Annotated in this window: 55 protein-coding genes (2 of these 55 only partly in view); 35 read left to right on the plus strand and 20 right to left on the minus strand. The window is 53.4% G+C overall.

The features are described 5' to 3' along the window. Positions 1-638, minus strand: partial view of a glycosyltransferase gene (locus tag EV294_RS16165; RefSeq protein ID WP_165930698.1) — the 5' portion only. It extends 70 nt beyond the left edge of the window; 638 of the gene's 708 nt are visible here — the first part of the coding sequence; its start codon is at positions 636-638; its stop codon lies off the left edge, out of view. 173 nt (positions 639-811) lie between these two features. Between EV294_RS16165 and EV294_RS30700 the strand changes: the two genes are divergently transcribed. The 3 genes from EV294_RS30700 (at position 812) to EV294_RS16180 (ending at position 2,834) form a co-directional block, all read left to right on the plus strand. Continuing rightward, on the plus strand, positions 812-1,282 hold the full coding sequence (locus EV294_RS30700) for a WGxxGxxG family protein (RefSeq protein WP_132308529.1): 471 nt from the start codon (positions 812-814) through the stop codon (positions 1,280-1,282). Between the two features lie 99 nt (positions 1,283-1,381). After that, positions 1,382-1,900: a DUF3231 family protein gene (locus tag EV294_RS16175; RefSeq protein ID WP_132308530.1), complete on the plus strand. Its 519-nt coding sequence runs from the start codon at positions 1,382-1,384 to the stop codon at positions 1,898-1,900. 115 nt (positions 1,901-2,015) lie between these two features. Then, complete coding sequence (locus EV294_RS16180; RefSeq protein WP_132308532.1) at positions 2,016-2,834, plus strand: GNAT family N-acetyltransferase; 819 nt, start codon at positions 2,016-2,018, stop codon at positions 2,832-2,834. A gap of 60 nt (positions 2,835-2,894) precedes the next feature. Here EV294_RS16180 and EV294_RS16185 read toward each other — a convergent pair whose 3' ends face one another. Further along, complete coding sequence (locus EV294_RS16185; protein ID WP_132308534.1) at positions 2,895-5,744, minus strand: glycosyl hydrolase 115 family protein; 2,850 nt, start codon at positions 5,742-5,744, stop codon at positions 2,895-2,897. Positions 5,745-5,954: 210 nt separating this feature from the next. On the opposite strand from EV294_RS16185, the gene EV294_RS16190 reads away from it, so the two are divergent. The 5 genes from EV294_RS16190 to EV294_RS16210 all read left to right on the plus strand — a co-directional run bounded on the left by EV294_RS16190 (position 5,955) and on the right by EV294_RS16210 (position 9,942). After that, positions 5,955-7,037, plus strand: coding sequence for a peptidoglycan-binding domain-containing protein (locus EV294_RS16190; RefSeq protein WP_132308536.1), 1,083 nt, complete (start codon positions 5,955-5,957; stop codon positions 7,035-7,037). A gap of 139 nt (positions 7,038-7,176) precedes the next feature. Continuing rightward, positions 7,177-7,620: a MarR family winged helix-turn-helix transcriptional regulator gene (locus EV294_RS16195; RefSeq protein ID WP_132308538.1), complete on the plus strand. Its 444-nt coding sequence runs from the start codon at positions 7,177-7,179 to the stop codon at positions 7,618-7,620. A 97-nt stretch (positions 7,621-7,717) separates the two neighbouring features. Beyond that, positions 7,718-8,668: a VOC family protein gene (locus tag EV294_RS16200; protein WP_132308540.1), complete on the plus strand. Its 951-nt coding sequence runs from the start codon at positions 7,718-7,720 to the stop codon at positions 8,666-8,668. Between the two features lie 32 nt (positions 8,669-8,700). Continuing rightward, positions 8,701-9,306 (plus strand): alpha/beta hydrolase, encoded by a 606-nt coding sequence (locus EV294_RS16205; RefSeq protein ID WP_132308542.1) that lies wholly within the window; start codon positions 8,701-8,703, stop codon positions 9,304-9,306. A 21-nt stretch (positions 9,307-9,327) separates the two neighbouring features. Next, positions 9,328-9,942: a flavin reductase family protein gene (locus EV294_RS16210; protein WP_132308544.1), complete on the plus strand. Its 615-nt coding sequence runs from the start codon at positions 9,328-9,330 to the stop codon at positions 9,940-9,942. Here the strand turns inward: EV294_RS16210 and pepT are convergent, their stop codons facing one another. The 6 genes from pepT to EV294_RS16240 form a co-directional block, all read right to left on the minus strand. Then, complete coding sequence (gene pepT / locus EV294_RS16215) at positions 9,943-11,178, minus strand: peptidase T (RefSeq protein WP_132308546.1); 1,236 nt, start codon at positions 11,176-11,178, stop codon at positions 9,943-9,945. A gap of 223 nt (positions 11,179-11,401) precedes the next feature. Further along, positions 11,402-12,442 carry a Glu/Leu/Phe/Val family dehydrogenase gene (locus EV294_RS16220; protein WP_132308548.1) on the minus strand — a complete coding sequence of 347 codons (1,041 nt, stop codon included), beginning with the start codon at positions 12,440-12,442 and terminating at the stop codon, positions 11,402-11,404. A gap of 102 nt (positions 12,443-12,544) precedes the next feature. Further along, positions 12,545-13,225, minus strand: coding sequence for a hypothetical protein (locus EV294_RS16225; protein WP_132308550.1), 681 nt, complete (start codon positions 13,223-13,225; stop codon positions 12,545-12,547). After that, positions 13,222-14,118, minus strand: coding sequence for an ABC transporter ATP-binding protein (locus EV294_RS16230; protein WP_207918154.1), 897 nt, complete (start codon positions 14,116-14,118; stop codon positions 13,222-13,224). The genes EV294_RS16225 and EV294_RS16230 overlap by 4 nt, the downstream gene beginning before the upstream one ends. Then, a complete protein-coding gene (locus EV294_RS16235; RefSeq protein ID WP_127496192.1) occupies positions 14,118-14,486 on the minus strand; it encodes a GntR family transcriptional regulator in 369 nt (122 codons plus the stop codon). The genes EV294_RS16230 and EV294_RS16235 overlap by 1 nt, the downstream gene beginning before the upstream one ends. A gap of 137 nt (positions 14,487-14,623) precedes the next feature. Next, the gene (locus EV294_RS16240; protein WP_132308554.1) at positions 14,624-15,064 is read right to left on the minus strand and encodes a MarR family winged helix-turn-helix transcriptional regulator; all 441 of its coding nucleotides are present in this window, start codon (positions 15,062-15,064) and stop codon (positions 14,624-14,626) included. A 185-nt stretch (positions 15,065-15,249) separates the two neighbouring features. Between EV294_RS16240 and EV294_RS16245 the strand changes: the two genes are divergently transcribed. Beyond that, a complete protein-coding gene (locus tag EV294_RS16245) occupies positions 15,250-15,732 on the plus strand; it encodes a glutathione peroxidase (protein WP_132308556.1) in 483 nt (160 codons plus the stop codon). A 67-nt stretch (positions 15,733-15,799) separates the two neighbouring features. On the opposite strand, the gene EV294_RS16250 is transcribed toward EV294_RS16245, so the two are convergent. After that, complete coding sequence (locus tag EV294_RS16250; protein ID WP_132308558.1) at positions 15,800-16,429, minus strand: NAD(P)-dependent oxidoreductase; 630 nt, start codon at positions 16,427-16,429, stop codon at positions 15,800-15,802. Positions 16,430-16,606: 177 nt separating this feature from the next. Here EV294_RS16250 and EV294_RS16255 point away from each other — a divergent pair, with 177 nt between their 5' ends. The 14 genes from EV294_RS16255 to EV294_RS16320 all read left to right on the plus strand — a co-directional run bounded on the left by EV294_RS16255 (position 16,607) and on the right by EV294_RS16320 (position 31,943). Next, positions 16,607-17,821: a polysaccharide deacetylase family protein gene (locus EV294_RS16255; RefSeq protein WP_132308560.1), complete on the plus strand. Its 1,215-nt coding sequence runs from the start codon at positions 16,607-16,609 to the stop codon at positions 17,819-17,821. A 291-nt stretch (positions 17,822-18,112) separates the two neighbouring features. Beyond that, positions 18,113-19,486 carry an extracellular solute-binding protein gene (locus EV294_RS16260; protein ID WP_132308562.1) on the plus strand — a complete coding sequence of 458 codons (1,374 nt, stop codon included), beginning with the start codon at positions 18,113-18,115 and terminating at the stop codon, positions 19,484-19,486. Between the two features lie 119 nt (positions 19,487-19,605). Beyond that, positions 19,606-20,496 carry a carbohydrate ABC transporter permease gene (locus EV294_RS16265; RefSeq protein ID WP_132308564.1) on the plus strand — a complete coding sequence of 297 codons (891 nt, stop codon included), beginning with the start codon at positions 19,606-19,608 and terminating at the stop codon, positions 20,494-20,496. 93 nt (positions 20,497-20,589) lie between these two features. Further along, positions 20,590-21,390 carry a carbohydrate ABC transporter permease gene (locus tag EV294_RS16270; RefSeq protein WP_481856077.1) on the plus strand — a complete coding sequence of 267 codons (801 nt, stop codon included), beginning with the start codon at positions 20,590-20,592 and terminating at the stop codon, positions 21,388-21,390. A 341-nt stretch (positions 21,391-21,731) separates the two neighbouring features. Next, the gene (locus EV294_RS16275; RefSeq protein ID WP_165930714.1) at positions 21,732-23,585 is read left to right on the plus strand and encodes a cache domain-containing sensor histidine kinase; all 1,854 of its coding nucleotides are present in this window, start codon (positions 21,732-21,734) and stop codon (positions 23,583-23,585) included. Further along, the gene (locus tag EV294_RS16280) at positions 23,563-24,750 is read left to right on the plus strand and encodes a response regulator transcription factor (protein ID WP_132308570.1); all 1,188 of its coding nucleotides are present in this window, start codon (positions 23,563-23,565) and stop codon (positions 24,748-24,750) included. Before EV294_RS16275 ends, EV294_RS16280 begins: the two co-directional genes overlap by 23 nt. 38 nt (positions 24,751-24,788) lie before the next feature. Further along, positions 24,789-25,985 (plus strand): ROK family protein, encoded by a 1,197-nt coding sequence (locus EV294_RS16285; protein ID WP_132308572.1) that lies wholly within the window; start codon positions 24,789-24,791, stop codon positions 25,983-25,985. A 29-nt stretch (positions 25,986-26,014) separates the two neighbouring features. After that, entirely contained in the window at positions 26,015-27,403 is a 1,389-nt protein-coding gene (locus EV294_RS16290) for an MATE family efflux transporter (RefSeq protein WP_132308574.1), read from the plus strand. A 24-nt stretch (positions 27,404-27,427) separates the two neighbouring features. After that, the gene (locus tag EV294_RS16295) at positions 27,428-28,201 is read left to right on the plus strand and encodes a threonine/serine exporter family protein (protein ID WP_207918155.1); all 774 of its coding nucleotides are present in this window, start codon (positions 27,428-27,430) and stop codon (positions 28,199-28,201) included. Between the two features lie 19 nt (positions 28,202-28,220). Further along, positions 28,221-28,664 carry a threonine/serine exporter family protein gene (locus EV294_RS16300; protein ID WP_132308576.1) on the plus strand — a complete coding sequence of 148 codons (444 nt, stop codon included), beginning with the start codon at positions 28,221-28,223 and terminating at the stop codon, positions 28,662-28,664. Positions 28,665-28,750: 86 nt separating this feature from the next. Next, positions 28,751-29,623, plus strand: a complete 873-nt coding sequence (locus EV294_RS16305) for a PhzF family phenazine biosynthesis protein (protein ID WP_132308578.1) — start codon at positions 28,751-28,753, stop codon at positions 29,621-29,623. A gap of 41 nt (positions 29,624-29,664) precedes the next feature. Further along, positions 29,665-30,258 carry a hypothetical protein gene (locus EV294_RS16310; RefSeq protein WP_132308580.1) on the plus strand — a complete coding sequence of 198 codons (594 nt, stop codon included), beginning with the start codon at positions 29,665-29,667 and terminating at the stop codon, positions 30,256-30,258. Between the two features lie 111 nt (positions 30,259-30,369). Continuing rightward, a complete protein-coding gene (locus EV294_RS16315) occupies positions 30,370-31,122 on the plus strand; it encodes a GTP pyrophosphokinase (protein WP_132308582.1) in 753 nt (250 codons plus the stop codon). Positions 31,123-31,181: 59 nt separating this feature from the next. Then, positions 31,182-31,943: a hypothetical protein gene (locus EV294_RS16320; RefSeq protein ID WP_132308584.1), complete on the plus strand. Its 762-nt coding sequence runs from the start codon at positions 31,182-31,184 to the stop codon at positions 31,941-31,943. A gap of 154 nt (positions 31,944-32,097) precedes the next feature. Here the strand turns inward: EV294_RS16320 and EV294_RS16325 are convergent, their stop codons facing one another. Beyond that, entirely contained in the window at positions 32,098-32,931 is an 834-nt protein-coding gene (locus EV294_RS16325) for a lipoate--protein ligase family protein (RefSeq protein WP_132308959.1), read from the minus strand. 195 nt (positions 32,932-33,126) lie between these two features. Between EV294_RS16325 and EV294_RS16330 the strand changes: the two genes are divergently transcribed. The 5 genes from EV294_RS16330 (at position 33,127) to EV294_RS16350 (ending at position 39,358) form a co-directional block, all read left to right on the plus strand. Then, positions 33,127-33,684 carry a CatB-related O-acetyltransferase gene (locus EV294_RS16330; RefSeq protein WP_165930715.1) on the plus strand — a complete coding sequence of 186 codons (558 nt, stop codon included), beginning with the start codon at positions 33,127-33,129 and terminating at the stop codon, positions 33,682-33,684. A 187-nt stretch (positions 33,685-33,871) separates the two neighbouring features. Beyond that, the gene (locus EV294_RS16335) at positions 33,872-34,597 is read left to right on the plus strand and encodes an ABC transporter ATP-binding protein (protein WP_132308588.1); all 726 of its coding nucleotides are present in this window, start codon (positions 33,872-33,874) and stop codon (positions 34,595-34,597) included. Further along, positions 34,575-35,597 carry an efflux RND transporter periplasmic adaptor subunit gene (locus EV294_RS16340; protein ID WP_165930699.1) on the plus strand — a complete coding sequence of 341 codons (1,023 nt, stop codon included), beginning with the start codon at positions 34,575-34,577 and terminating at the stop codon, positions 35,595-35,597. Before EV294_RS16335 ends, EV294_RS16340 begins: the two co-directional genes overlap by 23 nt. 32 nt (positions 35,598-35,629) lie before the next feature. After that, positions 35,630-38,476 carry an ABC transporter permease gene (locus EV294_RS16345; RefSeq protein ID WP_132308592.1) on the plus strand — a complete coding sequence of 949 codons (2,847 nt, stop codon included), beginning with the start codon at positions 35,630-35,632 and terminating at the stop codon, positions 38,474-38,476. 3 nt (positions 38,477-38,479) lie between these two features. Then, positions 38,480-39,358 carry an ABC transporter ATP-binding protein gene (locus EV294_RS16350; protein WP_132308594.1) on the plus strand — a complete coding sequence of 293 codons (879 nt, stop codon included), beginning with the start codon at positions 38,480-38,482 and terminating at the stop codon, positions 39,356-39,358. On the opposite strand, the gene EV294_RS16355 is transcribed toward EV294_RS16350, so the two are convergent. Both EV294_RS16355 and EV294_RS16360 read right to left on the minus strand, forming a co-directional pair. Then, positions 39,355-41,619, minus strand: a complete 2,265-nt coding sequence (locus EV294_RS16355; RefSeq protein WP_132308596.1) for an ATP-binding protein — start codon at positions 41,617-41,619, stop codon at positions 39,355-39,357. The two genes, EV294_RS16350 and EV294_RS16355, sit on opposite strands and share 4 nt — an antisense overlap. A 179-nt stretch (positions 41,620-41,798) precedes the next feature. Continuing rightward, positions 41,799-42,302 carry a hypothetical protein gene (locus EV294_RS16360; RefSeq protein ID WP_132308598.1) on the minus strand — a complete coding sequence of 168 codons (504 nt, stop codon included), beginning with the start codon at positions 42,300-42,302 and terminating at the stop codon, positions 41,799-41,801. A gap of 207 nt (positions 42,303-42,509) precedes the next feature. Between EV294_RS16360 and EV294_RS16365 the strand changes: the two genes are divergently transcribed. The 4 genes from EV294_RS16365 to EV294_RS16380 all read left to right on the plus strand — a co-directional run bounded on the left by EV294_RS16365 (position 42,510) and on the right by EV294_RS16380 (position 48,351). Then, positions 42,510-42,713 (plus strand): hypothetical protein, encoded by a 204-nt coding sequence (locus tag EV294_RS16365; protein ID WP_132308600.1) that lies wholly within the window; start codon positions 42,510-42,512, stop codon positions 42,711-42,713. 152 nt (positions 42,714-42,865) lie between these two features. Beyond that, positions 42,866-43,612, plus strand: a complete 747-nt coding sequence (gene map, locus EV294_RS16370) for a type I methionyl aminopeptidase (RefSeq protein ID WP_127496170.1) — start codon at positions 42,866-42,868, stop codon at positions 43,610-43,612. A 269-nt stretch (positions 43,613-43,881) separates the two neighbouring features. After that, positions 43,882-46,119 carry a bifunctional 2',3'-cyclic-nucleotide 2'-phosphodiesterase/3'-nucleotidase gene (locus EV294_RS16375; protein WP_481856078.1) on the plus strand — a complete coding sequence of 746 codons (2,238 nt, stop codon included), beginning with the start codon at positions 43,882-43,884 and terminating at the stop codon, positions 46,117-46,119. Positions 46,120-46,380: 261 nt separating this feature from the next. Continuing rightward, positions 46,381-48,351, plus strand: a complete 1,971-nt coding sequence (locus tag EV294_RS16380) for a GTP-binding protein (protein WP_132308604.1) — start codon at positions 46,381-46,383, stop codon at positions 48,349-48,351. A gap of 46 nt (positions 48,352-48,397) precedes the next feature. Here the strand turns inward: EV294_RS16380 and EV294_RS16385 are convergent, their stop codons facing one another. Further along, a complete protein-coding gene (locus tag EV294_RS16385) occupies positions 48,398-49,453 on the minus strand; it encodes a YeiH family protein (RefSeq protein ID WP_132308606.1) in 1,056 nt (351 codons plus the stop codon). Positions 49,454-49,578: 125 nt separating this feature from the next. On the opposite strand from EV294_RS16385, the gene EV294_RS16390 reads away from it, so the two are divergent. Beyond that, positions 49,579-50,478 (plus strand): LysR family transcriptional regulator, encoded by a 900-nt coding sequence (locus tag EV294_RS16390; protein WP_132308608.1) that lies wholly within the window; start codon positions 49,579-49,581, stop codon positions 50,476-50,478. Between the two features lie 100 nt (positions 50,479-50,578). On the opposite strand, the gene EV294_RS16395 is transcribed toward EV294_RS16390, so the two are convergent. The 5 genes from EV294_RS16395 to EV294_RS16415 all read right to left on the minus strand — a co-directional run bounded on the left by EV294_RS16395 (position 50,579) and on the right by EV294_RS16415 (position 53,784). Then, the gene (locus tag EV294_RS16395) at positions 50,579-50,836 is read right to left on the minus strand and encodes a tautomerase family protein (protein WP_132308610.1); all 258 of its coding nucleotides are present in this window, start codon (positions 50,834-50,836) and stop codon (positions 50,579-50,581) included. A gap of 49 nt (positions 50,837-50,885) precedes the next feature. Further along, positions 50,886-51,518: a DsbA family oxidoreductase gene (locus tag EV294_RS16400; protein ID WP_132308612.1), complete on the minus strand. Its 633-nt coding sequence runs from the start codon at positions 51,516-51,518 to the stop codon at positions 50,886-50,888. Then, positions 51,515-52,057, minus strand: a complete 543-nt coding sequence (locus EV294_RS16405) for an NAD(P)H-dependent oxidoreductase (protein WP_132308614.1) — start codon at positions 52,055-52,057, stop codon at positions 51,515-51,517. The genes EV294_RS16400 and EV294_RS16405 overlap by 4 nt, the downstream gene beginning before the upstream one ends. Positions 52,058-52,145: 88 nt before the next feature. Then, positions 52,146-52,715, minus strand: coding sequence for a TetR/AcrR family transcriptional regulator (locus EV294_RS16410; protein WP_132308616.1), 570 nt, complete (start codon positions 52,713-52,715; stop codon positions 52,146-52,148). Positions 52,716-52,809: 94 nt separating this feature from the next. Further along, positions 52,810-53,784 (minus strand): aldo/keto reductase, encoded by a 975-nt coding sequence (locus tag EV294_RS16415; RefSeq protein WP_132308618.1) that lies wholly within the window; start codon positions 53,782-53,784, stop codon positions 52,810-52,812. A 211-nt stretch (positions 53,785-53,995) separates the two neighbouring features. On the opposite strand from EV294_RS16415, the gene EV294_RS16420 reads away from it, so the two are divergent. After that, positions 53,996-54,409, plus strand: coding sequence for a glycosyltransferase (locus tag EV294_RS16420; RefSeq protein ID WP_165930700.1), 414 nt, complete (start codon positions 53,996-53,998; stop codon positions 54,407-54,409). Positions 54,410-54,412: 3 nt separating this feature from the next. Here EV294_RS16420 and dapA read toward each other — a convergent pair whose 3' ends face one another. After that, complete coding sequence (dapA, locus tag EV294_RS16425; RefSeq protein ID WP_132308622.1) at positions 54,413-55,285, minus strand: 4-hydroxy-tetrahydrodipicolinate synthase; 873 nt, start codon at positions 55,283-55,285, stop codon at positions 54,413-54,415. Between the two features lie 131 nt (positions 55,286-55,416). On the opposite strand from dapA, the gene EV294_RS16430 reads away from it, so the two are divergent. Next, entirely contained in the window at positions 55,417-56,301 is an 885-nt protein-coding gene (locus EV294_RS16430; RefSeq protein ID WP_132308624.1) for a LysR family transcriptional regulator, read from the plus strand. Between the two features lie 54 nt (positions 56,302-56,355). Here the strand turns inward: EV294_RS16430 and EV294_RS16435 are convergent, their stop codons facing one another. Then, positions 56,356-57,671 carry the 3' portion of a multicopper oxidase family protein gene (locus EV294_RS16435; protein WP_132308626.1) on the minus strand. It continues 778 nt past the right edge of the window, so 1,316 of the gene's 2,094 nt are visible here — the last part of the coding sequence; its start codon lies beyond the right edge, outside the window; it ends in the stop codon at positions 56,356-56,358.

The following is a 57,671-nucleotide window of genomic DNA, read 5'->3' on the forward strand; positions in this document are numbered from 1 at the left end:
CGTTGATTCAGCGTGTTTTTGCTATGCACGACAACCATGTAGTTTCGTTTGCCGGACTGGGTCAGAACCTCGTGTTTATGCTTGACGACTCCGCTATGCCCATCGACTGTCTTATAACGGAAGCCTTTAAAGTATTGCTCGGATTTGTAAATCCACGTATAAAACGGCGGAGAGGCTTTGCTCACCGTTGCCATCCTATGCCTGACGCTGTCGTAAATATAACCGGACTGGTTGATGAGAGCCCGAGTGCCCTGCTTCGGCTTATAGTTATGAAGCTGATCGATCATGGTGCGGCGATACGTATCATCGCAGTCGAGACGGACCAGGTAGAGAGTGGAGCTTGCGCCAACGGTTTTGCGCAGCCTTTCCACGTATTTATTTTCCGAGACAAAACGGATATGGGCGGGCAGCTTGGGGTATCTCGCCAGCTCGGCCTTGATGATTCCTTCGGTCCGCCCGGTATAGCGAATAAAGGCATGAAAGTTCTGATTGGTCTGCTTCAGCAGGCTTTGAAGCGTATATTTCATAAAGATGGACATCCGGTACTTAATCCACTGAGGGGTCAGCCCTATCCGGTAGACGCCACCCCTGTTGGAACGATTGTTAAATTCAATTTCCACAACGATGGTTTTGGTCATCTTGTCCCCTCCAATATCCAACTTGTACACATTTCGTTTGAAACCAATATATTCGGCAGGAAGGGATTGGATACAGGCGGCTTTCATCCCCAGCTAAAAATCTGGCAGAATATCCGCGCCTTCCTCATAGCACACTTATGGATGTACCAAATAACCGAGGGAGGTCTTCGCCAATGAAAAAGAAATTGTTCTCAACGCTGTGTGCCGCAACAATTCTGATGTCTGCCGCTTCTGTACCAACCTTCGCCGCTTCCGCCAAAGATGAGGTTGCAACGGATAACTTCCGCAGCACGCATTACGGTGCCACGACTTACGGCACTTACGGAACGGATGGCAACAGCACAACACCGAGCCGTACTAACAATTACAACGGAACAATGAACGGAATGAACGGCTACGGCACTTATAGCACCAACAATGGCTACAATACTAACCGCAACAGCTTTATCGGCACATCGAATCGCATGAACAGCTACAGCACTACAAGCACGACAGGCACGGGTACAGGTACAAATGCTTTAACAAACGGCAATTACCGCACTTTAGCCAACACGAATGACCGGGATTACGACTGGGGCTGGCTTGGTCTGATTGGTTTGGCCGGATTGTTCGGTCTTAGAAGCCGTGACCGGGAACGCACCTAAATAAAACCGGATTATTAAGGCAAAAGACACAGACCCCCTGTCTGACAGGGGGTTATTTGTTGGACAATACAAACGATTCGCGAAAAAAGGAGCGATATAATGGGTATTTTAAGTGGTAATCCAAAAGACGAGCCGATGCATTACGGAGAGGTGTACGCCGTATGGCAGGCGTCTATGGTAGCCAAAAACGCCGTTTCCTGCTGTCAGGCTTATTTGAACCATGCCGGTGATAAAGATCTGAAAAAGCTTTTGGAAGACCTTATTGATCAGGCAAGACTGGAAACGGAGGAATTGGACGCTTTGCTTACCCATAATGGAATAACTCCTGCCCCGGCGATGCCGGAAAGACCGCCGGTTAAGCTGGAAGATATTCCTGCCGGAGCAAGATTTGCGGATAACGAAATCGCATTCGGTGTAGCTAGCAGTTTATCAGCGGGTCTCGCGGCATGCAGTCAGGCAATGGGTATCTCTATCAGAGAAGATATCGGCGCCTTGTTTGGCAAATACCATATGACGAAGGCAGCTTTGGGCTTACGCGTACTGGAGATGTCCAAAAAGAAAGGTTGGTTAATTCCGCCGCCGCTCCAACTGAAACGTCCCGAGCCTGTTCACGCCTAAAAATGAAGCGGAAGCCCTGTTCAATCGAGCAGGGCTTTTTGCAGGTTTGACGAATAATATCAGTTACATATAGACTGAGAGGAATTTCTTTCGATTCAGGAAAGGAGAAATCGCGATGTGGGAAAGATTGCTGCCTGGCGAGCAGGCTATGGACGCTTTGAGATCGCCATTATTTGTGCCCGATGAGGTAAAGATGAATTTACTGCACCGGATATGCGAAATGAGCCAGTCGGTAATCTACAGAGCCTCGGGCGGCTCCGCGATTTTTGCCGGTTCGCCCGGTCATAATGCGTGGCTGTGGGTACACGAGGCGCTTCCTGAAGAAGAGAGAGTCCTTCTACTCAAAGCTCTTGTGAAGCTTACCGGTCATTCGCTTCGCGGAATTACGGCAGAGCCTAGGCATGCCAAGCTCTTTGCGGAGCTTTACGCGGCCCGTTACCGCGTACGCCCCGAGTATAAGATGGGAATGGAAGCATATTATTGTCCGGACATTTGCTACCCGGCCGCGGTGGAGGGGGAGCTGCGTTCAGCCGTCTCCTCGGATGCTCCGCTGATCGCGGATTTTATGGCGGGCTTTGCGGAAAGCGCGTATGGCTACAAGGTTCATCCCGCAAGCCAACTGCCTGCGGCGGAAAATACGATTGCAACAGGAAATTTATACCTATGGATCGTTGATCGTCATCCCGTTTCCATGGCGCATATCGCTCACCGCTCTTCGCGCCATGCCCGCATTAATTACGTTTACACGCCGCTGGAGCTGCGGAAGCAAGGGTATGCAAGCGCGGCGGTTGCCGCCTGCTGCGGCCTGATCGTACGGGAAAACCGGCTGCCGATGCTGTACGCGGATCTGACCAATCCCGATTCCAACAAGGTGTACCGGAATATCGGCTTTGTGGAGAGCGGCAAGGTGGCCGACGTCAAGTTTGTGTCTTGAAGGCCTCAATTGCGATATGCATGACAAAAACCCTCTCCGGCTAGCGGAGAGGGTTTGCTGTTACGAAAGGTTCCCCCGGTAGCTTTCCGGCGGGCCGAGATAGCTCGGCTTTAAGCCGCCGGTGTCGATCATGATTTTTTGCAGGACGACGATGGGATCGACCATCCATATTTTTAGCGTATGATAGCCGGTCTCCGGGATTGTATGCTTCGTTGCGACCGAGCGGATATTCAGAATGACGCTTTGCTCCCAATCGGACTCCGAGTAGCCGCCATCCTTGGTCAGTCCAATCGCACTTGCCACCTGAATGGGGTGATCGTCAAACGAAACGCCAAGACGCAGGCCTTGTCCCGGTATAAAGTCGATGGTTGGAGCAATAAGCGCGTATACGGTAAGCTCCCCCGGCGTTGTCAGGTATACCTTGTATTCGAGGCAAGGCGATTCGCCCGGCGCAGGTGCGGCGACCGAAGGGACGGTTACCGGAAACACAGCCATGGAAGACAGGGTTCTGCCGTAATTCGGAATGACCTGCCAGCTTGCTCCGCCGGCTTCGTTGCTCGCGCTGTAATGCTCCGCCTCTATCGAGATATACCCGTTGGTTTCCATAAATCCGGTTAAGGCTTCGCGGGAAGGCGATGCCGGATTCATGAGGTGAATCATGACGGTGAAGGCTTTGCTGGTCAGCAGATCAATTAAGGTGATGCTTCCGGTAAGTTTATCGCTCTGGGGAACCTCGTTCCAATCGATTTCTATCCAAAGACGTTCTTCAACTTCAACGCAGCCCGTCGTGCGGCTTAGCTTGATCCAAGGCTGATCGGCCCTTGCGCAGAAGGTAAAAGCGTCCGTTCCCCGGTTGAACAGATCGATATAGCGGCTCTCCCTCGTATACGTGTCGAAGGACAGGGCAGGAAGCTGCGGATCGCGCGGCCATGCCAGTTCGGAGCCTTCGACAGCGACGCCTAACCCGGAATTTTCGCTGGTCAGCTTGACCGTTCCAACCTCCGGCATAAGGTGCTCCTCGGGCTGATTCCAGTATGTATAGCCGATATGAAGCTGATCCATCATATGGTTCCATTTACCGTCCGCGATCTCGTGATTATAAGCATAGGATAGCGCGGCGTCAGCCTCGAAAAGCTGCTTGGCAAGCTTGGCCTCCACGTTGGCGGAAGCCCGTCCCTGGGCAGCGTACAGCTTGCTTCTCGCCACGCGGATGTGCATCTCCAATACCTGGGCAGACGCTTTGGCGGGATAAAGGACCGTCTGGAAAAAAGCGTCCTTTGCGGCGGCGTGAATGTCTTGATGCACCTGTTCGGCCAGCTTGACGGTGTCGTGCAGCTCGGTCAGAAGGTTGTCCGCTTCCTTGTAATGAACGGAGCTGTAAAGCGGGACAGCGTTCAGCAGCTCCGGCTTCAGCCTGCCGTTCCATTTAGAATACCGGTTAATGATAAGGGCGGCCTCTTCCGCGTAGATGGAGCCGAATTGCTGCTCCGCCCAACGGATGCTGTAGTCCCTGATATTGTCCTTGCTCCATTCGTCCATGTTCCAAGCCATCCGCAGGAAGAACTCCAGCTGGCATTCCACCGGCTTCAGATCTCCGACATTCAGTATCCAAATCCGGTTTGCGCCGTATTCGTAGGCTTTGTGCATCTGCTCCCAAATTTTCTCGAGCGGTACCGTATTAACCCACTTATAAGAGCGCGGACCGCCCACGTAATCAAGATGGTAATAGATGCCCGCCCCTCCGGAACGGCTCCGCTCCTCTTCGGTTGGCACTCTCCGCAGGTTGCCGTGATTGTCGTCAGACCACAAGAGCGTGATGTCGTCCGGCACGCGCATGCCGTTCTCGTAATAGTCCTGAACCTCTTTGTACAATGCCCATAGCTGAGGCACTTCCGCCGGATCAGTCTTCATCTGCTGGCCTATAATGCGGCGCTGGTCCTGGACGATCCGCTGAAGCAGTTCTATTTTCTCCCGGAACGAGAGTTGACCACCCATCGCTTCGTCGCCGTCTCCCCGCATTCCAAGCGAAATGACATTCTCGTAGCTCGCGCTTCGGCGAATGCCCTCCTCCCAGAATTTGCAGAGCACTTCTTCATTAACCGAGTAATCCCACGGTCCTTGCTTATGCTTCTTCCAGTCGCCATGCGGACGCTGCATCGGCTCGTGGTGGGACGTGCTGATAACAATGCCGAACATATCCGCAACCGCGGGATTTAGCTCGTCATCTTCGTAGAAGGTATTGTCCCACATGGCCGGCCACAGATAGTTCGCCTTGAGACGAAGGAGCAGCTCGAATACGTTTTCATAAAACTTGTGGTTGAAGTCCCCGAAGTTCTCCCGGACCCAGGCCATAAGAGAAGGTCCTTCGTCATTCAAGAAAATGCCTCTGTATTTGACGGATGGCTCGCCTTGTTTATAGAGGCCGTTACGGAACATTAAGGCCGTTCGTTTGCGGACCGGAACATCAGCCCAGTAGTACCAGGGCGATATGCCAATCCGCTCGCAAATGTCGTAAATGCCGTAGATCGTGCCGCGTTTGTCGCTGCCCGCGACGACAAGCGCTTCGTCCACGTCCGGCAGCGGATTGGCGACCGTCTGCAGTGCGAAGGACTCCCATTTGCCCGTCAAGTCGGCCGCTTCAAGCTTTCCTTCCGCAATAAGCGTGTCGATCAGGGCGGAATGCCCGATTGTACCTATGATAACCGTGATGCTCTTCAGGTCTTCTGCCTGATGAATGATTTGCGGCTTGGTTTGCGTGACTTTGTAAATATCCTTCTGCAAGTCGGACACTGCCCGAATAACGCCAGCGTAATCTTGCCCGGATACGTAAATATCGGCCGCCTTCCCGTCAAGGGAAAGCGGAAAATGGCCTTCGTGATAACTGAATGAAATATAGTTGTCGTTCAGCATGCCAAGACCCCCGTTCAATTGTGTAATGAAAGCGACATCATTATATAACACGGGTCCCGGAGAAAAGTCAGGGTTGGCGCAACATGTTTAATTTTCACGATAAACTCTTTAATTTTTTAAATCGGAAGGGCGGCCGTATGAAATTTTAATTTGGGGAATAGTAAGGCATGGAAATAAAAATAAACAAAAGATTGGAAGGTGTAGTAAGACATGAAATGGGATTGGATGTTGACTTCCCGCGAGGACGAAAGCAAAGGGAAGGCTAAAAAGGCCGGAAAAATTCTGAGTGCGGTTGTGTTGTCTGCTGCGCTTATGTTTGGCGGTGCAGGTACAACTCTTGCCGTCGGCAAAGGGGCCAAAGGACCGGACATCTACGTTATTCAGGGGATGCTCAAGGGAATTGGCAGCTACTCCGGCAAAATCAACGGCTACTATGACAATACAACCGTTAGAGGCGTCAAGCATTATCAAAAAACGCACGGCCTTCCGGTGACTGGCTCGGTAGACGCGAAAACATTCCAGTCGATTACTTACTCCTACAACACGGCTAAATACGGTAAGAAGGTAAGCGCTAAAGGCGTAGGCAAAGCTAAAGGTCTAGGCGTTGGCCAAGGCGGCGGCGGAGCAGGCGGCGGAGCAGGAGCTGGTGGCGGCGGCGGAGCAGGCGGCGGCGCAGGTATCGGTGGCGGCGGCGGAGCAGGCGGCGCAGGTATCGGTGGCGGCGGAGCAGGCGGCGGCGCAGGTATCGGTGGCGGCGGCGGAGCAGGCGGCGGCGCAGGTATCGGTGGCGGCGGCGGAGCAGGCGGCGGCACAGGTATCGGTGGCGGCGGCGGAGCAGGCGGCGGCGCAGGTATCGGTGGCGGCGGAGCAGGCGGCGGCAAAGGCGGCCAGATGCAAGAAGGCGGCAAAGGCGGTAAAGGCTTTGGCGGCGGAGGCGACCAAATGCAAGAGGGCGGCAAAGGCGGTAAAGGCTTTGGCGGCGGAGGCGGCCAAATGCAAGAGGGCGGCAAAGGCGGCAAAGGCTTTGGCGGCGGAGGCGGCCAAATGCAAGAGGGCGGCAAAGGCGGCAAAGGCTTCGGCGGCGGAGGCGGCCAAATGCAAGAGGGCGGCAAAGGTATTGGCGGCGGTGGTACAGGCGGTACTGGCGGCGGCAAAGGAATCGGCGGTGGCGGTACCGGCGGCAGCAATGGCGGAGGCAACAACATCGCGCCTAACAATCAAGCGCCAAACGCTGCCCCAAATCCGGCGCCTAACAAAGCGCCAAGCGAGAATTCCGCACCTAATATGCGCTAAACCGCGCGTAAGGCAAGCAGCAATCAAGGGGTTGTCCGGCTGTGGACAGCCCCTTCAAAACTTTTTTTCAAAAACCCCTTTACATTTACCTCGAAATAAAGTATCTTAAAATCAAGATAAACGAAAGCGAGGCGAGCAAATGGGAAAGGAAAAAGACGATTCGCTTGATCTTTACATCGCGCTTGCCAGAGCAAGCCAATGGGTGAACGCTCATGCCGACCGGGATATCCGCAAGCATGGCCTTAACCGGACCGAGTTCGGAGTGCTTGAGCTACTGTATCACAAAGGCCCCCAGCCCTTGCAGCAAATCGGCGAGAAGGTACTGATGAGCAGCGGCAATATCACTTACGTCATCGATAAGCTGGAGAAGAAAGACTTTGTCACCCGCAGAGCTTCTACGGAAGACCGGCGGCTTATCTACGCTGAAATTACCCAAGCAGGGACGCGGTTCATCGAAGAAGTGTTCCCGCAGCATACCCTCGTTATTGAGGGAGCGGTCGGAGGACTGACGGCGGAAGAGAAACAGGCCGCAAGCTCACTTCTCAAGAAATTAGGCAAGTTTGCGCAGACGACCTTCAAATAGTGTTGGTCGTTACGTCTTATACATCAAGTCAGGCCCTATATCTTAAATTAAAGATTCTTAAAAATTTGCAAAATAACCCATTAGGAGAGTGGCAATAATGACAAATCAACGCACAGCAGGTATCCATCATATTACGGCTTTCGTAAGACATCCTCAGGTAACTACAGACTTTTACGCAGGGGTGCTTGGTCTCCGCCTCGTGAAAAAAACAATCAACTTTGACGCGCCGGAAGTTTACCATCTGTACTTCGGCGATCAAGCCGGCAGCCCTGGCACCATCATCACGTTCTTCCCTTGGGAAAACTCGCGTAAAGGCGTTGTAGGCGGCGGCCAGGTTGGTTACACCACTTATGTCGTGCCTGAAGGCACACTGGGCTTCTGGAAAGAGCGTCTCGCCAAATTCGAGATTGAATTCAAAGAGACCTCCCGCTTTGGCGAGCAGTACCTGCAATTCGCGGATCCGGACGGCTTGCTTGTCGAGCTGGTAGCGCGCGAAGAAGGTCCTAGAAGCACATGGTCGTTTGGCGGCGTATCGGCAGACCATGCGATCAAAGGATTTGGCGGCGCTATTCTGTACAGCACCAATCCGGCGGCAACGGCGCAATTGCTGGAGCATGTAATGGGGCTGTCCAAAGTGGACGAAGAAAACGGCCTGGCACGTTACCAATCGTTTGGCGAACTCGGCAACATCATCGACGTGAATACGGAGCCAATGGCGGCCGGTCATGGCGGTCACGGTACCGTTCACCATATCGCTTGGAGAGCAAAAGACGATGCCGAGCATCTCACTTGGCAGCAGCATGTGGCGGCAAACGGCTTCCAGCCAACGCCAATCGTCGACCGCCAGTACTTCAATGCGATCTACTTCCGCGAGCAAGGCGGCATACTGTTCGAGATTGCTACGGATCCTCCAGGGTTCGCACGCGACGAAGAGCCTGAGCATCTTGGCGAGAAACTGATGCTGCCGGCTTGGTACGAGCAGCACCGCGCAACGCTGGAGCAGCTGCTCACGCCGTTTGACGTACGGGTAATGGAACTGGATCGTTAATAAGAGACCATTCATATTAGGAGGTATGTATCATGAAGCATATATTCAGACAGGGGACGAATCCGGCGGCGCCGGTCCTCGTCCTGTTCCATGGCACGGGCGGCACGGAGCATGATCTCCTGCCGTTAGCGGCTGCCTTTTCGCCGGAGTCGTCCGTATTAAGCATCCGGGGCAACGTATCCGAGAACGGAATGGCGCGTTATTTCCGCCGGATTGCGGAAGGCGTATTCGATTTGGAGGATCTGGTGTTCCGGACAAAGGAGCTGAACGATTTCCTTGACCATTCGGCAGAGGAGTACGGGTTCGACCGGAATAACCTGGTAGCCGCAGGCTACTCCAACGGCGCTAATATCGCGGGCAGCCTGTTGTTCCATTACAAAGACTCGCTGCGCGGAGCAATCCTGCATCATCCGATGGTGCCGATCCGGGGTCTTGAACTGCCGGACCTGTCCGGAGTGCCGGTATTTATCGGTGCCGGGGAGAATGATCCGATCTGCTCGGCCGAAGAGACGAACGAACTCGAGAGCTTGCTTGCCGGTGCGGGCGCAGCGGTTGACGTGCATTGGGAACGGTTCGGCCATCAGCTTACCCGATCTGAGGTATCGGCGGCTGCAGCTTGGTATAAAGACCATTTCTAAGAAAAAGGAGGCGGCGGAATCATGATCCGGATTGATGCGGAAAACTTAAGCGAGCGGGAGAACTACAAGCTGCTCACGGGTACGGTTGTCCCAAGGCCGATTGCCCTTGTAACAACCTTATCCGAGGATGGCGTGTTAAACGCAGCGCCATTCAGTTATTTCAATATCGTGACGGCTGATCCGCCGCTGATCTCCGTATCCGTGCAGCGCAAAAAAGGCATCCCGAAGGATACCTCCCGTCATGCTATCGCAAGAGGCGAGTTTGTCGTTCACATTGCGGATGAATCGTATGTGGAAAAGCTTAATGCTACGGCAGCCAGCCTGCCTCCGGAGGAGAGCGAGGTTGCTCTCGCCGGACTAACCGCCGTGCCTAGCGAACGAATCTCCGTTCCCGGTATTGCGGAGGCCAAGGTCCGGCTGGAATGCGTGCTGGAGCAAGCGATTCCGCTCGGCGGAACGGAGGAAGCTCCCGCTGCCGACCTGCTGATCGGCCGCGTTGTCCGCTATCATCTGCACGGCTCCATCGCGGATGAGCGGAATCATATCGATGCGGCGGCACTGCAGCCGGTCAGCCGTCTGGCAGGCGCTTCTTACGCGAAGCTTGGCGAGCTGTTCGAGGTAGAGCGGCCTTCGTAATTACTCTTCGCCGCGCGCTTCGAACCGTTTGATAATCTCGACTATAACCTGCACCGACTTCACCATATTGTCGATGGAGACATATTCGAATTTGCCGTGGTAATTCTCGCCGCCGGTGAAAATATTCGGAGTCGGCAGGCCCATATACGACAGCTGCGAGCCGTCGGTACCTCCGCGGATCGGCTTGATAAGCGGCTTGATATCCAGGCTTTCCATCGCTTCGCGGGCGATTTCGACGATATGGAACACCGGCTCGATTTTGTCGCGCATGTTATAGTACTGGTCCTTCAGCTCGAGTACGATGCTGTTTGGACCATGGATAGCTTTTAGTTCTTCGACGATCCGGGTGATCGTCGCTTTTCTTGCTTCGAACTTCTCGCGGTTATGGTCGCGGATGATATAGGACATCTTAGTCTGTTCTACATCGCCCTGCAGCGTGTTCAGATGGTAGAAGCCTTCGTAGCCTTCGGTATGCTCAGGCGCTTCGTTGACGGGAAGACGGCTGTTGAGGTCCATGGCAATTTTCATCGAGTTGATCATTTTGCCTTTGGCGGTTCCGGGGTGGACGTTAGTGCCATTGACGGTGATTTTTGCAGCCGCTGCGTTAAAGCTCTCGTATTCCAGCTCGCCAAGCGGACCGCCATCGACGGTGTAGGCATACTTGGCGCCAAAAGCAGTGACGTCAAAGCGGTGAGGACCGCGGCCAATCTCTTCGTCCGGCGTAAAGGCAACGCGGATCCTGCCGTGCTTGATGTCCGGATTCGCGATCAGGTAGGCCATGGCTGTCATGATCTCGGCGATGCCGGCTTTATTATCGGCGCCAAGCAGCGTGGTGCCGTCCGTCGTCATCAGCGTATGGCCTTTGTAGTTGCCGAGCTCAGGGAAATCCTTCGTCGACAGCACGACGCTCAGCGCTTCGTTCAGCGTAATGTCGCCGCCTTCGTATTCGACGAGCTGCGGCTTTACGTTCTTGCCGGTAAAGTCGGTTGCCGTATCGACGTGCGCCAGGAAGCCGATGGTCGGCACCTGCTTATCCGTGTTAGCCGGCAAAGTTGCCATTACGTAACCGTTGGCGTCGATCGTTACCTCTTGCATTCCGATCGATTTGAGCTCTTCGACTAGCTGGTTCGCTAGCGTAAGCTGGCCTGGCGTTGAGGGGCAGGTCTCGCTCTCATCATTGGATTGGGTATCGACGATGACGTACGAGGTCAGTCGTTTAATAATTTCTTCTTTCATTGGTTCCGGCTCCTTTCGGGTATTTACTTATGTTCCCATTATAAAGGAGCGGAAGGCAGAAATCGAATAACCGAAAGACGGCAGCAAGGGCTGCTCCTCATGGTCATGGCGACCGGGGAGCAGCCCTATTTTGTATGCAAGCCATTAACGGTCAGATAGCAGGCAAAAACCGTGCTGCAGGCAGCACGGTTTCCGGGCACTCGTCCGGGCGGGGCGGACCGCTTCACTCGCCGAGCAGCTGCTCGGTCAGCTGGTTGGCGGCTTTGGCGGTGGATACGCCGTGCTTGTCGGACCAGTCGAACACGTTCGTCAGCGTGCGGTAGATCTGTTCGACGCGGCTTCTGGCGTAGGATGGGGAGTTGTCGTTCAGCTCGGCGGCGGTCACAATGATTCCGCCGGCGTTGATCACGTAGTCCGGCGCATACAGAATGCCCCGCTGATGCAGCACATCGCCGTGCCGCTCCTCCGCCAGCTGATTGTTGGCCGCTCCGGCAACAATCCGGCATTGCAGCTGCGGAATACTCGCATCGTTAATGATGCCGCCAAGCGCGCAAGGGGAATAGATATCGCATAGCTCATGCGCGATAAGGTCCGCGCCCACGGCCCGGGCGCCGTATTGCTGCACGGCCTTCCGGACAAGCTCGTCGTTTAGGTCGGCTACGACCAGCTTGGCTCCGGCAAGCGCCAGGTACCGGCAGAGGAACATGCCGACTTTTCCGAGTCCCTGAACCGCAACGACCTTGCCGGACAAGCTCTCCGAACCGTCCAGCCTGTTCAGGGACGCTTTCATCGCCAGGAAGACGCCGTAAGCGGTCATATCCGCCGTAAAGGTTCCGGCCGCCCCTAGCGATCCGGAAATATCGGTGACGTACCGCGTCTCCTGAAACACCCAGTCCATATCGGCTGAGGTTGTTCCGACATCCATGCCGGTAATATATTCTCCCTGCAGCCGGTCAATGAACCGCCCGAATGCACGGAACAGCCGTTCATTTTTGTCCTTGCCCGGGTCTCCGATTATTACCGCTTTGCCGCCTCCGAAGGGCAGCTCCGCCATCGCCGATTTATAGGTCATGCCTCGTGCGAGCCTGACGGCATCTATGATTGCATCCTCCACGGATGGGTAGTTCCACATTCTGCAGCCCCCAAGCCCGGGGCCAAGCTTTGTGCTATGGATTGCGATAACTGCGGTAAGTCCGCTGCGCGCATCATGGATTACCTCCAGCCGTTCATAGTCATCAAGGTTCAACAAGCTCCGCAAATCCATATAAAAATCCCCCTCGTCTGGCAGTCCAGCAGCATTGGTATTACCGTTGTATTCAACAGCGGTAGCCAATGACACTGATGCCGGATAAGGGGGAAGCGAATATCAGACGGTCGATCTGCGGATCAGCACGAACGAGACGATAGCGAAGATCAGGATGATCGGCAGGAACCACAGCGACAGCTCGAAGGCCGTCAGATCCATGAACCAGTTCGCGATCTCATCCCACCAGTCTTTGGAGATAATGAGGACCGTCATAATCGTTGTCGCCAGCAGGCAGGCCAGCGTCAGGACGAATAAGCCGATCGCCCGGAATTTCCGGAATACGCTGCCGATCGCGAAGCCCCAGAAGAAGAGCAGAACAAGGGCGAGGAAGTAAAAGATAAACTGCTGAACGATATTGCCGTCCGTCAAAAAAGGAAGATGGAAGAAGTGGAGTCCCGTACCCCAGAAGTTGGTCGCTTTTTCGATTGCGCTAAGCAGCAGCAGAATAATAGCCGAGATACAACCGGAAATCAACGCGTGTAAGACGGTGCCCGCGTAATAGTCCGTCCGGCGGACGCTGAAGCTGATGGCAAAAGGGAAGGTTTGAGGGAGTACAATGATGCCAAGCACAAGCATGTAAATAAAGATGGACATCAGACCGCCGGTGTATATCTCGACGCCGCTCAGGAACCCGACGATCAGATTGATCACAAAGCTGGAGCCAAGAATCATGAACGGGATGATCAGCCAAGCGAACTTGTCGCGTTGATGCATTTTCAGGACATTGCCAATTCGGTTCATATACGGGAGCCTCCCTTAACATCCGTTTTTTTGCTCGTTAACTGGACGATCAGCTGCTGCAAGGAAATCGGAGAGAGCGCTAAGCCAAGAGCATCGGCTTTCTTCCGCTCCTGCTCGGATAATCTGCCGGTAATCCCCGCTGTCAGAAGCGCGCCGAACGGTTCGCGCGATATAACGGTTTTGCCGGCGATAAAGCCTTCAACCGCGGTTGCCGTGCCTGCCACCGAATAGGCGTAGCCGCGAAGCTCTTCGGCATCTTCATTAATAAGCACCTTGCCTCCGTCGATGACGATGATATGCTCGAGCAGACGGCTTACCTCATCGATCAAATGCGTCGACAGGACGATCGTCCGCGGATTCTCGGAATAGTCCTCGATCAGCCGATCGTAGAACAAGGCTCTGGCAACGGCGTCGAGACCCAGATACGGCTCGTCAAAAATCGTCAGCGGAGCGCGGCTGGCCAGCCCGACGATGATGCCGACGGAAGAGTGCATGCCGCGTGACAGCTTTTTCATCTTCCGCTTCAGCGGCAGCTGAAAGTCCTTGACCAGCTCCTCGGCAAACGCTCTATCCCAGTTCGGGAACAGGGAGGAAGACAGCTCCAGCACGTCGTTTACCGTGTAATTGTCCGGATACTTCTGGCTTTCCTTGATGAAGCAGATTCGGCTGAGCACGCGGGAATTCTCGTACGGCTCCTCGCCGAATACCTTCAGCACGCCGCTTGTCGCGAACAGCTGAGCGGTAATCATATGCATAATCGTGGTTTTGCCTGCACCGTTTCTTCCCAGCAGGCCGTAAATTTTGTCCGCCTCAAGCTTGAAAGACACCTCGTGAACGGCCGTAACATTCCCGTACGATTTGGTTAAATGATTTACTTCAACAACGTTGCTCATTATTTGGCCTCCCCTCTCCGAATCATTTCCGTTAATTGATCCGCCGAAATGCCCAGCTTCTCGGCTTCCCGCATCATGGTTACGACGTATTGCTCGAAAAATTGCTCCTTGCGCTTCTCGACCAGCACGGCACGCGCGCCCGTGGCTACAAACATTCCAATCCCTCTTTTCTTATACAAGATTCCTTCGTCCACCAGCAGGTTGACGCCTTTCGCCGCTGTAGCGGGGTTAATCTGATAAAAGGAGGCGAATTCGTTCTTCGAAGGGACCTGCGATTCCTCCGGAAGCCTTCCTTGAATGATGTCGTCTTCGATTCGTTCTGCGATTTGCACAAAGATAGGGCGACTATCGTCGATGATTAAGGTCATATGTTTTTCCTCACCTCTTAGCTACCTGAGTGGTTGGTTACTCATGTAATCAACTATACAAGAAGCGTCATACGGAGTCAATAGGCATAACAAAAAAGAAGACGACCTCCTGTTCTTCACAGAAAGTCGTCTCCCTATTAGGTAGCTTCGTTCATCTTGCTCATCAGCGTCTGCACCTGACTTCGCAAGGCGAAGATCTCTTCCGGCTCAACCGCGGTGCCTTCAAATAACCGCAAAGGCACGCAGGAGGCTTTATCCTTAAGCGCCTGACCCTGCCCGGTTAAGCGGACGATCAAATGCCGTTCATCGGATTTGTCCCGCGCCCTTGTCAGAAGCCCCATGGATTCCAGCTTCTTAAGCAACGGCGTGAGCGTTCCGGAATCCAGGAGGAGCTTCGATCCCAGCTCCTTGACGGATACATTGTCCTGCTCCCATAAGGCAAGCATGGTAATGTACTGGGTATAGGTAAGTCCAAGCTCGGCGAGCAAAGGACGGTACAGCTTCGTAATTTCTCTTGAGCAAGAATAAAAAGCAAAGCAAAGCTGATTCTCAAGCTTCAGCAGTTCGCTTGTGTCCATAGTGGCAGCACCCCTTTGTTGATTATAACGTCTCTATATAAATTGTATGCAAATTAATTGGGTGATTGTATTGTAGCACCGCCTCTGAAACGTGTCAAAAAAGAAAAAATCGGTATTTGACTTTCCCAAATAAATTGCATACAATTTAATCAATAACAATTCATTTAAAAGGAGTTGCATGAAAGATGTCCTTATACAATATTGAAGTAAACACGATTAAAGGCGAGAAACAAACGCTTGCTCCGTACAAAGGCCAGGTGCTGCTCATTGTAAACACGGCGACCAAATGCGGTTTTGCCCCGCAGTTCAAAGGACTGCAGAAGCTTCATGACACGTACAAAGAGAAGGGTTTTGCCGTATTAGGCTTCCCCAGCAGCCAGTTTATGAATCAGGAGCTTGAGAATAACGCGGAGATTGCGCAGTCCTGCGAGCTGAACTTTGGCGTCAACTTCCCGCTCTACGCAAGAATCGACGTTAACGGCGACACGGCGCATCCCCTGTTCCAGAAGCTGAAGAAGGACGCCCGCGGCATTCTTGGCTCGAAGCGCATCAAATGGAACTTTACGAAGTTCCTTGTGAACAAGGAAGGCAAAGTCGTAAAGCGGTTTGGTCCAAACGTGACGCCGGAGCGGATCGACTCCGAGATTCAGGCTTTGCTTGCCAAGTAAACCTAACTCTCCGCTATAAAAAAAGCCGGGGCTTTGCGTTGCTAACGCAAAAGCCCGGCTTTTTCTTCTAATAGGCAATTCCCGCCTTTGCCCTCATATATTGGCTGCTGAACAGCTGGGCATAAGCAAATTCGGCGGTATCTCCCGTCGTAATACGCGTTCCGTTCTCCGGCAGATAGCCGCGCTCTTGCCGGTAACCTCCTTCGGCAGGACCGTCAGGCAAGTAAGTCGGGCAGACCAGCGTCCAATCGAGTCCGGACTCCTCCAGCAGCCGCAGCACCGCATGATGCTCCTCGGCTGCCCGCGTGAGCGATCTTCTCGATTCGCTGGATTGATACCGCAGCAGGCCCGGTTCAGTCCGGCTGTCCAATACTCCCGCCGTGCCGACGGCTACAATCCGCTTGATCTTTAACCGATTCATGGCTTCGAGTATAAGCGGGAAGCTGTCCGTCAAGACGGTTCCGCCGTCGGTGCCTAAGGCGCTGATAACCGCATCGGCCCCGGATAAGGTTTCGCTGACGTCCCCGGCGGAAACCGTATTGCCCGCCACCAGAGTCAGCCCGGGCCAGCTGTCTGCCAGCTCTTGTAATTTATCCGGCCTCCGGACGAGGGCTTTTACCGCGTGCCCGTCGCGGAGCGCAAGCGCCGCAAGGATGCGTCCGACTCGGCCGGTTGCCCCGAAAATAGCAATGTTCATTTTATCTCCCTCCATATATAATAGATTGTACATTAAATATTTATCATAATGGAGCAACATTCCAGCGATATGCTGCGTTTAGTAGATGTACTAGATCGCAGATATTTTTTTTGTCTAATGTTGACCAGTATTTGTAAAACTATGAAATGGATTGATTATTTAGGGGGAAGTAAGTGAATGTTTCGTGCGCGTGCAGCTCTTTGGACAAATGTTGTTCTTCTTATGATCGGTTTGGGACTATTGGCTGTTGCATGTTCAGCGCCGGATAACGCCAAGCAAGTGAGCTTTTACGTAAACGGCGAGAAGCTCAAGCAGCCTCCTGCTGTGGATTTGGTCGACGGCGAACCGATGGTGCCGGCCTCATTCCTGGAGTCAACCTTTAAATCGAAGCTGGAATGGACGCTGGAAAATCCGGGCAGCGGAGGCGTTTATTATTCGGACAAGGTAGCCGTACTGATGTATCATGATTTGTCAGACAAAGCGGCCAAGAAAACCAATAACGCGGAGGCAGAATCCGCTATTTCGCTTGACTTGTTCAAGGAGCAGATGGAGCTGCTCAAAACCGACGGTTTCCATGTCATTTCAATCGACCAGTATGCGGATTTTATCGCAAATAACGGCAATGTTCCCGACAATGCGGTGCTGCTGACCTTTGACGATGGATACGAGACCTTCTATAAGGATGCTTTCCCTGTATTAAAGCAACATAATTATCCGGCCGTTAATTTTGTCATCGTCTCCGGTGCGGACAATGCGGATAAGCCGAAGCAGGTCGGCCGTCCGAAGATGACCTGGGACCAGATGCGAGAGATGCAAAAGTCCGGCATGTCCTTCTATAACCATACTTACGACAGCCACAAATATGGCGTTATGCGCGCGGACGGCTTGACGAAGCCGGTTCTGACGCGCCATCAATATTTGAAGAAAGAACAGCGCGTCGAGACGGATGAGGAATACCATAACCGCGTGAAGACCGATCTCGAGAAAGCGGAGAAGCGGCTGAAGGAAGAGCTCGGCAATACAAAAGGCATTATCGCTTTTCCTTACGGGGCTTACAATGCGGAAGTGCTGGACATTTTGAAGGAAGTGGGCATTTCGCTGTCCTTTACGGTTAAAGAAGGGATTAACGGCCGCGGGCAGACAAACGGCTTCCGCGTGAACGGGGCGAGAGAAGGCGAGTCTGCGAAGCAGCTGATGGAGAAGCTGAAGGCGCTGGATCTGGAGCATGCGCCGGTTATGGTTCATCTGGACGGGCAGACTGCGGCATTCAAGGAGCAGCCGTACAAAGGTCCTAACGGCGTTATGATCCCTCTGAAGGAATACTGCAAGATGAAAGGCATGAAGCTCCACTTCAGCAAGCATAAGAAGCAATACAAAATTACAGCCGCATAACGGCGCTCTTAGCCTAAAAAGCTGCATCCCACGGTCAACAGGACCCGGGATGCGGCTTTTTTTCTGCTGTCGTGGAAACCCCTGGAAATCCGCTCCGGAAGGATTTCCAAGCCGGAAGGAACAAATAATAACCGCACGGTTCAATAAAGTTCGACAGTATTCGAGTGGGCTTTTTCAAGGTGGGGAATCTCAAGACCTAAAGAAAACCTACCTGATATCCTAAGTTCACACATTGTAAGGGTTTGCAGATTTCAAGATAATAAAAGCATCACAAACAAGGGGGATAAACAAATGGCTAAAATGAATATGAAGAGCGTTCTTGGTCTTGTACTTGCAGGTTCCTTGGCAATCAGCTTGACAGCATGCGGCTCGAATAACAATAACGGCGACAAAAATGCCAACTCCGGCGCTTCCAACAATGCGGGAGCGACAAACGCGGCTACAGAAAAGCCGGCAAGCAACGAGAAAGTTACGATTACTTTCCAGAACATTTATCCAGATCCAACGGATCCGAAAAACGGCATGATGAAAAAGATCGTTAAACAATACGAAACTGATCATCCAAACGTGAAGATCGAGCTGGACTCCTTGAATACCGACCAACAAAAGCAAAAACTGAAAACGCAAGCAGCCTCGCATGAAGTGCCGGACATCACAATCGTTAACCCGGCAGCTCAAATGCAGCCTTACGTTGACGCAAAACTGTTTGCACCGCTGAACGACATGGTTGAGCAAAACGGCCTGAAAGATACATTCCAAGACGGCGTTCTTGACTTCTATACATTCGACAATAACTTGTACGCATTGCCTGACGGCAACAACATCGGCGTTGTTTACTACAACAAAGATCTGTTCCAGCAAGCTGGCATCGCTAACCCGCCAACAACATTCGAAGAAATGATCGCAGACGTTAAAACCCTGAAAGCTAAAGGCATCCAGCCAATGGCAATCGGTGAAAAAGATACTTGGACGGGTTCGTTCCTGTTCATGAACATCCTGCTTCGCACAAACGGCGGCCCTGGCTTCCTGTCTGATGTTGTAGCCGGCAAGAAAACATTCGAAGATCCGGCTTTCGTTGAAGCTGTAGACGCTATGCAAAACCTGATTCAAGCAGGGGCGTTCCAAGAAGGCGTTACATCGTTCGACTATAACGCCGGCGAGAACATTTTCAAAACGGGTAAAGCTGCTATGTACTACATGGGTTCGTGGGCAACTGGCGGTATCGAAACATCCGAAGCTCTGAAGGATAAAGTAGGCGTATTCAAATTCCCTACGGTAAACGGCAAAGGCGATCCTAACCAATTCATGCTTGCTCCAGGTTCCGCATTCGCGATCTCTGCAGACAGCAAACACCTGCAAGAAACCAAAGATTTCCTGAACTACTTCATGCTGAACTTCCCTAAAGAAGCCTTCGCAGTTAAAGGTGCTGTAGGTCTTGCTCAAAAAGTGGACGGCGACTTCAAAGCTGCTGGCTACTCCGACATGGCAATTAGCGTACTGGACCTGTTCAAAGATGTTAAAGGCGGCGACCTGTCGTTCGATAACACAATGAACCCTGGCACTTCCCAAGGCCACTTGACTTCCATCCAAAACATCTTCGTTCAGAAGAAGGATTCGGCTGAAGTTGCAAAAGAGCACCAAACCGCTTACGAAAGCAATAAATAAGCATTGAACAATAGATAAAAATATAAAAAAGCTGCACACCGTGCAAAAGGGGTTCTCTCCCAGGAACCCCTTTTGTACGGATGTTAAAAAAATAGCTAAAAGATAGGAGGGCACACGAGATGAACGTACTGAAGGTTTCGAAGTTGACGATAGCGCTGTTCGTGCTGCCGTGCTTGATACTCTATGTCTGTCTGGTTTTTGTTCCAATCATCGTTTCCCTGTATACGAGTACGCTCGACTGGAACGGGATCGGCGAATCGAAATTCATCGGTCTGGACAACTTCAATAAATTGTTATTCCATGATGCCGTATTTTGGCCGGCTGTACGCCATACCCTGATGTTTGCTGTATTTTCCATGCTTGAAATTCCAATTGCTTTGTTTGTCGCAATCTTGCTTAGCCGCTTCGTAAAGAAGCCGAATTTCCTTGTATCCAGCTATTTTATGCCGGTAATTTTGTCGGTTGTTATTATCGGACAACTTTGGAAAACAATCTACAACCCTGCGTCCATGGGCGGCATGCTTAACCAGGTGCTTGACTGGGTAGGCCTGCACAGCTGGTCCCAGCAGTGGTTGACGGATCCAGATATCGCGATGTACAGCTTGTACTTCGTCGCTTTGTGGCAATACCTTGGTTATCACACTCTCATCCAGTTTACGGGTATTCAGAACATTCCGTCGGATATTTATGAGGCAGCCAAAATTGATGGCGCTGAAGGCTTGAAGGCTGACTGGTATATTACCTTGCCAATGAACGTTCCGATCTTCAAGATTTCGATTGTCCTTGCCTTTATCGGCTCGCTGCAATCGTTCGACATGATTATGGTTATGACAGGCGGCGGTCCTGGTAACGCAACGGACGTTATCGCGACGCATATGTACAGAATGTCAATCTTGTCGATGAAATACGGATACGGAAGTGCCATTGCAGCCATTCTGGTTGTAGTCTGTCTTGTCGCAACAGTGGTCATCAACTATGGATTCAACCGTCTGGAACGGAAATACACGTAACGAAGGAGGGATACGACTATGAGCCAAAGTACAACTACAGCAGTGCTGCCAAGAATAAAGCCGCAAAGAAAATTTTCGATCGGGAAAATATTGATGTGGATTCTTCTGTCAGCTCTGATTGTCACCCAATTGTATCCGCTCTTGTGGCTGGCTATCTACTCGTTAAAGACTAACGAAGAAATTTTGTCCGGCCAATTCTTTGCTCTGCCGCATGCTCTGCAATGGGGTAACTATAGCGCTGCGATGGAGTCGGGCAATTACGTTAAATATCTGCTTAATAGCTTGAAAGTTACATTGATAACAATGGTTGGCGTTTTGTTCCTCAGCTCGCTTGTATCGTTTGCCATCAGCCGCTTCAAGTGGAAATACGGTCAGGCGGTTATGGTTGTCTTCCTGATCGGGATGATGATTCCGATGCAGGCGACACTGCTGCCGCTGATGATTATCTTCAAGAATATGCATATTCTGAATACGCATTGGTCGCTCATTCTGCCTTACATTGCATTCCAGACGCCAATTGCCGTATTTATTCTTAGCGGATTCATGAAGTCGATTCCTAATGAAATTGAAGAATCGGCAATCGTGGACGGAGCAGGCGTCTTCCGGATATTCTGGAACATTATCCTGCCGGTATCGGTTCCGCCGATGATGACGGTATGTATTCTGACCTTCATTAACATCTGGAACGAGTACATCCTGGCAGCAACCTTTATCTCGACCGAACGATTGAAAACATTGCCGTTCGGGGTATACAGCTTCGTCAGCCAGTATTCGGTTAACTACGGAGCGATCGGCGCATTCCTCGTGCTTGGGGCATTGCCGGTTATCATTATTTACTTCTTGCTCGCAGATAAGATCACAAAAGGTATGGTAGCAGGCGCGGTGAAGGGTTAATCCCCTTCTCCGCTTTTTTGAATTTTAAGCGATTTGTAGATTTTTACCGAAACGGTTACGCTGCCACAGGTCAGCGCAACCGTTTCGCCATGTGTTACAATGAGGGAATGAGCATTAGTGCTTCACGAAGTAGAATGATCACAAAAAGCGTGATCATTCTTAGTTGATGCTTACGAAGTAGAATGATCACAAAAAGCGTGATCATTCTTAAGTTGATGCTTACGAAGTAGAATGATCACAAAAAGCGTGATCATTCTTAGTTGATGCTTACGAAGTAGAATGATCACAAAAAGCGTGATCATTCTTTTAGGAGGATTCAAAAATTGGCGCGTTATCATGGCATGCACTCTATACAGAATCGGTTGTTTTTATTGCTGTTTTCATCGATGATGACGCTGCTCATCTTGGTCAGCTTCCTCTATTATCAGAAGACAACCCAGATTATTCATTCAAAGATCAGTGATCTTGCGGAGAAGAACGTTTCCCAAACGGTAGGGTTATTTGATCTGCTTCTCGAAGGATATGACAGCGTGACCAAATCACTTAACAGTAACTATGAATTGACCAGACTGCTTAAGGAAGCAGACAATGAGAAGAATATAAGCGTCAGTGTCATGAATGAACGGGCGATTACGAATATTATTGGAGCCGCATACTTTTCGCGAGATGATATTATAGGCATCCATGTCATGACCAATGGAGGAAAGCTGTACAACTATGAACGGCGGTTCGCCGGCCTAGTCAATCAGGATTACACGTCTGCTGATTGGTACAGCAAGCTTAAAAATTCAAAAGGCGAAATGGTATGGCTTGGCTTGATGAAAGGCTCGGTTATTAACAGCATGCTGCCAGAGCCTGTGTTTGTATTTGGACGTCAGCTGTTTGATCTGAATAACTATAAGCCGGTTGGCATTGTCTTGATCGAGTCGGATCCGAATCCGATTCTATCGGCCTTGTCTAACGCGTCGATCAGCCCAAACAGCCGGGTATTTATTGTTGATAAGAACAACGGCGTAATCGCATCGACGGATAAAAATCAGGATGATTTGTCGATGGAGCCAACTGGCGAGTCGCAGGCAGTGCCTTCTTTTAATGGGTTGCCTAGACCTAAGGGTAATGAGATCGTTGTTGATAATAAGACCAGTCAATTAATCGTTGCTGCCAAAACAGCCGTTGCGGAATGGACGGTATTCGGGCTGACGCCCAAGTCGGACATCAGCGAAGAGCTGGTTCAGACGAGACTGTATCTGCTTGCCGTCATTATTGCCGTCATCTTGCTCTCGACGATGCTGGCGACATTAATCTCGCGCAACATCTCGTCGCCGCTTAAGCTGCTGATCCGGGAGATGAAGCAGGTTGAGCTGGGTAATTTCAGGGGAGCGGTAAACGTCAAATCCTTCGAGGAAATTAACAGCCTGGTCTCCTCCTTCAACCGGATGGTTCATCGGATCGACGAGCTGATTGAGCGGATTACCCTCGCGTCCATAAGCGAGAAAAACGCGGAGCTGCATGCGCTTCAGTCGCAGGTAAACCCGCATTTCCTGTACAATACGCTGGATATGATTTATTGGATGCTGGACGAGCGGGAGAATGACCGGCTGGGCCGCGTTATATTGTCGCTGTCGCATATGTTCCGCTACAGCAGCGACTGGGAGGAAGCCTCGAAGACGACGCTCCGCCAGGAACTGGAGCAAATGAGGCATTACATGACGATTATCGAGAACCGTCTGGTTGGGCGCGTCAGCACCGAAATTCAGGTGGACAGCATATGGCTCGATGCTATCGTTCCGAAGATGACGATTCAGCCCGTCATCGAAAATGCGGTGAAGAGCGGTCTTGAGCCTCTCGATCGTCCGGGACTGCTGAGAGTATCCACCATAGCCGATGAAGAGGCCAATGAGCTGCGTATTGTTATCGAAGATAACGGCGTTGGCATCGATGAAGAGGAACTGAATAAGCTGCATGCCATGCTCGAGGATTCCAGCCCCGGCCGCAATTACAATGCTGCCCAGGAGGGACGCGGCAGAAGAGGAATCGGACTGCCGAATGTGCACCGCCGTATTGTGCTTATGTACGGTGAGCCGTACGGCTTGCGTATTTCCAGCGAATTAGGAAAAGGAACGACGGTAATTATCGCAATACCGCTGCCAGCCAGAGGAGGTAAAACGGGCGATGAACATATTAATCGTGGATGACGAGAACGTCATACGGGAAGGTATAAAGCGAACATTAAACAATCGGTTTCCGGCGTACAGCACCTATCTGGCCGTCAACGCGGAAGAAGCGGTCGCCGAGCTGAGGAAGAACCGGATCGATATCGTGCTTACGGATATCCTGATGCCGGGCATGACCGGTCTGGAGCTGATGAATTTGACCCGAAGCATCTATCCGCGGGTGAAGTGGGTCGTGATCTCCGCCTATTCGGAGTTCAGCTATGCCCAGGAGGCCGTGCGCCTTGGAGCCAAGGACTACCTGCTTAAGCCGATAGGCAAGGAAGTGCTGGCCGAGATGATCGAGAAGATCAGCGGGGAGATCGAGCACGAACGGGAGCTGACGGAGGAAGCCGAGCTCCTGAAGACGAACCGCAAGTATTTGCGGGAAGCGGTCTTTCAGCGCTGGGCTCAAGGGCTTGATATCGGCCGCATCGATATGAGTCCGTTTATGGACAGCCATCCGCATTTCAATCTGATTATGGTCAAGATGGAGAGCGACAAGGTTGTTCAGCTCGAGCATTTCATGATCGAGAACGTGCTGGGCGAGCTGATCGAGAAGCATGGCCAGGGCTTTGTCACCATTTACGACAGCAAGAGCCTTCTTGGCCTTGTTACGCTTCCGGAGGGCGGAACGATAACTAGTCTTCTGGAAGAGCTGCGCACGCACCTCATCAAATATCTGCGCGTGCCGTTCCAGATTATGCATACCGACCGGATCGAGGATATCAACGCCGTGCCGGGGGAAGTGCAGCGGATGAGGCAAGCTTCGTCCACGCAGGTGTATGAGCATTACGCAAGCGGAAGCGATCAGTCCATTGAGGTTGCCCTGCAATATATCAGGACGCATTATCATGCCGATCTGTCGCTTGAGAAGGTTGCGGCTATCGTATACCTGAATCCGGTATACTTCAGCCAGCTGTTCAAGCAGAAGACCGGCGCGGGCTTTAAGGAGTATGTCATTGGACTGCGGCTGGAGCAAGCCAAGCAGATGCTGCTGAATCCCAAGCTGAAGCTTGCCGATGTCGCTGAGCGGATCGGCTATCAGGATATGCGCCATTTCTCGCAGCTGTTCCGCAAGAAGTACGGGGAGACGCCATCGGAGTTCCGTCAGCGTCACCGGATGGACGGTATCGAAAAACCGTTGTAATCTTATCGAAAACAAACTCGGGTAGAGGAAGGAGTCCTATGTCCATTACGAAGACACTGGCCAATCTGGTCTATGCCTACATCGCTCAGCGAGGTGTCGTATCGCGCGCTGAGCTGATCAAGGAATTCTCGATGCCAAGCAGCACCATGACGCGGCTGCTGGAAGAGATGCTTGAAGCAAGCAAGCTGCGCGAGCATGGGCGCGGCAGCTCTACCGGGGGAAGAAGACCGATTCTTTACGAGACGAATCCAACCTATGGCTATTTGTTCGGACTGGAGATCTCGCGGATCTACTCGTCCATAGGCCTTTACGACATGCATATGAACCGGCTGTCGGCCATACGCTGGAAGATGGATGAGAGCATGACGCCGGAAGTATTTCTGAACCGGGTGCAGGAGGCTGTCCGCCAGTTTACGAAGGAGCATGGCCTGCAGCCGTCCAGCATTCTCGGAATGGGTGTTGGAGCGGTAGGTCCGCTTGACCGTGAACGGGGTCTTATTCTGGATCCCGTTTATTTCCCTGCCCGGGGATGGCGTAACCTGCCGATCTGCGGGCTGCTTGAGGAACGGCTGCAGTTCCCGGTTCTGCTCGATAACGGCGCGAATACCGCGCTGGTAGGCGAGCATTGGGCACTGAGAAGCGAGCGCTATCAGCATATGCTGTATGTGCATGTCGGCGCCGGTCTCCGCTCGGCCGTTATGTCGAACGGCCAGCTTGTGTACGGAGCAACCGATATGGAGGGGGCAATCGGCCGGATGATTATTCAGGCCGGCGAACTTTCTCGGCCTGGAAGCGCCGTTGACGGGGCGCTCGAGTCCTTCGTGTCGGTTCATGCCATTGAGAACGAGATGCGAAGACTGGCCTTGGCGGGCGCGCTGCCGCAAGGTCGTGAGCTGCGTGACAGCGGCAGCGGCAACGGCGAAATTTGGAGATTCGAAAAACTGCTCCACGCCCTGTCGGCCGGTGATATAATGGTGCAGGAGAAATTTAAGCAGGCTGCTGCTTATCTCGGAATCGGGCTGGCGAATTTAATTAACGTGCTGCATCCGGAGAAGGTTATTCTGGGGGGAGCACTTCTTAATGCGCATGAAAGCGTGTTTGAGACGGCGGTGGAGGTAGCAAGAAGCCACACTTATTATTATCCGCAGTATAAGCCGTTGTTCTCGAAAGGTTTGCTTAAGGAAGAAGCCGTTGCGGCCGGTGCGGCCGTGATGGTGCTGAAGCAGCTGCCGTAGAAGAATTTGACTTAAGAAGAGGTGTCATCATGACGGCCGCACATGCGGGGAAGCCATCGAAGGAGTTTAATCTCTTATTTCTGACATGGCCGATATTTCTGGAATTATTGTTATTTATGCTGATGGGCCTGGCCGATACCTTTATGCTGAGCGCAATCTCGGATAACGCGGTATCGGGCGTGGGCGCCTCCAACCAATACCTGTTTATTGCTTTGCTTGTGCTGGAGGTTATCGGCAACGGCGCTTCGATTGTTGTTGCGCAATACATCGGGTCGAGGCAGATGAAGGAAGCCGCCAAAATTTCGGCGCTCAGCATAACGCTGAACCTTATAGTCGGCCTCCTCTTGAGTATCGCGTTTGTCGCCTTTAACGGGCTGATCCTGCAAAGCCTGAATCTGCACGGCGAAGTGCTGGAGCATGCCAAAGCTTATCTATCGTTTGTAGGAGGGTTTATTTTCCTGCAGGCGTTGATCAATTCCGTATCGGCGATTATCCGGGTGCATGGCTTCACGAAGGAAGCGATGCTCGTATCGCTCGGCATGAATATCGTCCATTTGATCGGCAACTACGCATTGATTTTCGGGCATTTCGGCTTCCCGCAGATGGGCGTTCACGGAGCGGCGGTTTCAACGGTCATCAGCCGGGCGCTGGCGCTGATCGTTTTCTTCTGGATGCTGTATCGCATTATGGAAGTTCGCGTAAAGCTGCGTTATTATTTCACATTATCCAAGTCGTATATTGGCAAAATATTAAAAATCGGCATTCCGTCCGCGCTTGAGCAGGTGATGTACCAAGGCTGCCAGATGGTGTTCCTGTATTACGCGACCTTCCTTGGCGAAGAATCGCTTGCCGCGCGTCAGTATGCGGCCAATGTCTCGCAGTTTATTTATTTAATGGCCTTCTCGATTGGATTGGGTACTTCCATCATTGTAGGCCGGATGATTGGCGCCGGCCGCCAGACCGATGCTTATTACCGGGTATGGTACAGCACGGGATGGGCATCCGCGTCAACCGCGGTGATGATTGCCGTGGTCATGATTTTCCGCGAGCAATTGATGACGATGTTCACGAACGATCCGGAAATTATCCGCCTTGGCGCTAACGTCCTGCTCTACAGCGTCATTCTGGAGACGGGCCGAACAATCAACATTATTCTCGTGAATTCGCTTCGCGCATCCGGCGACGCGAAGTTCCCGTTATGGGCGGGGACGGTGTCGATGGTGGGCATGAGCCTGCCGCTTGGTTACTTCTTTGTGTTCCAGCTTGATATGGGTCTTCCCGGCATCTGGCTTGCGATTGCGGCCGACGAATGGCTGCGGGCCTTTGCGATGTTCTTCCGCTGGCGGAGCCGGGCGTGGGAGAAGCATGCGCTGGTGAAGCGGACTCCCGCGGATCAACCGGTGACGACAGCCACGTAACATTGGCATAAGGAGCATTAAGCCATGACTTCAACTGTAATGGAGCAGCCGATTCATTCTTATCATCTGATCGCGCAAACCTGCTTGCTAGCAGGCAAAATCATATTGCAAAACGGCGGCGAGACGTACCGTGTGGAGGATACCATGGTGCGGATCGCCGCTGCTTACGGTATTGCGGATGCGCAGAGCTATGTCACGCCAACCGGCATTTTGTTCGCGATGGACGCTTCCGTGCCAACCACGAGGCTGATTCGCATCTCGGAGCGCTTGACGAACCTTCGCAAGGTAACGCTTGTGAACGATATTTCGCGGCGCATCAGCCAAGGAAAGCTGGAGGTGGGCGAGGCTCACCGCCTGCTCACGGAAATCGACGAGTCGCCCCTCGCCTACCCGACCTGGCTGCAGGTGCTTGTTGCCGCGGTCTCGAGCGGCTGCTTCCTCGTTATGTTCGGCGGCCCGTGGCATGACTTTCTGGCGGCAGTCCTGGCCGGGGGATTAGGCTTCGGGAGCATGGTGCTGCTGCATCGGCTGGTGCCGGTCAAGCTGTTTGCGGAGTTTGTAGCCTCCCTGATCCTTGGCGGGGTAACGATTCTGCTTGTAAAAAGCGGACTGGCCCTCCATATGGATACCGTCATTATCGGCTCGGTTATGCCGCTGGTGCCCGGTCTGCATATTACGAATGCCGTCCGGGACTTGATGGCGGGCCATCTTGTGTCGGGATTGTCCAAAGGGGTAGAGGCATTTCTCACGGCGTTTGCGATCGGCGCGGGCATCGCGGCGGTGTTGTCATTTTATTAATCTTGGGGAGGGGACGGGCATGTCGGGAGTGTTGTGGATCGAACAAGCGATTACAAGCTTTATAGCATCGGCGGCCTTTGGTCTTATCTTTAACGCGCCCCGGCAGATGCTTCCCCAATGCGGCGTTGCAGGAATGGTGGGCTGGCTGCTGTACAGGTCCTGCGCGGAGATGGGGCTGGAAGCGATCCCGGCTACGCTGATTGCGGTCATTATCGTAGCGGTGATCAGCCAGCTGTTCGCGAAGCTGTACAAGACGCCGGTTATCGTGTTTAGCGTTGCGGGCATTATTCCGCTTGTTCCGGGCGGCATTGCTTACGATGCGATGCGCAAGGTTGTGGAGAACGACTATGACATCGCGGTTCAGCTTGGCGTCAAAGCGTTTATGATCTCGGGGACGATTGCCATCGGTCTCGTCTTATCCGAGGTGGTTAACCAGACGATCCGCCGGTTTGAGCGGTTATAAGGCTGTACATAGAAGGCGTGTCCGAATATGAGACGGGGGCGTTTTTTATACGATAAGGTTTTCTCATTTGGGAGGAGGCTGCTAAAATGCAGTTTTATATGGTGGATGTGTTTGCTGAAAGGAAGTATCAGGGGAACCAATTGGCGGTGCTTCTGCCGGACAGAGAGCTTGAGACTTCGGAAATGCAGCAGATTGCGAAGGAGTTCAATTTCTCCGAGATCACCTTTATAACGTCGGGCAAGCAGGTAGACGGGGGCTATAACGTTCGGATCTTTACGCCTGACGCGGAAATCCCGTTTGCGGGGCATCCTTCGCTTGGGACGGCTTACGTCATCCGGCATCTGTATGAGAAGGAAGGGAAGGACCCTATCCTGTTGAATCTGGGCGTGGGGCAGATTCCCGTTTCGTTTGAGGGAGGGGAGAATCCCGTTCTGTGGATGACACAGAAGCAGCCCGCTTTTGGCGAGAGCATTGATCCGTCTGTTATCGCGGACATCCTCCAGATCAACGTGGAGGATATAGCCGCAGACTTCCCGATCCGGGTCGCATCGACGGGCTTGCCAGCCGTTATCGTGCCCGTGAAGACGTTGGAAGCGGTAAAGCGCTGCGCCATTCATCATCAGAAGTTCGCGCGGTTCCTCCGGGAGACGGCGGACGCCAACCTTCTCGTGTTCACGGAGGAAACGGTGCACGAAGAAAGCGATCTCCATGTCCGGGTGTTCGTGAATGATACCGGGTATTACGAGGATCCGGCTACGGGCAGCGCGAACGGCAATCTGGCCGGTTATCTGCTGGAGCATGAAGTGCTTGGCGCAAGCGATATCCGGCTTCGGGTAGAGCAAGGCTACTCCGTCGGACGGGACTCCCTGCTGCTGATTGATGCCTCGAAGAAGAACGGGGAATTCGAGATCAAGATAGGCGGCAAAGTGTTCCCGGTGGCGAAGGGCGAGTGGCTGTAGGGCGCTGTACCGGATAAACGAACGGTTGGTGGAGGTATGCTGTGAACAGAAAGAAATCCCTGTTGTTTTCGATTATCGTAGGGGGCTTGGCCTATCTGTTTTTAACCGTATGCTTAGAAAAAGAACAACCCAAATATGCCTATGACGCGAGGGTTCAGGCAGATATTATTAATGATTATCAGGCTGATGAAGAGCGGATAAGAAATTCCGCCAGCTTAATTAAAGATGTCACTTTCACCAAAGTGAATGCGGATACGATGGGGACATCCAAGCTTGCCGGCTATGCGTACGAGACGGAAGCGATTGCTAGATACAGGGGTTGTCTTTTGACCCTGTTCGGTGAACCCAACGAGGAGTCCGCTAACTTGGAAGAAGCTTTTACCTATGTCATCAAAGCGCAGAGGAACGACGGAAGCAGCTGGATATTAACGGCTTATGAGGGCCCGTCCGGATTTGCAATCGGGGGTATGCGGGATGTGCCGTTGTCTGCCGAGATGGCCTACCTCTTAAAGCAAAGGATCGATGAGACGGAGCCTTCGGATTTCGACAGAAAGGGAATGACCTACCCCGATACCGGGGAGATCTATTCCTACGGCTGCAAAAACGGAAAATGCTACGCGAATAAAGAAGGCTAAACGCGGTCGGCAGGCGGTAAAATTGCGATTGCGGCCTTGCGGGCGTTATACTGAATAGGAATACTACCGGTCTTCACGCAAAGAGTCGGCCGCAGCCAGGAGGCAAGAAGCATGAATCTTCTTAGCAGTGTATCGCAGTTCCAACAACTGAAACAACTGATTACGCGTTTTATGATGACGTATAAGTTTGCGCTGGACGAAATGGAGACCAAGATCGAAATTCTGAAAGAGGAATTTCAAATGCTCCATGACTATAACCCGATCGAGCATACCAAATCCCGGCTGAAATCCCCGGAGAGCATTATGAATAAGCTGGTTCGCAAAAACCTGGAGATTTCGCTGCCAAGCATCAAGAATAATATCCGGGATATCGCGGGGCTTCGCATTACGTGCTCTTTTATTAAAGATATCTATCTTATTTCCGAAATGCTGAAGAGACAGTCGGACCTGAAGGTGCTCGAGATTAAGGACTACATCAAGAATCCGAAGCCCAACGGGTACAAAAGCCTGCATATGCTCATTGAGGTGCCGGTTTTCTTGTCCGACCGCGTGGAGCATGTCTGCATCGAGGTGCAGATTCGGACGATCGCGATGGATTTCTGGGCAAGCCTGGAGCATAAAATTTTCTACAAATACAATGCCGCGGTACCGGAAGGTTTGCTGCAGGAGCTGAAGGCGGCCGCAGATTCGGTAACGGCGCTGGATCGCCAAATGGAGCGTCTGCATATGGAGATGGGCGAGCTTAAGGGAGACAACGTGATTGATGCCGAGGAGCAGCTCCGCATGCTGCAAATCGACAATCAGCAGTTCAACATTCCAATCGCGCTGCTCGAGATGATCGGCGATAAGCCGGAAAATGAATAAGCACGAGAGTGTCGATACACGCTTATCGGCACTTTTGTCGTTATAAGGAGGACAAGCGTTTGAAGCTGATGACCGATTCGCATCCTTTTCGGCTGGAAGGGGATGAATTAGGTTACGGGCCTGCCGCTTACGAGACCATGGCAAAGGTTATTCTGGCTTTTCGCGAGCCGGATACGGATGTCTTGTTTCAATATACGAATTGGGACCGGGACAAGGACCCGCATAAAGAGAGCTTGATGATGGACGCGGCGGAGACTTTTCATGCCGGTGCCATGCTTGATCCGGACCATGCGATTAGCACGGCCGTGAAGGAGATACTGCTTCGCCACTATGCGCCGGAACGCGACCCGCAGGCGAGCCAGGCGGTGATGGACCAGCTGCTGGCTTACTTCAAGGAAGTTCCGCTCGATGAGCTGAACGAAGAGCTGCTGCGCAAGATCGGGGCTGCCGTCTATGAGGGATACGGAACTTACACGCTGGAAGATGAAGCGGAGGCTGCGCAAGCTTTCGTGAACGGCAGGCTGGTAGATGCCAATACGGTCTGGCTGCTGCCTAATGATCGTCCGGTTTATTTGAAAAATGTACTGTGGTACCGGGTTAACGCAGAAGAGGATATCGTACGTGCATTCGAGCTCACGGACTGGTGGTTTACCTGCGCTGTTGTGGATCGGAACAAGCCGGTGGAGGAGTATCGTTATTTCCTGAACTATACGGAGGAGAGTGCCGGAGCGGTGCTCTACGTAACGGCTGCAGACCGTCAGCATTTCAAGGCTGTAGTCGTACCAAGGTTGAAGGAGCTGCTAGGGGAAGAGCTAGGGTGAGCGGACTTATAACAAGCTAGGCAAAGTGGTTGGCGTTAGGAGGCTTTCAGGAGGCTTTCAGGGTGCCTAAGAGCCCTGAGGGACCTTAAACGAGCTGCGAATAAAAGAGGAAATGAAAATAAGACCCTCGCAGGGTCTTATTTTCATTCAAGCGCTATATCGCATAACGGTTATGAAGGGTCTCCGCCATTTCGCGGACCTGCTCGGCCGTCGGCAGGATTAGGCTGCCTGCAGGGGGCAGACCTTTCTGGGCGGCCGCAATGACCTGCTTTACCGCTGCCGCGAACGCAAGCGAGGCTTCTGCCCCAAGCCCGGCAAGCTCCTCCAGGCTGGCGGTGCTGTCCGCCGTGACAACGGGGAAGTCGGCCGCATCCGCGCCTGCCGCCGCGATATCGTAGAACGAGCGGACCAGCCGGGCGCGCTCCGCGCCGGAGCCCTCCGCCACGATAAAGGCTTGAATGATGACCGCATGAGCCTGGCGCCGCTGGGCAATGCCGCAGAACTTGTAGCCGCCGATGCTGAGGTCGAAATCGCCGGGGCAATAGGCTCCGCTGATCTCCCCCTTGTCGACCTGCCGGCCCGACGCCTGCAGCGCCATCCGGATAAGCTCGTACATCTGCTCGAAGTTGTCGTGAAAGTGGAAATCAAGCACGTCGCTTTTCGGCAGAATTAACGACAGGTTCACGACGCCGGCATCCAGCGGGACAGCCGCTCCGCCGGAATTGCGCACCGCGGTATCCCAGCCAGCGGTCTCCAGCAGATCCCGGGCAGCTCCGGCTCCCGGCAGGCGGCTGTCGCGCAGTCCCATGATAAAGGCGCGGGGATGGCGCCACAAATGGCATACCGCCGGTCCGCCTTTTCCGGTGCTTCTGCACAGCAGCTCGTCCAAGGCAAAGGCATACAGCGGATCCTCCTCCGAGAAATCATTCATTCGGTCCAGCAGGACAAGCCCCCGTTCCCCAAGCTGCTCGATTGCGCTCCATTTCATCTTTCGTACCGTCCTCTCTACCAGTTCCAATACTCCCATCATACTGATCCCTTCCCGTCAAAACAAGGCATGGGGGCAACCGCCACATATCCGCCGCTGCCTTCCGGGTAGCCTGTACGGAGCAAGCGCTCTATGAATATACTGCACTTAAGCAGGTAAGTTGATAGGTCGGGGGATGATCGAGCATTGAGTAATATGAAGACGATTCTGGAGGCGCTGCCTCCGCGGCAGGTTAACAATAAGCTGTTTATAGGTCCGTATACGATGGGAACGCCAATCGTGCTGTCATGGACGGAAAATACGATTGCGACAATCGGCAAGTTTTGCTCGGTGTCGAACACCGCAACGATCTTTTTGGGAGGCAATCATCATTACGAGTGGATCAGCTCGTTCGCTTTTACCGCGTATATGACGCAGTATTTTACGGAAGGGGCTTATTCCAATGGCAATGTTACGATTGGCAATGACGTGTGGATCGGACATTACTCCACGATATTGTCCGGCGTGACGATTGGTCACGGGGCGATTGTTGGCACGCATGCGCTGGTGACGAAGGACGTACCTCCTTATGCGATCGTTGGCGGGAACCCTGCCCGCATCATCAAGTACCGTTTTCCGCCCGATGTCATCGAGAGACTGCTTCAAGTGAAATGGTGGGACTGGGAAGCACAGCAGATTGAAGCGGCCGTTCCGCTGCTGCAACAGGCGAATCTGAGGCCGTTCTTCCGTTATTGCGCGAGGCTGGGTAAATAGGGGAGAGAGGAGCATGCCGGAAGGTGTGCTCATTTTTATGTCTTCTATGATAATTACTACTAACCATATAAAAATAGCATTTACACCTTCTGTAAGTTCCTGTAAAATCCAAGGCAACGACGAAATTTGACAGCGGTTACATTAAAAACGGCATAAGGATGCCTGAAGAAAAAAGGGGTTGAGGAGAATGACGGACTCTGCTCACGATGTCAGGGATTATAGAGAAGAGCAGACCTTGCTTCGGGTGGATGGGCTCAAGCGTACATTTGGACGCGGTTCCAGCGCTGCGGTTGTCCTGCAGGGCGTTAATCTATCGATTGCGCGCGGCCGTCTGGTTGCCTTGAAGGGGAGATCGGGTTCGGGCAAAACAACGCTGCTTAATCTCCTTGGTGCATTGGATTCGCCCACGGAAGGGACTGTGGATTTCGACGGTATCGCGCTTAGCGGGCTATCCGACAAGGCGCGGGGGGACATTCGCAGGACGCAGATGGGGCTGATTTTTCAATCCTTTGCTTTATTTCCTCTTATGTCAGCTTACGAGAACGTGGAATTCGCCATGCGGATAGCCGGCGTTCCGGCATCGGAGAGGAAGGAAGCGGCCCTGCAGGCGCTTGATTACGTCGGGCTGAAGCCGCGGATGCATCACCGTCCCTTCGAGATGTCCGGCGGCGAGCAGCAGCGGACGGCAATCGCCCGGGCAATTGCCCATAAGCCTAAGCTGCTTCTTGCCGACGAGCCTACGGCAGAGCTCGACAGCCGGACCGGGCTGCATATCTTAAGCGTGCTGCGCAATCTTGTCCGGGAAGAGGGCATGACGGTCGTCATGACGACGCATGACCCGGCGATCATGGAAATCGTGGATGAAGTCTATGAATTGGAGGATGGAACCATTGTTGAAGCTGCGAAATTATAGTTTACCTTTTGCCTTGCTCGTTAGCTTGTCCTTGCTTGCGGGTTGCTCGCTTATCCCGAATGAGGAAGAACCTTTAAAGCCGCCGCTCGTAAAGCCGGCGGAGCAGAATTATTCAACCGATGAGGTGAAAACGGGCGATATCCGCCGTGAAGTAAAAGGCTCCGGCGTGTTCGAATCCACGGCAAGCGAATACGCCCAGTTCAAATCGCAGGGCGGACGGCTGAAGAAGCTGTACGTTTCCTCCGGCGATAAGGTCAAGAAAGGAGATTTGCTGGCCGAGCTTGTCGTTGACGGTCTGGATGTGCAGACGCTCGAGCAGAAGCTGGCGGCGGAGCGCGCCGAATACGCCTTGAAGCAAGCGAAGCAGGGCGGAAATGCGCAGGAGATTCATCTTGCCCAGCTGCAGCTGGAGATTGAACAGCTGAAGCAGGACAAGCTGGAGCAGACGGCCGAACAGAGCAAGCTGCGTGCAACGATGGACGGCCAGGTTATCTTTGTCGAGGAGCTGGCAGAGGGGGATTTCGTGCAGCCGTACCAGACGCTTGTCCGGGTCGCGGATCCAACCAAGCTGCGGTTTTCCTATCGCTCTTCCGATGCCGGCAGCATCGGCGAAGTCCAAGTTGGCATGAATGCGGTGATTACCGCCGGCAAAAATTTTGAAACGACGGGCAAGGTCGTGCAGACGCCGTCCTCCGCTCCGCTCACAACCGATGCCGACCTCAAATCCAAATACAGCAGCACGCTTTACGTGAATGTCAGCAAGCTTCCGGAGGGGGCGGAGATCGGCTCGAGCGCGAACGTATCCATCGTCCTCATGGAGCATAAGAATGTGGTCCTCATTCCGAAGAGCGGGCTCCGTTCCTATCTGGGACGTACGTTTGTCCGCGTGCTGGACGGAAAGGCTTTGCGGGAAGTAGACGTGGAGGTAGGCATTCAATCGGCAACGGAGGTTGAAATCGTCCGCGGGCTGAAGGAAGGCCAGACGATCGTTCTGAACTAATTCATTTTTTTTCGCGAAGTGGAGGCTTACCTGTGGCTTTATTGTCCATGATTGTGCGTAAAATGACGCAAAACAAATGGCTGGAGCTCAGCCTTCTGATCGGACTTGTCCTGACAGTCGGCCTGGTCTCCAGTATCCCGACGTATACGGAGGCCATTCTGTCCCGCATGCTGGTAAAGGAGCTGGAAGCCTCGCAGCTGAGCTCTTATCCGGGCACGATGAATATGAAATATACATATATCGGCGTGAACAACGCGGAGCAGCGCATTAAGCAGATGCAGGCGAACGAACAGTTTATGCGGAGCAAAGTGCTTCCGGTCATCCCGGTTGATTTGCTTGAGAAGACCTCGGACCTGTACACGTCCGCGTTTGATCTCAGTCTTGACCAGGCTCCGCCTTCGGGCGAGAAGAAGAAGATATACCGCACGAGCTTGACCAGCGTCAAAGACCTCGAGCAGCATATAAAGCTCATTGACGGACGGATGCCGGCGGATAAGCCGGTTGACGGCGTTTACGAGGTGCTCGTGACGGAAAAGGGCCTGAACACGCTGCGTACCGTACTCGGTACGGTGTTTGTCTTCGAGGATCTCAATAAAAACGAGGTACGCGTAAAGCCGGTTGGCGTCATGACGAAGAAAGAGGACGATGATCTCTTCTTCCTGTCCCCGGATTTGGGCGGATTCACGAGCTCCCTGATCATGAACAGCGACGTGTTGGATAAGGAATTTATCCGGACCCACCGCCTGCTGGTCAATTCGAATGCCTGGCATATCGTACCGAAATATCAGGATTTGGAGCTTCGCAATATTGACGGGTACCTGAAAGCAGCCGAAATTATGAAGGCGCAGGTAAAAGCCAATTACCATTATACGCTGGAAGCGCAGTATGTCGACGTTATCGATCGTTACTTCAAAAGCTCCGATAATTTGCGCATTCTGATGTGGTCGCTCAACGTTCCCGTGCTTGCGATGCTTGGCCTGTACGTCTTTATGGTATCCAACCTGATTACGAATCGGCAGAAAACCGAGATTGCCGTTCTACGCAGCCGCGGGGCTGCCCGCTGGCAGATTATGCTGTCCTATTTGGCCGAATATGCGCTGCTTGGCGCGGTAGCGGTTGCCGCGGGTCCGCCGCTTGGCATGTTCCTGACCAAGGTGCTGGGCTCCTCGAACGGCTTTATGTCCTTCGTTCAGCGCTCCGGCATCCGCGTTCATCTGAACAGCGAGGTTTATTTGTATGCGGCAGCGGCAGCGGTTACCGCTCTGATTGTCATGCTAGTACCGGTTATCTTCGCGACCAAAACCACGATCGTCGGTCATAAGCAGCAGCTGGCCCGCATGCGGCAGACGCCATTCTGGCATAAGCTGTTCCTTGACGTGATTGCCCTTGCCGTGTCTTTGTACGGACTTAAAGTCTTCCACGAGCGAATGAAGACGCTGCAAACGCTTGGCCTCGATAATGAAGCGCTGCATATCGATCCGCTGCAGTTTGCGGTGCCTGCCTTGTTTATTCTGGGCGGAGGAATGCTGCTGCTGCGAATTTACCCTTATTTCTTGCGATTAATCTATTGGATCGGGCGCAAATGGTGGCCGCCTTCGATGTATGCGACGCTGATCCAGGTCGGACGTTCGAGCGCGGGTTACCAGTTCCTGATGGTATTCCTGATGATGACGATCGCCACCGGCATGTTTAGCGCAAGCGCCGCCCGCACCATCAATCATAACGGGGAAGACCGGATCCGTTACGCGAGCGGGGCGGACGTTGTGCTTCAGGCCAATTGGCCAAACGACAAGCCGCCGGAAAATCCGGGAGGAGGGCCTCAGCAGCAACAGGCCGCCATCACGCTGACGAAGCCGGTCATCCACTATTCGGAGCCGCCTTTTGAGCCTTATACCAAGCTTGCCGGCGTCGAAAGCACGGCAAAAGTACTGATTCACGACAATGCATCCTACAGCACCGAGGAAGGCTCAGGCTCCGCCAAGCTGGTCGGAATCGATACGGATGAATTCGGTCAGACGGCCTGGTTCCGCGACGGACTGCTTGATTATCCGTTCTATGATTATTTGAATCTGATGGCCGCAGCGCCCAATGCGGTACTGATCTCGAAAACCTTGGCCGACGAGAACAAACTGAAGGCCGGAGATACGATCTGGGTAGGCTGGGATGGCATTGATATGCAGCCTTTTGTCGTCTATGCGGTGGTGGATTATTTCCCGACCTTTAACCCGAACCCGCGGGACGCCGAAACGCCGGCGCCTAAGCTGATTGTGGGCAGCCGCCTGCAGATTCAGACTTATTTGTCGCTTGAGCCTTACCAGGTGTGGCTGAAGCTGAAGCCGGGCGCCAGCGTAAACGATTTGTACCGGGATATCGAAGAGAAAAAGCTGGGCATCGTTGATATATCCGATATGAAGAGCAAGCTGACCACGGCCAAATCCGATCCGTTCCTGATGGCGGTTAACGGCACTTTAACGCTTGGTTTTATTATCTCGCTTGTCATCAGCTTTGCGGGCTTCCTATTGTACTGGACGCTTGTATTGCGCGGGCGGATGCTGCAAAACGGAATTATGCGTGCCATGGGCTTGTCCCTGCGCCAATTAATCGGCATGCTGACGGTCGAGCAGCTGCTGACGTCCGGGGCCGCGATTGTGATCGGCCTGGTTACGGGCCTTACGGCAAGCCGTCTGTTCGTTCCTCTGTTCCAGAATGCCTTTGACGCGAAGCAGCTGGTACCGCCGTTTAAAGTGATGGTCGATCCGATTGACTCGATCCGGATCTATGTCTTTGTTGGATCTACCATCCTGATCGGCCTTATTATTCTGGGCTATATGCTCTCGCGTCTCAAAATCCATCAGGCGATTAAGCTGGGGGAGGATTAACCGTTGATCCATTGCGAAGGTTTGGTCAAAATCTACAAGGCAAACGAACTGGAAGTATTTGCTCTGCAAGGCCTTGACCTCCATGTGGAGGCCGGGGAGCTGATGGCGATTATCGGCAACAGCGGCAGCGGCAAATCCACGCTTCTGAATATGCTTGGCGGGCTTGACCGCCCGACGGCGGGCAGCCTGATGGTGGACGGCAAGGATTTAATGAAGTTCAAGGAACGGGATTTCGTGAAATACAAGCGGGAAAGCGTAGGCTTCGTCTGGCAAAATAACGCGCGAAACCTGATCCCTTATCTGACCGCGCAGCAAAACGTCGAGCTGCCGATTCTGCTGAACGGCCGCCGCAAGCAGCAGCGGGCGCGCGAGCTGCTGGAAGCGGTGGGATTATCCCACCGGGCCCATCATAAGCTGCAGCAGCTGTCCGGCGGGGAGCAGCAGCGGGTGGCCATTGCCATCGCGCTGGCCAATCATCCGCGGCTGCTGCTTGCCGACGAGCCCACCGGTTCGGTCGATACGAGGATGGCGGCGCAAATTCTTGAGCTGTTCCGTACGCTTAACCGGGAGCTTGGGCTCACGGTCGTTATCGTTACTCACGATCCGGAGCTGGCGCGCAAGGTGGACCGCGTGGTGGCGATCCGGGACGGCAAAATCTCCTCGGAGATGATTCGACGCAAATCTTATATGGAGGAGCTCGCCGAGCTGGAAGAGGACGAGGCGGAGAGCGAATCTCATGTCGAGTACGCCGTGCTGGACAAAGCAGGCCGCCTCCAAGTGCCGCATGGCTATTTGGAGGCGGCCGGATTCAAAGATCACCGCAAGGCGCGGGTCCAGCTGGAGAACGGGAGAATTATGCTGTCTCCGCCGGAGGAGGGTTAAAGAAAGGGGATGCGGATTTCCACGCAGGTCCCTTCCCCGGGCTTGCTGCTATACTGGATCGTTCCTTTATGATGCTGGATAATTTGCTGACTGATCATAAGGCCGAGGCCGTTGCCCTCGGCCTTTCGCGTGAAGAAAGGCTCGCCCAGCCGCGCAAGATCCTCCTCGGGGATGCCAACTCCCTGATCCTCGATCCGAATTAGAATGCTCTGCTCCGATTCCTTCGCAAGCTCCAGCGTCAGCTCGCCTCCGCCTGGCATAGCTTCCATGCCGTTCTTCATCACATTCACAAGCACCTGCTTAAGCTGGTTGGATTCGCATCGAAGAGGCGGAATGCCGGGCTCCAGACGAGTGATCATCCGGACGTTATGGATATTGGCCTCGGAGTCCAGCAGGACGACAATATCGTTCATAATCGCATACAGATCAGCTTCCTGATAACGGTCGGCTTGCGGCTTCGCGAATACGAGAAACTCGCTCACGATGAGATTAATCCGGTCTAGCTCGGATAGCATAATATTCAAGTAAGACTTGTCCAGCCTGCTGTCCTTCTGCATCAGCTGAACGAAGCCGCGCAGAGTGGTAAGGGGATTGCGGACTTCATGGGCGACGCCCGCCGCAAGCTGCCCGACAACCGACAGCTTCTCCGATCGGCGCATGATCTCCTCCGTCCGTTTGCGCTCGGCAATATCCCTCGCAATGGATGCGTAAGCAACGAAATATCCCCGTTCGTCCCTAATACCGGACAACGTAATGCTCACTTCAACCGGCAGCCCGTCCTTGCGATACAGAACGGTCTCGTAGTCGGTTACTTGCCCGCCGTTCAGAATCGTTTTCCCCTTCTCGCTAAGCTCGTCCAAAGTCTCGGGCTTAAACATGGGCAGCTTCTGTCCGACAGCCTCTGCCAGCGTCCAGCCGAACATGGTCTCGAAGGCGTTATTGGCGTCAAGGGTTCTGCCCTCAAGATCGACGACATGAATGGCGTCGGAGGTGTTATTGACGAAGGATTCCAGGTACTGCTTTGTATGGAGCAGCTCCTTGGCCGCGGCGGTGAGCTGCGCTTGGTAGCTGTGCAGATTATAGCTCATGGAGTTAACCTGCGACGCTAGCGCTCCGAACTCGTTATTGCTGTCGATCACAATCTGTTCGCCAAAGTTGCCCCGCGAGATATCGTGGACCCGCTGCATAATCATCTCCAGCGTCCGGATCATAAATCCGGCAATAAGGGAGCTGCAGGCAATGGCGGCGCCAATCAGGCCAAGCGAGATCAGAATCTGGATAAGAAGCTGATGATACAAAGGCTGCTTGATGGCGGCATAATTGATATTTACGACAATGACGGATTTGCTTGTCCCTGACATCGGAATAAAGCTCTTCAGAACCTTATGGCCATGAATCTTTGTTTTGGTTGTAACAATGCTTCCGGTCTGGTCGGCTTTCATCAGATTGGTATAGTCATGGACATCGATGTAGTTGTACCGGCCGAATATCATGCTCTGGGTATCCAGCTTGTAGTACGGCGGTGCCTTCTCCTTCAAGTTAACCATTTGGGGATCTTTATAATAAGCCGGGCTGAATCCGGAAATTTCGAGAATAGAAGGGTTATCCGCGATAATTTGCTGGGCAATGGCATCGCTGCTCTTCAGGTTCTCCAGATTGAAAAAGGCCCCGGCATGAACAATGGGATTAATCAGGTAGTTGGTTTTGTCATTATAATAAAAGCCTAATTTGTTGACGTCATTCAGATCGGAAGGAATGATTGTAATCGGCGGAGACCAGAAATGGTTCAGCTTTTGTCCCTGGGGGATGATGACCTGGCGCATTTCGAACAGCTGGCTGAATGCGGTATACCAGTAGCCCAAAGCTTTGGAGCTTGCCCCGATCGCCTTGGCATTGGAGGACTTCTGAGCGGTTATGTCGTCTCCGTCCTTCGCCCAGAGCGTAATATAATCCACGCCCAGCTCTTGGCTTAGCCTGACGAGCTGCCCGTTGCTGATATTGTTGATATCGGGATCCAGCTTGCTTTGCGCGGAAATAGAGGCGAGCCGAAGCTTCTCGCCGACCGAATCCTCGATCAGCTGCTTTGATCTTTGCGCGGAATCAAGGGTTTCGCCAATCTGCTTGGCTATGCTCACCATTTGCTGCTCGGCGTCTTTTTGCAGTTGGGAAGAGGTAGAGAAATAGTAAATCGATAAGTTCAGGCTTAGGATGACAATGACGGTAAGCGATATGAACCAGGCCAGCTTGGTCTTGATAGACAAACGGTATTCCTCCTGAAGGTGCACAGCAATAGGATTATTTTACATATGGAATCTAGTATATCGCAGATGGGAGAACAGGGACATAGCGGATTGTGTCGAAATGTTCGATTAATTGCTAAACAAAAAAAGAGCATCCTTCAACCTGAGGCTGCTCTTTCTGTTTTGAAGCAAAATACGGATTAATGCTCTTTGCGGCGCATAACCAGGGCAGCCGCCCCTACAATGATCAGCGCGATAGCGAGGAACGGACGCACAACCTCTACTTGATTGAGGAATGTTCCAAGCGAGAACACGGCGAAGAACAACAGTCCAAGCACGAGCAGGATGTTGATCGGAATCAGCAGCCATTTGTTGCGGTTGCCGAACCAGTAGAACTCGAAGAGGCCGGCTGCAACCGCGATGATAAAGCCGGGCCACATGTACTCCCAGTTATTGAAGAGCATGGCGATCTGCGACGTCACGCCGGACACCAGCAGGATACCGCCCGGGATCAGGACGCCGATCCCTTTTCTCCCCGTCATGGAGAAATACAGCCAGTGGAAGAACAACCCGAGCGGGATTACGAACAAGCTTGGCCAGAAGTAGCCAAACAGGTTTCCCGGTCCGAAATGCATTCCCTTATTCAACAGTAAGTACGCTCCGAGAAGAATAAATACAGGGCCAAGAATGGTCCTTTTATTCATTGCGCTCATCTCCTTTAGGTACAGCATATCATGCGGGTATTTGGAATTCCTCATTCTTTAGGTCACAAATGAAACCCGACTAAAGTCCAGTCCTGTAAAAAATTCGTCGCTTTAGTCATAATCTCACAGATTGCGACATTTTACACCTCTTGTGGGATTCTATGAAAGCGCTACAATTAAGATATAAAGAAACAGGAGGTGATTACGATGAGCCATGAAGAAGAAGTCGTTCAAGCAGCAGCTGAAGAAGCTGTTGAAGAATCCGCTGAAGAGGTTGTAGCGGCTGCCGAAGAAGAGGCGGTTGAAGCAGCTGAAGAAGAAGCGGCAGTAGCCGAAGAAGAGGCTGCTGTTTCGGAAGAAGAAGAGACTGATGCTGAAGAAGCATCCGATGACGAAGCAGAAGAACAATGATTACGGTCATTTTATAAAATATAACGGTTTTCAATAACCCCCTCCGGACCCGGAGGGGGTTATTTTCGCTTGCCTAAGGGATATAGTATTTGCATGTAAGCTTGTCGCTTTGGTATGCTCATTATTGAACACCATATAAGGGAGAAGCACACATGATTATTATTAAGACGGAAGCGGAAATCAACCGCATGCATGAAGCCGGCAAAATTTTGGCCGAAATCCATAGACAAATCGCGAAGTTAATCGCACCGGGCATTACGACCCACGAGATTGATCAATTCGCCGAGAAGCTGATGAAGCAGTACGGAGCGACTCCGGAGCAGAAGGGCTACAAAGGCTATCAGTACGCAACCTGCGCATCGGTCAACGATGTCATCTGCCACGGCTTTCCGAAGAAGGAGAAGCTGAAGGACGGCGACATCGTAACGATCGATATGGTCGTTAACCTGAACGGCTGGCTGGCAGACTCGGCATGGTCCTATCCGGTAGGCAATGTCTCCGAAGAAGCGGACCGTTTGCTGCGCGTGACCAAAGAGTCCCTTTATAAAGGGATCGAGAAAGCCGTTGCCGGCAACCGGATCGGGGACGTGTCCCACGCGATCCAGGCTTATGCCGAAGCGGAAGGCTTCTCGGTTGTCCGCGATTTCATCGGTCATGGCATTGGCCAAGAGATGCACGAGGATCCGCAGGTGCCGCATTACGGCCCGCCAAACAAAGGTCCGCGCATTAAGGAAGGGATGGTCTTCACCATTGAGCCGATGCTGAACGTGGGCACCTACCAAATGAAGATCGACGCGGACGGCTGGACGGCGCGCACAAGAGACGGCAAGCTGTCCGCCCAGTACGAGCATACGATTGCCATTACGGCGAACGGTCCGGTTATTCTGACCGAGCAATAAAAATAAGCCGCGAATTTGGGGATATAGGTTGAATGGCTAACGCCTTCAGCCGGTATCCTCTTTTTTGCGTTTATTTTACATCTGTTCATGACCCCTCTTGAACGAAAGAAAACCTTACATAATTAGTAATAAAATTACAAAATAATTGCGTGACAATTCAGATTACTTCCCCTAAAATGAGGAAAATGATGCCACGGTCATCCTGTTATTGCATCTCTGTGCAAGATGAGCATCGACAAATAGGGATAGATAGGGAGGATTTTGTTTTGGTGAAGTTAAGAATACCAACATGGAAACGGGCACTCTCGGTTGTTGTGGCAGCGGGCTTAACGGTGATTCCGTTTTCCGCAATTGCGTCTGCTGCGAATAGCGGGACTACGGTTCAATTGCGGATTATGGAGACGACGGACCTGCACGTCAATATCGTGAACTATGATTATTTCGCGGACAAGCCTACCGACGAGTACGGCTTTGCCAAGACGGCAACCTTGATCAAGAAGGCCCGGGGGGAAGCTGTGAACAGTCTCCTGTTCGATAACGGGGACTTGATTCAAGGCAACCCGCTTGGCGATTATGTAGCCACGGTCGATCCTCTGCAGCAGGGAGAAACTCATCCGGTCTACAAGGCCCTTAACCTGCTGGACTATGATGCGGGGAACATCGGGAACCATGAGTTCAACTATGGGCTTGATTTCCTGAAGACGTCGCTTGGAGGAGCGGACTTTCCTTACGTAAATGCGAATGTTTATATTGATGACGTCGATAAAGACGAGTCCAACGACAAGAACTATTTTACCCCTTATCTTATACTCGACAAAGAAGTGAAGGACGATACCGGCGCCGTTCATAAGCTGAAGGTTGGCGTTATTGGTTTTGTGCCGCCCCAGATTGTGCAGTGGGATAAAGCCAAGCTTGAAGGCAAGGTCATCACGAAGGATATCGTGAAGACCGCCGAGAAGTTCGTGCCGGAGATGAAAGCCAAGGGGGCCGATATTATTATCGCGATTCCGCATTCCGGCTTTGAAGATATTCCGCAGACGGAGCAGATGGAAAATTCGGTGCTCTACCTTAGCAAAGTGAAGGATATAAACGCGATCCTGTTCGGCCATGCGCACAAGGTATTCCCGGACAAGTCGTTTGAAGGCAAGACGGGCGTTGACCTGGCAAAAGGGACGATTAACGGGGTGCCTGCTGTAGAACCGGGCTTTTGGGGCAATAATCTTGGCATTATCGATCTGACGCTGCAGCTGGCGGACGGCAAATGGACCGTTGCGGATTCCAAAACGTCGGTAAAGCCGATCTTCGACGCGGTGAACAAAAAACCGCTGGTTGACGCGGACCAGGAGGTGCTGGACGCGGTAGCCGAGGATCATCAGCATACGCTCGATTATGTGCGCGGGCCGGTAGGAGCAACGACGGCTCCAATCAACAGCTTTTTCGCCCTTGTGCAGGATGATCCTTCCATTCAGATTGTGACCAATGCGCAGAAATGGTACGTGGAGAAGCAGCTTCAGGGTACCGATTACGAAGGATATCCGGTCTTGTCGGCGGGTGCGCCCTTTAAGGCGGGCGGACGCCAGGGTCCCGCTTATTACACCAACATCCCCGCGGGCAGCATTGCGATTAAGAACGTAGCGGACCTGTATCTGTACTCCAACACGGTCAATGCCGTGCTTGTAACCGGAGCAGAGCTGAAGGAATGGCTCGAATGGTCGGCAGGCCAGTTCAATACGATTGACCCGGCTTCGACGGAGAAGCAGGAGCTGGTCAACAATGACTTCCCTACGTATAACTTTGATGTTATCGACGGGGTGACTTACCAGATCGACGTCTCGAAGCCCGCAAAATATAAAGCCGACGGTACGGTATCGAATGCGGATTCCAGCCGGATTCTAAACTTGAAATACGGGGGAAAACCTATCGAGCCCGCGAAAAAATTCGTAGTGGCAACGAACAACTACCGCGCCTCTTCCAGCAAATTCGCGAATCCGGACGGTAAACGGATTATACTGGCTTCGCCGGACGAGAACCGCCAGGTCATTATTGACTACATCCGCTCGTTCAAGACCATTAACCCGGCCGCGGACGGCAATTGGTCGCTTGCTCCGATCAATGGCAAGGTAAATGTAGCCTATAAAACCTCGCCCGACGCTAAAGCCGCGGCGGAAGCGGTCAAATCGCTTTCTTACGTGGGCCCAACGGCAGACGGTTATGCGGAATTCAAGCTGAGCTTTGCAGCACCGGCAACGACGGTGCCCGAGGCGCCAACGAAGCCCGATCCGAAGCCGCCTGCGAAGCCTGAACCGCCTGCGAAGCCGGAGCCAAAGCCCGATCCGAAGCCCGAGACTCCGGCCGATATCGTCTACACCGTGAAGAAGGGCGATACGTTATGGGCGATTGCCCGCGAATACGGCACAACCTGGCAGCAGCTTGCGAAATACAATAAGCTGAAAAATCCGAATCGGATTTACGTTGGCCAAAAGCTGCTTATACCGGCAAGCAAATAAGAGGTGAAATTCAAGATGGCTCCCGGATATGTCCGGGAGTCATCTTTCATCATTTTTGCTTAAAAGGAGCGGTTATGATGCATTCTTGATCAGCTTAAGGCGGAGCAGGACCGGCAGCATAAACCGAATTGCGCCCATGACGATAAGATATCTAACGATGGGCTGTTTTTGGTATTGTCCATATGTCCAGGTTGCGTTAGTCTGTAGAAAGAAGCAGGTACAGCATGCCGCAGGCTGCGGCAGAAATGGAGAACCAGGGCAATGACAGGCAGAAGCAGCGCCGGACGGCGCAACGTAGGCATCTTCGCGCATGTGGATGCGGGGAAAACAACAACGACCGAGCATATGCTGTTCGTCAGCGGACGGACGCGCGCGCTTGGCAGCGTGGATGCGGGGACGGCATTAACGGATTGGCTGGATGTGGAGAAGGAGCGTGGCATCTCGGTAAGGGCGGCAACGACATCCTTCGTATGGCGGGATACAACGATTAATCTTGTGGATACGCCGGGGCATGTCGACTTCCTGTCGGAGGTCGAGCGTTCGCTGCGGGTGATGGACGGCGCCGTGCTGATCGTATCCGCGGTGGAAGGCGTGCAGGCGCAGACGGAGATGATCTGGAGCGCGCTGCGCAAGCTGGGTATTCCAACGATCCTATATATCAATAAAATGGACCGGATCGGCGCTGACCGGGAAGCGGCATTGCGGGATATCCGCAGCTATCTGACGCCGGATATCATAGAGGTGCAGCATCCGATCGGAAGCGAGCAGCAATTTGCCGGTTCCGCGGATTTATGGGGAGCGGATGCCGACGAGGAAGCGAGGACCGCACTGGTGGAAGCGGTTGCGGAACGGGATGAGGAGCTGCTGCTGCGGTATATAAGCGGCGAAGCCGGGGATTGGAAAAGCCATGCTTCGGGGATGACGAAGCGTGCGGAGCTGTTTCCGGTGTTGTACGGCGCATCGGGCAGAGGAATTGGCGTAACCGAGCTGATGGATGCCATCATCGATTATTTGCCCGAGCCGGGCGGGAATCGGGAAGCGCCGCTGTCGGGTATCGTGTTCAAGATTGAACGCGATAAGACGATGGGGCGCATGGCGTTTGTCCGGCTGTACGAAGGGACGATGCGCAACCGGGATGTGATCCGGAATTATTCGCAAAATATCGAGGAGAAGGTCACGCAAATCCGCAAGGTGGAGGGCAGCCGATCGGAGGACCTAGGCTTGCTGGAGGCAGGCGATATCGCGGCCGTATGCGGCATGTCGCATGTACGGATCGGCGATATTATCGGCGATCCGGGTGCCGTTCCGGAGGAGGTGCGGCTTGCGGTGCCGCTGCTTACGGTACAGGCGCATTGGGCCGATCAGCAGCAGTATCCGGCTGTCGTGGCGGCGCTTCAAGAGCTGTCGGACGAGGATCCGCTGCTGGACGTGCAGTGGCTGCAGGAGGAACGGGAGCTGCACGTGAAGGTCATGGGGCCGATTCAGCTGGAGATTCTGACAAGCGTGCTGGAGAACCGGTATGGTCTGCAGGCGAGCTTTGGCCAGCCGTCGGTCATCTACAAGGAGACGCCAAGCCGGCCTGGCGAAGGCTATATCGCGTATTTGATGCCGAAGCCTTGCTGGGCCATTCTCCGGTTCCGCATTGAACCCGGCGAGCGCGGAAGCGGGCTGCATTACGAAGCGTTTGTCCGTTCGGAGGACTTGCTTCCGCAATATCAGAACGAGGTGGCAAGACGCGTGCCGGAAGCGCTGCAGCAAGGGCTGAAGGGCTGGGAGGTCGTTGACCTGAAGGTTACGCTGATCGAAGGGCAGCACCATGTGTGGCATACGCATCCGCTTGATTTTGTCGTGGCGACGCCGATGGCTATTATGAACGGGCTGGATTCGGTCGGCACAAAGCTGCTCGAGCCGGTGCTCCAATTCCGTATCGTTGTCCCGGAGGAAAACGGCGGCCGCGTCATGAATGATATTGTCCTCATGCGGGGGACTTTCGAGGCGCCGACGCTGCAGGGCGACCGGCTTCTTATCGAGGGGCGCGTGCCGGCGGCAACGTCGCTTGAATACTCGATGGAGCTGAACTCGCTGACGAAAGGGCGCGGCACGATGGCGACCTTCTTCGCCGGCTACGAGGAATGCCCGCCGGATGTAACGGCGGAACGGACGCGCCGCGGCGTTAATCCGCTGGACCAATCCAAATATATATTAAGCGTCCGCAAGGCGCTGCAAGGATAATAGAAGCTGGCCGCTTTCCGGTACAAGGGGAGCGGCCGGCTTCTTTTCAGTAGACATAGCAGACAAGCAGGTAAGTCGCAGCCGAGAGCAGCACGGTAGCGGCTGCCATCGCGGCAAGCGGGCGCAGCGCTTTGTCCTTCAGGGCGCGCAAATCCACGTTCAGGCCAAGACCAACCATAGCCATCGCAAGCAGGAAGGACGGGGCTTTCAGCAGCTGGTCGGCTGCATGGGCCGGCAGCTCAAGCGGCGTGCCGGGCGTCAGGCTTCCGAAGAGACTCATGGCCGCAAAGCCAAGCAGGAACCACGGGAAGGCAATGGCTGTTCCCGTTCCCGGATCGTTATTTCCCTTATTCCTGCGCTTCATGACCAGCATCAGTATAAAGCTGACCGGTACGAGCAGCAGCACCCGGCTCAGCTTCGCGAGCAGACCGGCGTTCACGGCGTCCTGGCCTGCCGCGGCGGCAGCCAAAGGGACATGGGCGATCTCATGGAGCGTAAGACCGCTCCATATCCCGTATTGCCCGGCGGTAAGAGGAAGCAGCGGCTGAAGCACGGTATAGCCGATAGCGGCGGCCGTACCGATCAAGGCGATCAGACCGGCGCTGACCGCGGTGTCTTCGTCCCGGGCTTTCACAATGGGGGATACGGCAGCGATTGCCGCCGCTCCGCATATGCCGGTGCCGACGCCAAGGAGCAGGGACAGCGGGGCATCGGCCTTCAGAAGACGGGCGATGCCAAGGGTCATCCCTACGGCAAGAATGATCGTAACGGCGCCCTGCAGCAGGAGGGCCGGGCCTTGATGGAGAAGCAGGCTGATGTTCAGCCGCAAACCGCATAATACGATAGCGAGCCGCAAGAGGTGCTTGGAAGCGAATTGGATACCCTCGCGAAGCCGCTCCGGATAGCCGATGAACTGGCGCGTAATAATAGTGCCCGTCAGCGCCAGGGCCATCTGCCCGATGCGGTCAAGTCCCGGAAGTCGGGCCAGCTCGTAAGCGGCCGTGGCAATAGCGGCCGTCAGCAGAAGTCCGAGCAGCCAGTTAAACGGCTGAAGGAAACGTTTATTTTTTGGCGTAAAGGTATAATGGGTTATCGTACGCATCTGTCGTCACCTCGACGTTTGTTGGTGGTTGATGAGTTAAGTTTAACCGGACCTTTACGATAAGAAAAATAAATAGTTATAATCGTTATAATAATGAATTGCTTATGATGGAGGTGGTTGGTATCGTGGATCAGTCTTTACTTGTGTTTATGACCGTTGCCGACATGCGGAATTTCACGCGCGCGGCAGAGGCGCTGCATATGACCCAGCCGGCAGTGAGCCAGCATATTCAAGCGCTGGAGAACAACATCGGAACCAAGCTGCTCGACCGCAGCAACAAGCATGTCCGGCTCAGCAAGGCAGGGGAGATTGTATACAGGCATGGCAAGGAAATAGAAGGGTTGTATGCGCGCATGCAGCGGCTCGTGGATGATCTGATGCATAACGCAAGCGGCTTGCTGTCCATTGGCGCCAGCTATACGTTTGGGGAATACGTACTGCCGCATGCCATTGCTTATTTGCAGGCGCACTATCCGCTCATTAAGCCGACCATTACAATCGGCAACACGAAGGAGATCAGCTCGCTTGTTGCCGGAGGGCAGCTGGATATCGGCATTGTGGAAGGCGAGCTGGAGCATGAGAAGCTGTATGCCGAGTCTTTCGCCAAGGACCGGATGTACGTGGTGACGGCTTCCTCCCATCCATTCGGCACGGCTGACGATATTGAGGCCTTAAAGCTGCAGCAGGAGACCTGGATCGTCAGAGAAGAGGGCTCGGGGACGCGGGAAGTGACCGAGCGGATGTTCCTTGAGCAGGGGCTGAATCCGGAGAATCGCATGGTATTCGGCAGCACGCAGATTATTAAAGAGTCCGTCGAAGCGGGCCTGGGCATCTCGTTATTGTCCCATTGGGCGGTCCGCAAAGAAATTGCGCTTGGCACCGTCAGCACGCTTACCGTTGGCGGCAGGCCGGTGGAACGGGATTTCTCGCTGTTGACCGGATTGCACCGTCAGCATACGAAAGCGGCGGAGGTGTTTATCGGGATATTGCGGGAGCGGAAGGGCTGGCCGGAGCAGGTTGAATGATAAAAAAGACTGTTCCCCATCGTCAAAAAACGATAGGGAACAGCCCATGCATGCTTACCCGTTTCCGATTGCCGATGGAGCATTATGCTTCGGTTTTCGGTTATTGGCCTTCAGCTTCAGCCGCTTTTTTTTGCGCAGCCAGCTTCTGGCGATACTGAAGCGCGGGAAGGCCGCCCCAGCCCCAGTTATCGGTATCGACTTCTTCAATAACGACGAAAGTCGATTCGAGCGGCTTATTTAAGACGTTGAGCAGCAATTCGCTGACACCTTTGATAAGGGCAGCCTTCTCTTCCGCGGTAACCGAATCGCGGCCAGGCGTTGTGCCCTCCCGCGTGACTTGAATGTTTACGATTGGCATATAGAGTTCCTCCGCTTTTTTTAGTCGTTATTCTTGTCCAAGCCGGCTTTTACTGCTGCTGAAAGACGTTGATCAGATCGGCAGGCGATTGCAGTCCGGACAGGGCATGCTTCTCGTTAATGACGTAAAAGGGAACGCCTCGTATACCAAGCCTCCGCGCATCGCGCTGTCCTTCTTCTACCTTCTCGAGACCTTCTCCCTTGAGAAGGCGGGCTTTAAGAGCCACGCGATCATCCATAATCCCGCTGGCCTGAGCTATATCCGCAAGCGTGTCCACATCGCCGATATCCAACCCTTGTTCAAAATAAGCCGTATACAGGTTCACGATCAAATTCGACTGCTGATGCTCCGGCGTAATCGCGATCAATTGATGCGACAATTCCGAATTTGGCGTAATTTTAACGAGATCCATATTGTAATTCAGATCGAAAAGAGCGCCGGTTTGGTTATACTGCTTCATTCTTGCTTCGAATTGCGCTTCTCCGCCCAAACGGCCGATCATCACCTTCCGGTAGTCCTCGCCTTCCTTGCGGATGCCGGGGTTCAACTGGTACGCATGGTAGCGAACGGTGGCGTTTATACCTTCCGGAAGCTCCTTAAGCGCGGTTATCAGGCTAGCATCCCCCATTCGGCACCAGGGACATACCGTATCCATATAAACGTCGATCGTTACGTTTTTCATTTGGTCACCGCCAGCGGTTTAACCGTTCTAAGATGCTCCACGTAGGCTTTGCTGCTTTGAGCAAGGCGTTCAGGCGTTACGTCGGAAGTGTCGTTAACCGCGAAGTGCGGCAGGTAGACGGCGCTGATGAAACGCGCGCTTGCATGAAGCGGAGCCAGGATCTGCTCCAGCGTAAAGCCGTTGGAACCGGTTGGCTGATACGATTCCGCCGTGCCGTAAGTCGAAATCGCAGCTCCGATTTCTTTGCCTCTTGTCGCGGTAGCTTCCGGACCGTAAGCCCAATTGTACTGCAGCACGGAATCGTACCATTCTTTAAGAAGCGGCGGCGTGCTATACCAGTAGAGCGGGTATTGGAAAATGATGCGGTCATGCGCTTCAACCAGCTGCTGCTCGCGTTTAACGTCGATGTTCCGGTCCGGATATTCTTTGTACAGTTCATGGACCGTGATGTCGCCGTGTCTCCGCAGCTCCTCGACCCATGCTTTGTTCCAGTTGGATGCTTCCAAGTTAGGATGCGCTACGATTACGAGTGTTTTCATTTGTTTTTCTCTCCATTCATTGTTGGTTTAAATTTTATCTATCTACTAAAAGGTAGATTTAGTGCTGAAAAAATATCCGCTTCGCCTGTTAAGTTAAAGCGGATACGACTCCATCGGCAATGATCGTAAACCGGTTGACATCCCGAAAGGTTCTTGCCAGCAGCTGAGCCCCTTGAAGCGAGGCCAAAATCATATGAGCCTGCCAGCTTGCTTCACCTTCAAAACGCAATTCCCCTTCACGGCGGCCTTCTTCCAGGACACGCTCCACCCACGCCAAGTTGGAGGTAAAGAAATCTGCCAGCTTTGTCCCAACCTTCTCCGACAGGGTAGCCAGATCCGAAGAAAGCATCACGCTCAGGCAGGTGCAATAGCTATCGACCGGAATGCTGAAAATATTGACGTATTTGCGTATCTTGTCCAGATTGTTCTGCGTATCGGCGTCAATCTGAGCAACGGTAGCCAGGAAACCCTTGTGATACCGTGTAATCAACGCTTCCCCTAGATCCTCCTTATTCGGAAAATGGTAATGGATGCTTGCTGTGCGGATACCGACCTTCTCAGCAATGTGCGCGTAGCTGAAGCCGTTAAATCCGACTTCCTGCACAAGCGCTTGGGCGGTATCAAGGATCAAGTCAGCCGTGTTTTTGTTACTGTTCATGTATGCATTCTACCTTTCAGTAGGTATAAAAGTCAATATCCTGTTTCATCCAAAAAATTGAAGGCTCTCTAATGCTGCCGAGCGAGCCGTTTGCCTAAGGCAAACGGTATAACGCAAACGGCTCGCCATTACGGAATGAGCTGCTTAAAGTATCCAGCTCGTCCAGCGCGGCCTCATCTAGAGGAAGCTCAACGCTGCCCAGATTATGCTCCAACTGCTCCGTGCTGGTAGCGCCAACGATAACGGTGGAGACGGCAGGCTGCTTCATCAGCCAAGCCAGGGACAGGACGCTTGCGGAACAGCCAAGCTTATCCGCCAGCTCGCTGACCCGGCTTCCCAGCGCAAGATTGCTCTCGCCGAAGAAACGGGTAAAGCCCGGATTGGTCGCAGCGCGCGAGCCGGCGGGAGCTTCTTCGCCGGCGCGGTATTTGCCGGTCAGGATTCCGCCGGCCAGCGGGAAGTAAGGAATAATGCCTACGCCTTGATCGAGGCACAGGGGAACAAGCTCGCGCTCCGGCGTCCGGTCAGCCAGCGAGTAGCTTGTCTGGGTGGAGACGAACCGGTTCAGGCCAAGACGGTCGCTAAGTCCAAGCGCCTTCATCAGCTCCCAAGCGGCGTAGTTGGAGGCGCCGATATACCGGACTTTGCCGGACCGGATCATATCCTCGAGCGCCCGCAAAGTCTCTTCGAGAGGGGTCTCCGGATCAAAAGTATGGATCTGATACAAATCAACGTAATCGGTCTTGAGCCGCTTCAGGCTATCCTCCAGCTCCAGCATCAGATGGTAGCGGGAGGAGCCCTTCGCATTAGGCCCTTCGCCTCTGACGAGCCCGGCCTTGGTTGCCAGGACAACCTCATGGCGTTTGCCTGCAAGCGCGGCGCCGATGATGGATTCCGAAGCCGTTGCCGAGTAAATATTAGCCGTGTCGATAAAGTTGATGCCGCTGTCGATGGCCGCGTGCAAAATACGAGCCGACGCGGCCTCGTCTGCCCGCGAGCCAAAGGAGTTTGTTCCGAGGCCTAGCGCGGATACCTTCAGTCCGCTTCCTCCCAGCCGATTGTATCGCATCTTTAAGGTCATCCCCTTTTCATGGATCAGATATAATGTTGCAGTTAGTATAGCAAAATGTGGGCATTGCAAGCTATATGCGAATCAAGCTTGTCGTGCTATATTTGACATAAAAGTAAAGCGCTTACTTATACTAAATTAAGGGGATTTTAAGCTGTATCGATTATAGTAGCACTATAGAGCAACATTTTGTCCGAAGGGGATGGGGAAAATGACGCGTCTGCCAGTTACCTACTCGATTATCGTGCCGGTCTGCAATGACGAGGAATCGCTGTTTGGCGCCTATAAGCGCCTGAAGCAAATCATGAAGCCTACCGCCGCCAGCTACGAATTTATTTTTGTCGATAATTACAGCACAGACCGGTCGGCTGATATGCTGCGCGTCTTTTGCGCGGCGGATATCCGCGTAAGAGCGATCTATTTGTCGGCCCGCTGCGGCCATGCCGCCGCGATTGCGGCGGGCATTGACCATGCGGCAGGCTCGGGAATCGCCGTTATGGAAGTGAAGCCGGTAGACCGAAAAGCAGACATGGCCGAGCTGGCAAGCCCGCATCCGGCTTATGCGATCCGGTCGATGGAAGGCTTTGCGCATTCCCCGCTGTGGGATGCCATTCCGGCTGGCTGAAGGCTACAGCCAGGCATTCAGCTGCTGCCGCAGCTTCTCCGAGACCGGAGTAAGCGGCAGGCGAATATGATCCGAGGCGATGATGCCTTGCCTTGCAAGAAGATATTTTAACGGAGCGGGATTGGGCTCCTGGAACAATAGACGGATCAAGGGAAGCAGAGCTCCGAAGGACTGCCTGCTTGCTTCAAGCTGACCTTTCATGAGCTGTTCGTATACCTCCGCAAATGCCGTTGTCCGGACGCTGGCGGATGCGAGCATGCCGCCGGCTGCGCCGCAGCACAGCATGGCGTGGAAATAGATATCTTCTCCGCATAACACCGGCTTGTGATCACCGCTGCTTGCAAGCTCGATCATCAGCTCGATTCCGCCGGAGCTGTCTTTGATCCCGATGACGCCGTCCAGGTCCAGAATGGCACGGACCGTATCCGGAGCAAGGCGTATTCCGGTACGCGAAGGAATCTCGTAAGCAACAATCGGCAGGCCCGTGCTTGCTGCCTGTCTGTAGTGCTCGATGATGCCCTCCTGGGAAGGACGGCTGTAATAAGGCACCACAACAAGCGCCGCATCCGCGCCAAGCTCGCCGGCAAAAGCGGTTTTCCGCACGGTGGAAGCCGTGTCGTTTGTTCCCGTCCCCACGATGACCGGACGGTTCATAGGTCCGCATACCAAGCGTGCGGCTGCCGTGAGAGCCGCCATTTCCTCCAGCGTTACCGTTGGGGCTTCCCCCGTTGTTCCGTTTACCACTATGCCGTTCACGCCATCCTCAAGCAGTTGCTTCACATAGGATTCGAATGAACGAATATCCACTTCCCCGCCAGCCCCCATAGGGGTTACCACAGGTACGTAAATGCCTTTCAGCTCATTTTCCGTTAGCATCTCCAGCGCCTCCCGTTTGTAATTATAAATTCTGTCTTTACTGTAGCACGGTTGAAGTATTACAGTTATCTATAATGATTCATGTCTATCATCAATAATATTAATATTTATGCAAATGCGGAGGTGGGAGCATGGAGCTGGTTTATTTGCAGACCTTTTGCGCGGTAGCGAGAAGGCGGAGTATTACGCGCGCCGCGGAAGAGCTTGGTTACGCGCAGTCCAGCGTAACGATTCAGATTCAGAAGCTGGAGAAAGAATACGGAGCGCCGCTGCTGGAGCGGTTCGGCAGGCAGATGCGCCTGACGCCGCCCGGCGAGAAGCTGTTTGCGCTGGCCGTTCAGATGCTGGAGCTGTACGAGCAGTCGAAGGAAACGGTAGCGGGTTATGCGGGAGGTACGCTTGTGATCGGCGCTATCGATTCGCTGGCGGCTTATTATCTGCCTCCTTATCTGCAGAAGCTGCGCCAGCTGTTTCCCGAGCTGACCATCCAGCTTCAGCCGGACCGCGAATCGCAGATCGTCAGCAAAGTGAAGGACGGCGAATACGATATCGGGCTGCTGCTCGACGCTAAGCCGGCCGATGCGTCGCTGGAATGCCGGCCGCTGCGGGAAGAGCCACTGGTGCTGGCGGCGCCGGCAGGTCATCCGCTTGACGGCCGTCCGCGGATCGAGCTGCAGGATTTGAGCGGCATGGAGCTCATCATGTCGGAGGAAAGCTGCGTATACCGGGGCATGTTCGAGAAGGTGCTGCGGGAGAGCGGGATCGCCTTTACCGCCTTGTTCGAGCTTGGCAATCCGGAGGCGGTGAAGCAATGCGTCGTCAACGGCCTAGGCCTCGCGCTGCTGCCCCGCATGGTTGTCGCGGAAGATATCCGGCAGGGACGAATAACGGCTCTTCCGTTTACCCATCCGCAAATCCGCTTTGACCTGCAGTATATGGTTCATCCCCGCAAATGGATGTCCCAGCCGCTTGAAGCTTTTATTGCTCTGCTCAGCGAAGGGGAAGACAATAACTAAAAGAACGCGAGGCGTCTCCTTCACTGGAGAAGCCTCGCGTCTTGTGTTTGTTTCTTATTCCGGGTGATTATGAGTAGCCGTGCCTACCGTATACAGCGATGTGATGCCTTCGTACATCAAATGCATCGTCATGCCTGCCGCCGCATGGGCGAGATTATGGCAGTGGTCCATCCACAGGCCCGGATTATCGGCAACAAAGGCGACTTCGTAGACCTCTCCCGGAGCCGCATCAAGCGTATCGGTCCACCAGGGGCTGCCGTCTACGGCCTCGCCGTTTCGCGACAGGACGAGCATATGATGGCCGTGAAGATGCATGGGATGCTCAACGGCACCCCGGTTAATAATCGTTGTTTTCACAAGCTCGCCTTCGCGAACCATAAACATCGGCGTATCCGGGAACACTTTGCCGTTAATCGTATAGTTGAGCGCAAGCTTGCCGTTAAAGAACCCGAGCTGGTTATCCAGCACCATGGTGAACTCCCGGTCGAAATGGCTGCTTGCGTCAAAAGGCGTTGCAGCCGGCGTCCCGTAATGGGTCGGGTCAAAGACCGTCAGGTTAGCTGCATGCTTTGGCAAATCGCCTTGCCCGTCCGGACTCATCACGATGCCCAGCTTGCCGCCTAACCCCACGTTTAAGGTTACCGGCGTGTCCGGCATGACGAAGGTCACGTCGTACCGGCCGCCCGTAATCAAATCCAGCCCGACATTTTTCAGCTGCTGCGGTTCATGAAGCTCCGTTCCGTCAATGGCCGCTACTTTAAAAGAGGCTCCAAGCAGCGCGTAAGATTGCCTGACCCAATCATCCGTGTTGATCAGGCGAAGACGTACCGGAGTTCCCGGCGCAATCTTCATCCGCTGGATGCCTTCGTGATCTCCGATGGCAACGCCAAGGTGATCCCAGATATGAGTCATCACCGTGATATCCTTCGTACCGGGCGGCATTCCATCCTCCGGTTCTACCACGAGCGGGCCAAACAGTCCTTTTTGCACGGCTTCCTGCGAATCCTGATGGGAATGGTACCAGAAGGTGCCGACCTGATTGGCGACGAACCGGTACGTATGGGTCTCGCCGGGCATGACGGCATTTTGCGTTGCTCCGGCTACGCCGTCCTCCGCATTCGGGACGTCAAGGCCATGCCAGTGCAGCGTTACGCCTTCCTCGATGTCCTTGTTGATCAGCTTGACTTCGACCAGCTGCCCCTTCTTGAAGCGCAGCTCCGGCCCGGGCGTTTGACCGTTGTAGGTCCAGGCCTCTACCGTGCGTCCTGAAGCCAGTTTAACGGTCTTCTTCTCGGCGGTCAGCGTAAACGATACATCGGCTTTTCCTTCCGCCGGACCGGTCAGGCTGTCGACGGAGACTTCCTTTACGG

Source organism: Paenibacillus sp. BK033, from assembly GCF_004345425.1.
Taxonomy (GTDB): domain Bacteria; phylum Bacillota; class Bacilli; order Paenibacillales; family Paenibacillaceae; genus Pristimantibacillus.

Bases quoted from the DNA above. Each gene is read 5' to 3' on its own strand.
- EV294_RS16325 (WP_132308959.1), bottom strand. From the start codon at position 32,931: ATGAAATGGAGCGCAATCGAGCAGCTTGGGGAACGGGGGCTTGTCCTG.
- EV294_RS16430 (WP_132308624.1), top strand. From the start codon at position 55,417: ATGGAGCTGGTTTATTTGCAGACCTTTTGCGCGGTAGCGAGAAGGCGG.
- EV294_RS16230 (WP_207918154.1), bottom strand. From the start codon at position 14,118: ATGAGCAACGTTGTTGAAGTAAATCATTTAACCAAATCGTACGGGAAT.
- EV294_RS16300 (WP_132308576.1), top strand. From the start codon at position 28,221: ATGTCGGGAGTGTTGTGGATCGAACAAGCGATTACAAGCTTTATAGCA.
- EV294_RS16180 (WP_132308532.1), top strand. From the start codon at position 2,016: ATGTGGGAAAGATTGCTGCCTGGCGAGCAGGCTATGGACGCTTTGAGA.
- EV294_RS16245 (WP_132308556.1), top strand. From the start codon at position 15,250: ATGTCCTTATACAATATTGAAGTAAACACGATTAAAGGCGAGAAACAA.
- EV294_RS16235 (WP_127496192.1), bottom strand. From the start codon at position 14,486: ATGACCTTAATCATCGACGATAGTCGCCCTATCTTTGTGCAAATCGCA.
- EV294_RS16380 (WP_132308604.1), top strand. From the start codon at position 46,381: ATGACAGGCAGAAGCAGCGCCGGACGGCGCAACGTAGGCATCTTCGCG.
- EV294_RS16280 (WP_132308570.1), top strand. From the start codon at position 23,563: ATGAACATATTAATCGTGGATGACGAGAACGTCATACGGGAAGGTATA.
- EV294_RS16200 (WP_132308540.1), top strand. From the start codon at position 7,718: ATGACAAATCAACGCACAGCAGGTATCCATCATATTACGGCTTTCGTA.
- EV294_RS16305 (WP_132308578.1), top strand. From the start codon at position 28,751: ATGCAGTTTTATATGGTGGATGTGTTTGCTGAAAGGAAGTATCAGGGG.
- EV294_RS16420 (WP_165930700.1), top strand. From the start codon at position 53,996: ATGACGCGTCTGCCAGTTACCTACTCGATTATCGTGCCGGTCTGCAAT.
- EV294_RS16270 (WP_481856077.1), top strand. From the start codon at position 20,590: ATGTGGATTCTTCTGTCAGCTCTGATTGTCACCCAATTGTATCCGCTC.
- EV294_RS16250 (WP_132308558.1), bottom strand. From the start codon at position 16,429: ATGAACATTGCTATTTTCGGGGCAACCGGCCGAGTCGGACGCATCCTT.
- EV294_RS16220 (WP_132308548.1), bottom strand. From the start codon at position 12,442: ATGGATTTGCGGAGCTTGTTGAACCTTGATGACTATGAACGGCTGGAG.
- EV294_RS16315 (WP_132308582.1), top strand. From the start codon at position 30,370: ATGAATCTTCTTAGCAGTGTATCGCAGTTCCAACAACTGAAACAACTG.
- EV294_RS16225 (WP_132308550.1), bottom strand. From the start codon at position 13,225: ATGAACCGAATTGGCAATGTCCTGAAAATGCATCAACGCGACAAGTTC.
- EV294_RS16415 (WP_132308618.1), bottom strand. From the start codon at position 53,784: ATGCGATACAATCGGCTGGGAGGAAGCGGACTGAAGGTATCCGCGCTA.
- EV294_RS30700 (WP_132308529.1), top strand. From the start codon at position 812: ATGAAAAAGAAATTGTTCTCAACGCTGTGTGCCGCAACAATTCTGATG.
- EV294_RS16255 (WP_132308560.1), top strand. From the start codon at position 16,607: ATGTTTCGTGCGCGTGCAGCTCTTTGGACAAATGTTGTTCTTCTTATG.
- EV294_RS16295 (WP_207918155.1), top strand. From the start codon at position 27,428: ATGACTTCAACTGTAATGGAGCAGCCGATTCATTCTTATCATCTGATC.
- EV294_RS16360 (WP_132308598.1), bottom strand. From the start codon at position 42,302: ATGAATAAAAGGACCATTCTTGGCCCTGTATTTATTCTTCTCGGAGCG.
- EV294_RS16190 (WP_132308536.1), top strand. From the start codon at position 5,955: ATGAAATGGGATTGGATGTTGACTTCCCGCGAGGACGAAAGCAAAGGG.
- EV294_RS16330 (WP_165930715.1), top strand. From the start codon at position 33,127: ATGAAGACGATTCTGGAGGCGCTGCCTCCGCGGCAGGTTAACAATAAG.
- EV294_RS16185 (WP_132308534.1), bottom strand. From the start codon at position 5,744: ATGCTGAACGACAACTATATTTCATTCAGTTATCACGAAGGCCATTTT.
- EV294_RS16365 (WP_132308600.1), top strand. From the start codon at position 42,510: ATGAGCCATGAAGAAGAAGTCGTTCAAGCAGCAGCTGAAGAAGCTGTT.
- EV294_RS16335 (WP_132308588.1), top strand. From the start codon at position 33,872: ATGACGGACTCTGCTCACGATGTCAGGGATTATAGAGAAGAGCAGACC.
- EV294_RS16405 (WP_132308614.1), bottom strand. From the start codon at position 52,057: ATGAAAACACTCGTAATCGTAGCGCATCCTAACTTGGAAGCATCCAAC.
- EV294_RS16275 (WP_165930714.1), top strand. From the start codon at position 21,732: ATGCACTCTATACAGAATCGGTTGTTTTTATTGCTGTTTTCATCGATG.
- EV294_RS16195 (WP_132308538.1), top strand. From the start codon at position 7,177: ATGGGAAAGGAAAAAGACGATTCGCTTGATCTTTACATCGCGCTTGCC.
- EV294_RS16265 (WP_132308564.1), top strand. From the start codon at position 19,606: ATGAACGTACTGAAGGTTTCGAAGTTGACGATAGCGCTGTTCGTGCTG.
- pepT (WP_132308546.1), bottom strand. From the start codon at position 11,178: ATGAAAGAAGAAATTATTAAACGACTGACCTCGTACGTCATCGTCGAT.
- EV294_RS16395 (WP_132308610.1), bottom strand. From the start codon at position 50,836: ATGCCAATCGTAAACATTCAAGTCACGCGGGAGGGCACAACGCCTGGC.
- EV294_RS16205 (WP_132308542.1), top strand. From the start codon at position 8,701: ATGAAGCATATATTCAGACAGGGGACGAATCCGGCGGCGCCGGTCCTC.
- EV294_RS16290 (WP_132308574.1), top strand. From the start codon at position 26,015: ATGACGGCCGCACATGCGGGGAAGCCATCGAAGGAGTTTAATCTCTTA.
- EV294_RS16240 (WP_132308554.1), bottom strand. From the start codon at position 15,064: ATGGACACAAGCGAACTGCTGAAGCTTGAGAATCAGCTTTGCTTTGCT.
- EV294_RS16260 (WP_132308562.1), top strand. From the start codon at position 18,113: ATGGCTAAAATGAATATGAAGAGCGTTCTTGGTCTTGTACTTGCAGGT.
- map (WP_127496170.1), top strand. From the start codon at position 42,866: ATGATTATTATTAAGACGGAAGCGGAAATCAACCGCATGCATGAAGCC.
- EV294_RS16400 (WP_132308612.1), bottom strand. From the start codon at position 51,518: ATGAAAAACGTAACGATCGACGTTTATATGGATACGGTATGTCCCTGG.
- dapA (WP_132308622.1), bottom strand. From the start codon at position 55,285: ATGCTAACGGAAAATGAGCTGAAAGGCATTTACGTACCTGTGGTAACC.
- EV294_RS16210 (WP_132308544.1), top strand. From the start codon at position 9,328: ATGATCCGGATTGATGCGGAAAACTTAAGCGAGCGGGAGAACTACAAG.
- EV294_RS16385 (WP_132308606.1), bottom strand. From the start codon at position 49,453: ATGCGTACGATAACCCATTATACCTTTACGCCAAAAAATAAACGTTTC.
- EV294_RS16175 (WP_132308530.1), top strand. From the start codon at position 1,382: ATGGGTATTTTAAGTGGTAATCCAAAAGACGAGCCGATGCATTACGGA.
- EV294_RS16285 (WP_132308572.1), top strand. From the start codon at position 24,789: ATGTCCATTACGAAGACACTGGCCAATCTGGTCTATGCCTACATCGCT.
- EV294_RS16410 (WP_132308616.1), bottom strand. From the start codon at position 52,715: ATGAACAGTAACAAAAACACGGCTGACTTGATCCTTGATACCGCCCAA.